At 62.5% G+C, this 57,671-nt stretch carries 41 protein-coding genes and 1 pseudogene (2 of these 42 cut by a window edge); 26 read left to right on the forward strand and 16 right to left on the reverse strand.

What is annotated here, in order from left to right; all coding sequences use genetic code 11:
- The 11 genes and pseudogenes from BN1118_RS08840 to BN1118_RS08890 form a co-directional block, all read right to left on the reverse strand.
- Positions 1–296 (reverse strand): annotated as a pseudogene (locus tag BN1118_RS08840) (EAL and HDOD domain-containing protein); its annotated part reaches 646 nt to the left of the window's first position; the annotation flags it as partial.
- A gap of 129 nt (positions 297–425) precedes the next feature.
- A complete protein-coding gene (locus BN1118_RS08845) occupies positions 426–1,682 on the reverse strand; it encodes an outer membrane protein transport protein (protein ID WP_043555595.1) in 1,257 nt (418 codons plus the stop codon).
- 253 nt (positions 1,683–1,935) lie between these two features.
- Complete coding sequence (locus BN1118_RS08850; RefSeq protein WP_043555597.1) at positions 1,936–3,234, reverse strand: outer membrane protein transport protein; 1,299 nt, start codon at positions 3,232–3,234, stop codon at positions 1,936–1,938.
- Positions 3,235–3,643: 409 nt separating this feature from the next.
- Complete coding sequence (locus tag BN1118_RS08855) at positions 3,644–4,387, reverse strand: DUF3379 domain-containing protein (protein ID WP_043555599.1); 744 nt, start codon at positions 4,385–4,387, stop codon at positions 3,644–3,646.
- Positions 4,380–4,970, reverse strand: a complete 591-nt coding sequence (locus BN1118_RS08860) for a sigma-70 family RNA polymerase sigma factor (RefSeq protein WP_084214051.1) — start codon at positions 4,968–4,970, stop codon at positions 4,380–4,382. The genes BN1118_RS08855 and BN1118_RS08860 overlap by 8 nt, the downstream gene beginning before the upstream one ends.
- Before the next feature lie 36 nt (positions 4,971–5,006).
- On the reverse strand, positions 5,007–6,545 hold the full coding sequence (locus BN1118_RS08865) for a BatD family protein (protein WP_378039813.1): 1,539 nt from the start codon (positions 6,543–6,545) through the stop codon (positions 5,007–5,009).
- A complete protein-coding gene (locus BN1118_RS08870; RefSeq protein WP_043555603.1) occupies positions 6,542–8,059 on the reverse strand; it encodes a VWA domain-containing protein in 1,518 nt (505 codons plus the stop codon). Before BN1118_RS08870 ends, BN1118_RS08865 begins: the two co-directional genes overlap by 4 nt.
- A gap of 24 nt (positions 8,060–8,083) precedes the next feature.
- Positions 8,084–9,079: a VWA domain-containing protein gene (locus BN1118_RS08875; protein ID WP_043555604.1), complete on the reverse strand. Its 996-nt coding sequence runs from the start codon at positions 9,077–9,079 to the stop codon at positions 8,084–8,086.
- Positions 9,076–9,639, reverse strand: a complete 564-nt coding sequence (locus BN1118_RS08880; protein ID WP_043555605.1) for a DUF4381 domain-containing protein — start codon at positions 9,637–9,639, stop codon at positions 9,076–9,078. Before BN1118_RS08880 ends, BN1118_RS08875 begins: the two co-directional genes overlap by 4 nt.
- A complete protein-coding gene (locus BN1118_RS08885) occupies positions 9,624–10,514 on the reverse strand; it encodes a DUF58 domain-containing protein (RefSeq protein ID WP_209428869.1) in 891 nt (296 codons plus the stop codon). Before BN1118_RS08885 ends, BN1118_RS08880 begins: the two co-directional genes overlap by 16 nt.
- Positions 10,511–11,461, reverse strand: coding sequence for an AAA family ATPase (locus BN1118_RS08890; protein ID WP_043555607.1), 951 nt, complete (start codon positions 11,459–11,461; stop codon positions 10,511–10,513). The genes BN1118_RS08885 and BN1118_RS08890 overlap by 4 nt, the downstream gene beginning before the upstream one ends.
- Before the next feature lie 194 nt (positions 11,462–11,655).
- Between BN1118_RS08890 and fadI the strand changes: the two genes are divergently transcribed.
- From fadI to BN1118_RS08945, 12 genes are all read left to right on the forward strand, one after another.
- Positions 11,656–12,966, forward strand: coding sequence for an acetyl-CoA C-acyltransferase FadI (gene fadI, locus BN1118_RS08895; RefSeq protein ID WP_043555608.1), 1,311 nt, complete (start codon positions 11,656–11,658; stop codon positions 12,964–12,966).
- Positions 12,966–15,089: a fatty acid oxidation complex subunit alpha FadJ gene (fadJ, locus tag BN1118_RS08900; RefSeq protein ID WP_043555609.1), complete on the forward strand. Its 2,124-nt coding sequence runs from the start codon at positions 12,966–12,968 to the stop codon at positions 15,087–15,089. The genes fadI and fadJ overlap by 1 nt, the downstream gene beginning before the upstream one ends.
- 301 nt (positions 15,090–15,390) lie before the next feature.
- A complete protein-coding gene (locus BN1118_RS21125; protein WP_005301193.1) occupies positions 15,391–15,531 on the forward strand; it encodes a TIGR02808 family protein in 141 nt (46 codons plus the stop codon).
- A gap of 193 nt (positions 15,532–15,724) precedes the next feature.
- Positions 15,725–16,282 carry a YaeQ family protein gene (locus tag BN1118_RS08905; protein WP_043137693.1) on the forward strand — a complete coding sequence of 186 codons (558 nt, stop codon included), beginning with the start codon at positions 15,725–15,727 and terminating at the stop codon, positions 16,280–16,282.
- A 12-nt stretch (positions 16,283–16,294) separates the two neighbouring features.
- Entirely contained in the window at positions 16,295–17,179 is an 885-nt protein-coding gene (locus BN1118_RS08910; RefSeq protein ID WP_043555611.1) for an AEC family transporter, read from the forward strand.
- Between the two features lie 215 nt (positions 17,180–17,394).
- Entirely contained in the window at positions 17,395–19,359 is a 1,965-nt protein-coding gene (locus BN1118_RS08915) for a sigma 54-interacting transcriptional regulator (RefSeq protein ID WP_043555613.1), read from the forward strand.
- Positions 19,360–19,775: 416 nt separating this feature from the next.
- Complete coding sequence (gene ygeW / locus BN1118_RS08920) at positions 19,776–20,963, forward strand: knotted carbamoyltransferase YgeW (protein ID WP_042871834.1); 1,188 nt, start codon at positions 19,776–19,778, stop codon at positions 20,961–20,963.
- A 125-nt stretch (positions 20,964–21,088) separates the two neighbouring features.
- Complete coding sequence (gene dpaL / locus BN1118_RS08925; protein WP_043555861.1) at positions 21,089–22,288, forward strand: diaminopropionate ammonia-lyase; 1,200 nt, start codon at positions 21,089–21,091, stop codon at positions 22,286–22,288.
- A gap of 140 nt (positions 22,289–22,428) precedes the next feature.
- Complete coding sequence (locus BN1118_RS08930; RefSeq protein ID WP_043555614.1) at positions 22,429–23,646, forward strand: YgeY family selenium metabolism-linked hydrolase; 1,218 nt, start codon at positions 22,429–22,431, stop codon at positions 23,644–23,646.
- A 110-nt stretch (positions 23,647–23,756) separates the two neighbouring features.
- Positions 23,757–25,181 (forward strand): dihydropyrimidinase, encoded by a 1,425-nt coding sequence (gene hydA, locus BN1118_RS08935; protein WP_043555863.1) that lies wholly within the window; start codon positions 23,757–23,759, stop codon positions 25,179–25,181.
- A gap of 95 nt (positions 25,182–25,276) precedes the next feature.
- Positions 25,277–26,209, forward strand: coding sequence for a carbamate kinase (arcC, locus tag BN1118_RS08940; protein WP_043555615.1), 933 nt, complete (start codon positions 25,277–25,279; stop codon positions 26,207–26,209).
- A 154-nt stretch (positions 26,210–26,363) separates the two neighbouring features.
- Positions 26,364–27,287 (forward strand): DMT family transporter, encoded by a 924-nt coding sequence (locus BN1118_RS08945; RefSeq protein WP_043555617.1) that lies wholly within the window; start codon positions 26,364–26,366, stop codon positions 27,285–27,287.
- Positions 27,288–27,360: 73 nt separating this feature from the next.
- Here BN1118_RS08945 and yqeB read toward each other — a convergent pair whose 3' ends face one another.
- Both yqeB and yqeC read right to left on the reverse strand, forming a co-directional pair.
- A complete protein-coding gene (yqeB, locus tag BN1118_RS08950; RefSeq protein ID WP_043555618.1) occupies positions 27,361–28,953 on the reverse strand; it encodes a selenium-dependent molybdenum cofactor biosynthesis protein YqeB in 1,593 nt (530 codons plus the stop codon).
- A gap of 27 nt (positions 28,954–28,980) precedes the next feature.
- Positions 28,981–29,835, reverse strand: coding sequence for a selenium cofactor biosynthesis protein YqeC (gene yqeC, locus BN1118_RS08955; RefSeq protein WP_052449171.1), 855 nt, complete (start codon positions 29,833–29,835; stop codon positions 28,981–28,983).
- On the opposite strand from yqeC, the gene mocA reads away from it, so the two are divergent.
- The 12 genes from mocA (at position 29,834) to BN1118_RS09020 (ending at position 51,594) form a co-directional block, all read left to right on the forward strand.
- The gene (gene mocA, locus BN1118_RS08960) at positions 29,834–30,466 is read left to right on the forward strand and encodes a molybdenum cofactor cytidylyltransferase (RefSeq protein WP_080741108.1); all 633 of its coding nucleotides are present in this window, start codon (positions 29,834–29,836) and stop codon (positions 30,464–30,466) included. The two genes, yqeC and mocA, sit on opposite strands and share 2 nt — an antisense overlap.
- A 401-nt stretch (positions 30,467–30,867) precedes the next feature.
- On the forward strand, positions 30,868–33,978 hold the full coding sequence (gene ygfK / locus BN1118_RS08965) for a putative selenate reductase subunit YgfK (protein ID WP_043555620.1): 3,111 nt from the start codon (positions 30,868–30,870) through the stop codon (positions 33,976–33,978).
- Positions 33,979–34,008: 30 nt separating this feature from the next.
- Complete coding sequence (ssnA, locus tag BN1118_RS08970) at positions 34,009–35,337, forward strand: putative aminohydrolase SsnA (RefSeq protein ID WP_043555621.1); 1,329 nt, start codon at positions 34,009–34,011, stop codon at positions 35,335–35,337.
- Between the two features lie 80 nt (positions 35,338–35,417).
- Positions 35,418–36,194, forward strand: a complete 777-nt coding sequence (gene ygfM / locus BN1118_RS08975; protein WP_043555623.1) for a molybdopterin-dependent oxidoreductase FAD-binding subunit — start codon at positions 35,418–35,420, stop codon at positions 36,192–36,194.
- Positions 36,191–39,088 carry a molybdopterin-dependent oxidoreductase Mo/Fe-S-binding subunit gene (locus tag BN1118_RS08980; protein WP_209428866.1) on the forward strand — a complete coding sequence of 966 codons (2,898 nt, stop codon included), beginning with the start codon at positions 36,191–36,193 and terminating at the stop codon, positions 39,086–39,088. The genes ygfM and BN1118_RS08980 overlap by 4 nt, the downstream gene beginning before the upstream one ends.
- Positions 39,089–39,183: 95 nt before the next feature.
- Positions 39,184–40,713 carry a nucleobase:cation symporter-2 family protein gene (locus tag BN1118_RS08985; protein ID WP_043555867.1) on the forward strand — a complete coding sequence of 510 codons (1,530 nt, stop codon included), beginning with the start codon at positions 39,184–39,186 and terminating at the stop codon, positions 40,711–40,713.
- A 52-nt stretch (positions 40,714–40,765) separates the two neighbouring features.
- Complete coding sequence (gene guaD / locus BN1118_RS08990) at positions 40,766–42,082, forward strand: guanine deaminase (RefSeq protein ID WP_043555624.1); 1,317 nt, start codon at positions 40,766–40,768, stop codon at positions 42,080–42,082.
- 371 nt (positions 42,083–42,453) lie between these two features.
- Entirely contained in the window at positions 42,454–43,755 is a 1,302-nt protein-coding gene (locus BN1118_RS08995; protein WP_209428870.1) for an NCS2 family permease, read from the forward strand.
- A gap of 306 nt (positions 43,756–44,061) precedes the next feature.
- Positions 44,062–46,380 (forward strand): xanthine dehydrogenase molybdenum-binding subunit XdhA, encoded by a 2,319-nt coding sequence (gene xdhA, locus BN1118_RS09005; protein ID WP_043555627.1) that lies wholly within the window; start codon positions 44,062–44,064, stop codon positions 46,378–46,380.
- Positions 46,373–47,251: a xanthine dehydrogenase FAD-binding subunit XdhB gene (xdhB, locus tag BN1118_RS09010; protein ID WP_043555628.1), complete on the forward strand. Its 879-nt coding sequence runs from the start codon at positions 46,373–46,375 to the stop codon at positions 47,249–47,251. Before xdhA ends, xdhB begins: the two co-directional genes overlap by 8 nt.
- The gene (gene xdhC / locus BN1118_RS09015) at positions 47,248–47,733 is read left to right on the forward strand and encodes a xanthine dehydrogenase iron sulfur-binding subunit XdhC (protein ID WP_043555629.1); all 486 of its coding nucleotides are present in this window, start codon (positions 47,248–47,250) and stop codon (positions 47,731–47,733) included. The genes xdhB and xdhC overlap by 4 nt, the downstream gene beginning before the upstream one ends.
- 642 nt (positions 47,734–48,375) lie before the next feature.
- Complete coding sequence (locus tag BN1118_RS09020) at positions 48,376–51,594, forward strand: ExeM/NucH family extracellular endonuclease (RefSeq protein WP_043555630.1); 3,219 nt, start codon at positions 48,376–48,378, stop codon at positions 51,592–51,594.
- Positions 51,595–51,751: 157 nt separating this feature from the next.
- Here the strand turns inward: BN1118_RS09020 and BN1118_RS09025 are convergent, their stop codons facing one another.
- Positions 51,752–52,297: a glycine zipper 2TM domain-containing protein gene (locus tag BN1118_RS09025; protein ID WP_043555631.1), complete on the reverse strand. Its 546-nt coding sequence runs from the start codon at positions 52,295–52,297 to the stop codon at positions 51,752–51,754.
- 621 nt (positions 52,298–52,918) lie between these two features.
- Between BN1118_RS09025 and BN1118_RS09030 the strand changes: the two genes are divergently transcribed.
- The gene (locus tag BN1118_RS09030; RefSeq protein WP_043555632.1) at positions 52,919–53,107 is read left to right on the forward strand and encodes a hypothetical protein; all 189 of its coding nucleotides are present in this window, start codon (positions 52,919–52,921) and stop codon (positions 53,105–53,107) included.
- A 93-nt stretch (positions 53,108–53,200) separates the two neighbouring features.
- On the opposite strand, the gene BN1118_RS09035 is transcribed toward BN1118_RS09030, so the two are convergent.
- Positions 53,201–54,727, reverse strand: a complete 1,527-nt coding sequence (locus tag BN1118_RS09035; RefSeq protein WP_043555633.1) for a YfcC family protein — start codon at positions 54,725–54,727, stop codon at positions 53,201–53,203.
- A gap of 614 nt (positions 54,728–55,341) precedes the next feature.
- Between BN1118_RS09035 and BN1118_RS09040 the strand changes: the two genes are divergently transcribed.
- The gene (locus BN1118_RS09040) at positions 55,342–56,967 is read left to right on the forward strand and encodes an acyl-CoA synthetase (RefSeq protein ID WP_043555634.1); all 1,626 of its coding nucleotides are present in this window, start codon (positions 55,342–55,344) and stop codon (positions 56,965–56,967) included.
- A gap of 173 nt (positions 56,968–57,140) precedes the next feature.
- Here the strand turns inward: BN1118_RS09040 and hisIE are convergent, their stop codons facing one another.
- On the reverse strand, positions 57,141–57,671 hold the 3' portion of the coding sequence (hisIE, locus tag BN1118_RS09045; protein WP_043555635.1) for a bifunctional phosphoribosyl-AMP cyclohydrolase/phosphoribosyl-ATP diphosphatase HisIE. The gene runs 105 nt beyond the window's last position; 531 of the gene's 636 nt are visible here — the last part of the coding sequence; the start codon falls outside the window, past its right edge; the stop codon is at positions 57,141–57,143.

Raw genomic sequence — 57,671 nt, forward strand, 5'->3', positions numbered from 1 at the left:
AGGGCATCATCGGGATCGGCATCCTCCAGGATCTCGATCACCACCTTTTCTTGTGGCAGGCACTCGGCCAGCCCCTCCAGCAACAGGGAGTGGGGGAAGTTGATGAAGCAGGGACGGCCACCGAGCAGCTGATCTATGTTCTGTTGCAGGAACTGCTCGACCACCAGTCTGGCTGTGGCTTGTTGGGAGGAGATCACCGGAAAGACATTATTCAGACTGTCGCGAAACAGCAGCTCATAGGCGTGGGTATTCAACTCCCGATCCAGGATGGGCTGCCTTGCTACGTATGAATACATGCATCTCTCCAGTGTGGGTACTGGATTGATTTTATTGTGAAGATGAGCACTATGCCAGTGCTGCCGGGCCGGAAACGGTCAATAACTGGCATAGTGCTTGTATGGGAGGAGGATCTGCCCCGGCTTGGACTAGAAGAGGTAATTCAACTGCAGGCCGGCCAGCCAGGCATCCCCTTCCGAGGTCCCCTGGAAGGTGGAGGTGGTCTGCGGGATCCCGGGTTTCAGCTGCATGGTTTCGGTTACATCCACCTTCTTGCCATCGATCAGGGTCAGGCCCAGATCCAGCGAGAGGTTGCGGTCGATCTGGTAACCCACCCCGGCGCTGTACCAGACCCGATCAGAGTCAGGGATGGAGATGGTGCGGCGATCCGCCGGCACAGGACTGCGGTCATAGGCCAGGCCGGAGCGCAGTTGCCATTGCGGCGCCAGCTGATAGGTCAGGCCCAGGGCGTAGCGCCAGCTGTCTTCCCAGTGCTCGTCCTTGATGTGCATGACGCCGTTGTGGTCGAGCTCGGATTCGAGCTGAACGAACTTGCTCCAGTTGGTCCAGTTGATGCTTGAATGCAGCGCCAGGCTGGGTGTCAGCTGGTGAAACAGCGCCAGTTCGGCGGTGGCGGGCAGGGGCAGTTCCAGGCTGCCGGTATCGGTAAAGGGCTGACCATTTTGATCGATGCCGATGGCATCGCCAGAGAGCTTCAGGGTCACGTCGTGGCGGTAGGAGAGGCCGATACGCGTCGCGTCCGACAGCTCCAGCAGGGTGCCCAGGTTCCAGCCCATGGCCCAGCCATCCCCCTTCAGGTGCTTGGCGATCTTGTTGTTGGAGGGGAAGGTACCGCCCACTTCTCCTTCCCCCCGAATGGCGGAGAGGCCGGCACCGACGGACCAGACACGGTTGATGCGATAGGCCAGCGAGGCGCCCAGATCCAGGGTCTTGATGTCGGAGACATTGCCGAAGTGACCTGCATTGTAATTGTCCGGCATCTCGACGCCGAGGCCGTAGTAGGAGGTTGCCGCCAGCCCCAGTCGCCACTGGTCGTTGAGCGGCACAATCAGATAGGCATTCGGTACCCAGGCATCATCGGCAATGTCGTGGGCGCTCGCATCCAGCGTGACGGGCCCCATGGCGGTGGGCACCCGGGTGATCCCTTCGATGTTGACGTCGGGGCGCACATAGATGAAGCCGCCGGAGAAGGCCATGCGATCGAAACGGGTCATGGCGGCGGCGTTGCGGGAGAGCACGCTGGCATTGTCGGCGATGGCGGCCTCGCCTGCGAAGGCGCGGCCCATGCCGGTGGCGGATTGTTCGGCCAGCTGGAAACCTGCCGCCTGGGCCTGGCCTGACAGCACCAGCAGGGCGATGAGAGACGGCTTCATGATGGAGTGCATTGAATGGTCCTTGAAAGTGAACTCGGCGTTCAATCTGTCTTATGGTTGGGTGCAGGATTTTATATGGTATGACCAGTAAGGCAACGGCAGGGGAGCCGTGGGGAGAAAAACAAGATTAAATGCTGAGAGATAGGGCGCTAATAGCTTGATAAAAAAGGAAAAGCGTACAACTGTTTGCTACATCTGTACGCTGAAAATGGAATTTTGCATAAAAAAAGAGCGCCCGCAGGCGCTCTTGTCGATAGGCAGATGATCAGAATTTCATGTTGAACTGAGCGGAGGCGAGGAAGGCGTTGCCGTGGGAGGTGCCTTTCCAGCGCAGCGCTTCATTGCTTTCGACCAGCTTCTCGTTGACGTCAACTTTCTTGCCGTCCAGATAGGCCATACCGAAATCGACGCTCATGTCCTTGTCGATGTGGTAGGTGGCACCGGCGCTGTACCATACGCGGTCGGAATCCGGGATGCTCAGGCTGCGATATTCCGGCTCGATCGGGGTCTTGTCGTAGGCGAAGCCGATACGCGCTTCCCATGATGGGTTGACGTACCAGGTACCGCCCAGAGAGTAACGGGTGGAGTCCTTGAACTTCTCCGGCTTGTAGAGGCAGACGCCAGCACCGTCGGTGCTCTTGCACTGGTCGCTGGTGGCCTTGAGCTCCTGGAAGGCGCTCCAGTCGGTCCAGTTGACGGAGTAGTGAACGGCAAATTGCTGGTTCAGACGGTGGTAACCGGCAAATTCGGCCTGGGCTGGCAGATCCAGCGGCAGTTCGCCACTGACGGTCTTGAAGCCGGAGGAGGTGCCCTGATAGTCACCCTTGAACTTCAGGTCTACCTGGGAGCGATAGGTCAGCGCGAAACGGTTGTTCTCGTTCACCTCATACATGGTGCCCACGTTCCAGCCGTAACCCCAGTCATCTCCTTTCAGGTGGCTGACGATGGTGTCCTTACCGATACCCGGCACGCCACTCAGCGGCGGTACGGCGGCCAGTACACCGGCGCGGCGGTTCAATTCAGCCTTGGCATACACCAGGTTCAGACCGGCACCGAAGCTGAAGTGCTGGTTGACGCGGTAGGCGATGTTCGGGTTGATGTTGAAGGTCAGCAGTTCTGTGTTGCCGGCAACTGAGCCCCCGTTGAAGTTGTCGGAGTACTCGGTGGCCAGACCGTAGTTGGAGAACATGCCGATGCCCCAGGCCCACTGGTCGTTCAGCGGCTGGATGAAGTAGGTGGCAGGCACGAAGGCGCTTGGTGCGATACCGCTTTCGCTGGCGCTTGCCAACTTGGTGGAGCCGGCATAGATATCACCATTTACATCCACGTCCGGCTTGATATAGGTGCCGGAGACGGAGAGTGCCATCTTGTCAAAGCGGGTCATGGCTGCCGGGTTGCGGGACAACACGGAGGCGTTGTCCGCCACGGCGGCTTCCCCTGCATACGCGCGACCCAGACCGGAGGCTGAGTGTTCGTTCAACTGGAACGCGGCGGCGAAGGTTTGGGTACTGGCCAGGGTGACGGCGGCAGCGATCAGGCTCTTTTTGAAAAAGGCAGTTGTCATAGTGTTCTCTCTTGTAGGCAGATTTTCTGTCAGCATCGGGGCTTTTTTGCCACCGTATACGACAAGATCTGTTGTTATTTCAGCTTCTTCCCATTCAATTCTGGCGTGATTCTATGGATCTGGTAGGAGGTAAGAAATCAGACCAGTGACAGCAGAATACATAAAAGTGTCTATTGTGTTAATCATTTGTTTTAACTTGGCGTTTAAATAGTCTCTTTTGCCACTTATTGAGTGAAATCTGAGCGTTAAGGATGATCTTCGTCACAAAAATAATTTTGACCATTTGCGGTGATTGGGCGGCAAATGAGTGAGGATTGTGGTGGAAATGGAGAAGAACGGGCAGACAACCGGATTGTCTGCCCGTGCAGTTGACTCTATGCGGTGCGAGTCAGGATTGGGTTAACCCCTGTTAAATCGACCAGTGCAGACGGGATTCCAGCGCCTGCGCCACCGGATCCAGCGGCTCCTGCATGTCACCGATCAACACCATGTTGGCCCCCTTGAGTTGCACTATCTCCCCTTTGAGCTGGCCATCTTCGAAAGTGGGCTGCAGGGTGAGTGGCACATGCTTGGGCACCAGGAACAGGGTCACGGGCCCCATCTTGCCCTGAAACACCATGTGCAGTGCCGGTCCCTGGTAGAAGGCACAGTGATTGACGTAGGTGACCTTAAGACCCTGCATGCCCATCAGGGTGGCGCCGTATTTCTCCATCTTGGCGTTGATGGTGCGCAGGCTCACCTTCTCATCCACATCCTTGATAAAGGGTTCCTCACCGTAGACGTGGGCCATGGCGACCTGGGCGAGGGAGAGTTCAGCGGGCGGTGTCAGTGGCCAGCTGAGCCAGCGGGTGCTCATGCCGAGCAGGAAGGCGACCGAGGCGGCCATGGCCAGCGGACGCCATTGGCTGCGCGGGCGCACCGGCAGGGGAACCCGGCTTTCCTGCTCGGCCTCCAGCGCCTGTCTGAGCAGGATGCGCTCGGCCAGCCCGGCCGGTACCTCGACCTCCAGCGCCTGATGCAGGCGACGATCCAGTTGCTTCATCTCGTCCAGATGCTTGCGATTGGCGGGGGAGGCCTGCGCCGCGTCGACAAAGGCGGGATCATGCTCCAGCGGATGGGCGATGGCCCGACGGCGAAATTCCAGCTCATCCATTGGTGTGTCCTCTCTGTTGTGTCGCTGACTCCATGGCCTCTTTGATCTGGTTGCGGGCCCGAAACAGGCGAGTCATGACGGTGTTCTTGTTCAATCCCAGTTGCGCCGCTATCTCGTCGCCGCTGAAGCCCCCCAGCACCTGCAACAGCAGGGGCTCCTGATACTCGGCGGGCAGGCGGGCTATGTGGCGTCTGAGCCACTCGTTCTCCATCTCCTGCTCGTTGTGCAAGGCATCCGGATCGCTTTGGGGATGCTCGTCGAGATCGATGAGATCGAACTGCTTGCGCTCGAACCTGCGCGCATTTTCCCGTCGCAATATGGTGATGAGCCAGGCCTTGGCGGCCTTGTCATCGAGCAGCGAGTCTATGCCCTTCCAGGCGCGCAGAAAGGTCTCCTGCACCAGATCCTCCGCCACCTGCGGATCCCGGCACAGCCAGTAGGCGTAGCGATAAATGTCCCCGTGCAGGGCATGCACCAGGGCTTCGTATTTGGTCTGTTTGTCTGCCATGTCTCCATAGACCGGGGAAGCCGTGGGATCCTTTCCGACCGTGGCACCTTTTTTTCTGAAAAAACCTAACGCCATCGCTGGGCTTCCTTTTTATATGAGGGTCCTCAAGGGTCACTGACCCAGGCGGGCCAGTTGCCTGAGGCCATAGGCTATCGCAAAAGTTTCATACGCGCATAGCGGGCCGGCGAGGCCTTGCCATGGGCGCTGACGGTCGGCGGGGGTGGCCTGGGTGGCAAAACAGGCGCGATCCAGCGCGGCGAGTCCGGCGGCAAGCGCGGGGGCATGACGACAGGGCAAGCCGCTGAGGTGCGTATGGCGCCGTGGCCAGCGCAGACTGGCCCATGCCAGCAGGGCCGCTCTGGCGTGGTTTGCATCCTCGCGCCGCAGTGTCCGCTGCAAGCGATAGAAGGCGTGCCAGCGTGGCCACCCTTGCCAGAGAGCCCGCAGCAGCAGGGCCCAGATCGCCCAGTGAAGGCTCTCATGGTTTGGTTCTGTGAAGGCTTCCTGTGCCTGTGTGCCCGCCTCTATGCGCAGCGGGGTGGCGGGCAGGCGGGCGTATTCGATGCGCCCGCTTCGGGTGTTGAACCAGGGCAGGGTGATGGCCGGCAGCAGGTAGTCGCCTGGCGCCGTGGCCGTCAGGGCTTGGCGCCACTGGCGCTCGAAGCGCAGCGCCCCCTTGGCGAGAAAGCGCTCCTGCTGCTGTTCCCCATCCGGTCTTGCCTGCATGCCGGCGGGCAGGGCAGCGGGCCCGGTGAGCCCGGGCAGGGTGAGCCGGTTGCCATCGCCGCCCTCCATCACCAGCGTCAGGGTGCGGATCACAGGCTCTCCCTCCCTGGCGCCCGAGGCCGGGCTCAACTGCTGGCTCAGAGTCAGCTGGCTGGCCACGGGTTGCTGCGGCGCCTGATCGATTTTCACAAACAGGGTGGCCGCTCTGGCCGAGAGGGGGTCACTGGTGCCGTTATCCTGGGGCAGGCGGCCCTGAAAGCGCGGCGACACCAGCGGATGCAGCCCGGGCTCCCTGGCCTGCAGCAGCCAGTTGCGGGTCAGCCGACCCGGCAATCCCGCCCCCGCCGGAGCCTGCCACTGATCGTTGCCCAGGCGGCGAATGGTGAAGGCGTCGCTGGCCGGCTCTGTGAGGTTGGGGGCCTCCATGTTGGCGGGCAGCCAGAGGCTGAGCTGATAGATGAAGGGCTGGCCCGGATAGAGCGGCCCCTGATGCAGCACCCTGGCCTGCAGCTCTATGGGGGAGATGGGCTGGCTGGGTTGCGCTGCCAGCGTGCCCGCCTGGCTGCGCTTTGGCAGGGGCAAGGCCGGGGTCTGCTCCGGCCCAAGTGACAGGGGGGGCACGACCCCGGGGCCCGTATCCAGGGTGTGCAGCGGGATCTGCCAGCGGGTCAGGCTGTGCACGGGAGTGGTGACCCGGCTCATGGTCACCTTGCCCACCGCGAACTGGCGAAGCAGGGGAGCAATGGCGAGTTCGTTGCTCTGGCGCTCCCCGTCTGCCTCTATGATCAGCAGCCAGTCACGGCTGTCGGCCCCCGGCAACAGCTCGGCCCTGGGCGGCGCGGCCAGGGCCGGGGTTGACAGCAGCCAGAGCAGCAGCCAGCAAGACAGCCAAGGCAGCCAAGGCAGCAGAGGATTGATCTTCACCAGGTGTCATCCCCTTTCAGCGCTGAAGGCCAGGCGCCTTTTACCTCTTCCTTGAGCTGCTGGCGACGCTGGGCCTCCTTGCGCAACCGCTGCTCCAGCAGCACCACAGGGGGGGCTGGCGGCAGCGGCGCGTCCGGGGTGGCGGCCTGCTCGGGGGCGTCGATGGGCTTGGGATCCTGCGCTGCCGGGCTGGCCTGGGGCGGCTGAGCCCGCAGCAGGGCGAGGTTGTAGAGCGCATCCTGGTGGCCCGGCTCCAACGCCAGCGCCGCCAGATAGGCTTGCTCGGCGGCGACCAGATCCCCGAGCTGCACCAGCGCATTGCCCCGGTTGTAGTGGGCGGTGGCACTGCTCGCACTGGCGTAGGCGGCGACGGCCCGGGCGTAGTCACCGGCTCTATACCAGGCATTCCCCTGCCAGACGGGGTCCTGGAAGCGGCGAGCCGCCGCCAGATAGTGCCCCTGCTGGAATGCTTGCCAGGCCTGGCTCTCCTGTGCAGATAGCGCTGCGGCTGGGCTGGCCTGCGAGGGAGGCGGGGTGAGGAGACCCGCGCCTGCGACCAGCAGAAGCAACCAGAGCGTGCCGACACGGGCCAGCAGGGCCAGCGGCAGCAGGGGCAGCAGCAACCAGGGGCCGAGATCCCGCGACTGATGGGCCGTCAGCGTCTGGCTCATGGGCAGGGGCGCAAAGCGTGGCAGCCCGGCCTGCAGCCATTGCAACTGACCGCCAAGCTCGCTGGCAAGTTGCTGCATGGTCGCCACATCGGGGGCGGGCAGCTCGCGGCCGAAGGGGGCGCCAACGCCTTGCACCTCGCTGGCGGCGGGCGGCAGCCTGCTGATTTTGCCGCCGTTGGCGAGCAATATGTCGAGGCGGGGGGCTGCCCGTTCATGGCAAAACAGGCTGCCCTGACAGGGCCAGAGCGCTCGGATCCGGTCCGCTTGCCTCGCCGAGAGACCGTCGGTGACCAGCAGCAGGCGTGCCTGCTGGCCCGGGGGGATCTGGCCGAGCGCCAGCGCCACGGCGCGCTCGGGCGCACTCCCTTGTCTGGGCATGATGGCCGGGCGCAGGTCGGGCAATAGCAGCGCCATGGCCTGGTGATCCCGGGTGGCGGGCATGGCGAGGTAGGCATCGCCGGCAAACAGTATGAGGGCGATGGGGCGTCCCTCCTGGCTCGAGCGGGCCTCGGCCAGCATATCCTGCAGCAGCACCCGCACCCGGGTGGCCCTGTCCGGCAGCAGATCGGTGGCCAGCATGGAGCGGGAGAGATCCAGCAACCAGATGTCGAGGGCTTGCGTCGGTATGGCCTGGCTCTGCTGGCGCAGGGCGGGGCCGCTGAGGGCCAGTATGACGGGCAGGCCCGCCAGCCAGAGCCAGGGCAGGGTACGGCGCCGGCCCGGCAGCAGGTAGGCCTGCATGGCGGGGGCGAGCAGCTGTGGCTGCCGGCGACGACGCCAGCCTTGCCACAGCCAGGGCAGCAGGGCCAGCAGCCAGAGCGGGCGCAACAGGATCAGCTCCATGACGGCCATTCCTGGCAGGGGAGCTTAATCATGAGCCTGCCCCCGTGGCAGTCGCGAGCGCAGACGCAAGGAGCGGGGCCAGCGCAGCCGGGCGGGCCAGATCAACAGCAGCCAGGCCAGCGCCAGCGGCCAGGGGTAGAGATCCACGTTTGGCCGATAGCGGGTGTGGGGTGTGGCGACGGGCTCCAGGGTATCCAGGGTCTGGTTGATGGCAGCGAGATCGCTTTGGGTGCGGGCGCGGAAATAGCGGCCATGGCCCACCTTGGCCAGTTGTTGCAGCAGGGCCTCGTCCAGCTCGGCGCTGGGATCGCTCTGCGCCGGAGCCATGGCCTCGGCGAAGGTATCGGGATCAGCCCCCACCCCCAGGGTATAGAGGGTCATGCCGCTGGCGGCGGCCCGTTTGGCCTCACTCAGAGGATCGGCGCTGCCCGCGGTGTTGCGACCATCTGTGACCAGCAGCAGGGCAGTGGGGCGGTTGGGGTCGGCATGCTGGCGGGCCAGCAGTATGGCTTCCCCCAGTGCCGTTGTGCGGCCCACCAGATCGAAGTCCAGCTCGCGGGCCAGGGTGAGCAGGGCCTGGGTCTCCTGGGTCAGGGGCGAGAGCAGGTAGGCGTGATCGGCGAAGACGATGAGGGCAATGCGATCGCCAGGGCGCGCCTGGATCAGCTGACTTATCTGCTGGCGCACCGCACTGAGCCTGTCCCGCTGCTCTCCCTCATCCAGCATGTCCTGGGTGCGCATGCTGTCGGAGAGATCAACCGCAAGGATCAGATCCCGGCTGCTTTGGTAGCTGACGAGGGGTGGCTCCTGCCATTGAGGGCGACACAGGGCCAGCACCAGGGCGCACCAGCACAGGGCCATGCGCCAGAGTGGCTGGCCGGCGTGGGCACGCAACAGAGGAAAGCCGTCGTGCGCCAGCGCAGTGCCGCTGTGCGGGTCGGTTGAACGCGGCGGCAGGCCGAAGCGCACCAGGAGTGGCAGTGCCAGTGCCAGCGCAAACCAGGGCCAGGCGAGGATCATGATGATCTCCCGGTTCTAGTGCTGGTGCGCAGGCGCACCAGACCCTGTTGCCAACGGATCCTCAGTGTGATCACCCTCTGTGGCAGGCAGCAGCAGGCTCGCCCCCAGCTGAGGTAGGCACGGCGCAGCGCCTCGCACTGGCGGGCATCCGGTATCCCCTGGCCGTAGAGCCAGTGTGGCCAGAGGGCCGCAAATTCACGAAACTGGCTGCTGCCCTGCCTGTCCAGGAACGCGAGCCAGGCCTCCCCTTGCAAGGTGCGCGCCTCGGGCCAGCGGCCAAGGGCGGCCTCGCGCAGCACTGCCTGCAATCTGGGCACCAGCTCGGGCGCCTCCCAGTCGATTTGTCGCTGCCAGCGGCGATAGCGCAGCAGGCTGAGCAGGGCTGCACCGATCAGCGCCCCCATCAGCAGCATGATCAGCAGCGCCCACCAGCCCTGAAGGCGGGGATCCGCTGCCTGGGTCAACATGGGGCCAGGATGGATATCGCGCAGCTGCGCCGCCAGCGCAGACATGGGTGGCGCGCTTGAGACGGCGGCGAGCAGGCTCAGAACTGGCGACATGCACCCTCCTGCCACTGACGCTGCAGCGGCTGGCCGTTGTCGAGCCGGTAGAGACGCTGCACCAGCGGCAGCAGTTGCTGATGACACTGCCTGGCCAGCCGCTCGGCCGCCCGCTGGTAGCGGTGGGCAAAGCCGGGCTGAGTGGCATCGAGCCAGCCGTGCTGTCTGCCCGCCTGCACCGCCAGTCGTCCCTGCGCGGGCAGGCTTGCCTCCAGCGGATCCCGGATCTGCCAGCAGTGGATGTCGTGGCGGTGACCGAGCAGTTGCAACTGCTGGCGGAGGGCCTCATCGCAGGGCTGGTGATCCGTGATGATCGTCAATCTGGCGCCGTGGGGCAGGGTGAGCCGTGCCAGGGTCTGCGCCAGCGAGTGCGGCAGGGGAGCGCGATCCAGCCCCTGGTCGTAGTGGTGGCAAAGGGTCTCCAGCAAGGGTACCAGGGAGCCGCGCTGGGGCTGGACATGGCACTCAACGCCGTGGCAGATCAGGGTGTTGGCCTGTTTCTCCCCCTGCCACAAGAGGGCCGCTGCCAGCTCGCAACCCAGGCGGGCCTTGAGTTGCAGCTGTGAGCCGAAGTACATGGCGGGGGAGAGATCGAGCAGCAGCCAGTGGGCCTGATCCTGCTCCTCGCTGTAGAGCCTGGTGTAGGGGCGACCGAGCCGGGCTGTGACCCGCCAGTCGATGTGGCGCACCTCATCCCCCGCCTGATAGGCGCGCAGCTCGCGAAAGGTGAGCCCCGGCATGCGGCCAAGCCTGCCCTGCTGGGCCGGTTGGACACGCGCCCTCGGCCCCTGTCTCGCCCACAGCCGGATGGCCAGCAACTGGGCCAGGGTGAGGGCAATAGCGGGATGCGCGCGGGGATCCGGCTGGGGAGTCAAGGGCACGGTATCGCGTCCAGCAGCTGGGCGATCAGGGTGTCGTTGTCCAGGTTGTCTGCCAGCGCCTGATAGCTGGGAATGAGGCGGTGGCGCAGTATGGCCGGGGCCAGCTGTTGTATGTCCTCCGGCAGCACGAAGTCCCGTCCGGCGAGCCAGGCCTGGGCGCGGGCGGCGCGGGCCAGGCCTATGCTGGCTCTGGGGCTGGCACCCACGGCGATGAGGGGTTCAAGCTCGGGGCACAGGCCGCTGCCCGGGCGGGTGGCGCACACCAGTTGCACCAGATAGTGTTCGAGCCGCCCCTGCATCTGCACGGCCTGTACCGCCGAGCGGGCCGCCAGCAGATCGGCCTGGCTCAGGGTGACCGGCGGTGGCGTCAGCTGCTCGCCCCGGGCGTTGAGCTGCAAGATGGCCAGCTCCATGGCGGGGCTGGGGTAATCCACCAGCAGCTTGAGCAGGAAACGGTCGAGTTGGGCCTCCGGCAGCGGGTAGGTCCCCTCCTGTTCTATCGGATTTTGCGTGGCCGCCACCATAAACAGCGGTGGCAGGCGCCAGCTCTTCTTGCCCACCGTGATCTGGTGCTCGGCCATGGCCTCCAGCAGCGCGGATTGCACCTTGGCGGGGGCCCGGTTGATCTCGTCCGCCAGCACCAGGTGGTTGAACAATGGACCTGGCTGGAACACGAAGCTGGCGTCTTGCGGGTGAAACACCTCGCTGCCGGTGAGATCGGCAGGCAAGAGGTCGGGGGTAAACTGGATGCGGGCGAAACGCCCCTCCACGGCACCGGCCAGCGCTTTGACTGCGCGGGTCTTGGCAAGACCGGGGGCCCCTTCGATTAACACATGTCCTTCACATAGCAGGGCGATCAGCAGCCCTTCTATCAGTGCTCCCTGTCCCAGAATTTGACTGCCAAGATAGTCCCCAAGCGCTCTGAACTCGGCCGCTGCCATGTGATGAACCCGTTGTTTTTATGGAGGTTGATCTTTTTATACTCCAGTTGGCCCCCGAGGGCGAGGGAGGGGGCAAAGATGGGGGCAATTTAGTTTCAATCAGCCGTATGAAATTTGTGAGTGGATTGTTAAGATGTGGCCCAACGAGGTCAGACCTCTTCCTTTTAATCTTCTCGTTTAACCAAGGAGCCAGGATGAAACAGCCATTGAAACTGACGACTCGCCAGGGCGAACGGATTGCCGTCGTGGCGGGTCTGCGTACCCCTTTTGCCAAGCAGGCCACCGCCTTTCACGGCGTGCCCGCAGTGGATCTCGGCAAGCTGGTGGTGAGTGAACTGCTCGCCCGTACCGATCTCGATCCCGCACTCATCGACCAGCTGGTGTTCGGCCAGGTGGTACAGATGCCGGAAGCGCCCAACATAGCCCGTGAAATCGTGCTCGGCACCGGCATGAGCGTCACCACGGATGCCTATAGCGTGTCGCGCGCCTGCGCCACCAGTTTCCAGGCGGTGGCCAACGTCACCGAATCCATCATGGCCGGCACGGTCGACATCGCCATCGCCGGCGGGGCCGATTCCTCCTCAGTGCTGCCCATCGGCGTCAGCAAGACGCTGGCCCGCGCCCTGGTGGATCTCAACAAGGCTCGCAACCTGCAGCAGCGCTTCAATATTCTGCGGGCATTGAGGATCAAGGATCTGATGCCGGTGCCGCCCGCCGTGGCCGAGTATTCCACCGGTCTCTCCATGGGGCAGACCGCCGAGCAGATGGCCAAGAGCCACCAGATCAGCCGCGAGGCGCAAGATGCGCTGGCCCACCGCTCCCACAGCCTGGCGGCGCAAGCCTGGGCCGATGGCAAGCTGAGCGGCGAGGTGTTCACCGCCCACGTGCCCCCCTACAAGTCGCCGCTGGAGCGGGACAACAACATCCGCGAAGCGTCCGATCTGGCGAGCTACGCCAAGCTCAAACCCGTGTTTGACCGGGTGCATGGCACTGTCACCGCCGCCAACGCCACCCCGCTCACCGACGGCGCCGCCGCCGTGCTGCTGATGCGCGAAGGGCGGGCCAAAGAGCTCGGCCTCGAGCCGCTTGGCTACATCCGCAGCTTCGCCTTCTCTGCCATCGATGTGTGGCAGGACATGCTGATGGGCCCCTCCTATGCCACGCCGCTGGCGCTGGACCGCGCCGGCATCACGCTCAGCGATCTCACCCTGATCGACATGCACGAGGCCTTTGCCGCCCAGACCCTGGCCAACCTCAAGATGTTTTCAAGCCTGGAGTTTGCCCGCAGCAAATTGGGCCGGGATCAAGCCATCGGCGAGGTGGACATGGACAAGTTCAACGTGCTCGGTGGCTCCCTGGCCTATGGCCATCCCTTTGCCGCAACCGGTGCGCGCATGATCACCCAGACGCTGCACGAACTGCGTCGTCGGGGTGGGGGATTGGGACTTAACACCGCCTGTGCGGCGGGTGGGCTCGGTGTGGCCATGGTGTTGGAGGTAGAGTGATGAGCGAGAAGACTTTTTCCCTGGCGGTGCGCCAGGATGGCATCGGTATCCTCACCATGGATGTGCCGGGCGAGAGCATGAATACCCTGAAGGCCGCCTTCGTGGACGAGATCCGCACCGTGCTGGCCGAGGTGAAGGCCAACAAGGAGCTGATCGGTCTGGTGGTGGCCTCCGGCAAAAAGGACTCCTTCATCGCAGGCGCCGACATCAGCATGCTGGCGGCCTGCACCAGTGCCCAGGATGCCCAGACGCTGTCGCGGGAAGGGCAGGTGATTTTTGCCGAGATCGAGTCGTTGGCCATCCCGGTGATCGCCGCCATTCACGGCCCCTGCCTCGGCGGCGGGCTGGAGCTGGCGCTGGCCTGTCATGGCCGGGTGGTGACAGATCAGGGTAAAACCGTGCTGGGGCTGCCGGAAGTACAACTGGGTTTGCTGCCGGGCTCCGGCGGGACCCAGCGGCTGCCGCGTCTCATCGGGGTGGCCAAGGCGCTGGATCTGATGCTGACCGGCAAGCAGGTGCGGGCCAAACAGGCCAAAAAACTGGGACTGGTGGACGATGTGGTGCCGCCCTCTATCCTGCTTGATGCTGCCATCAAGCTGGCCAAGAAGGGCAAACCCCGTCACGAGCTGAAGCGGGATCTGCAGGGCAAGCTGCTGGAGACCAATGCGCTGGGTCGCAAGGTGCTGTTCGATCAGGCCCGCAAGGGGGTCAAAGCCAAGACCCGCGGCAACTACCCGGCGCCGGAGCGGATCCTCGAGGTGGTACGCATCGGGGTGGAAGAGGGGATGCAGGCCGGCCTCGCCGCCGAATCCCGCCACTTTGGCGAGCTGGTGATGACGGCGGAATCCGCCGCCCTGCGCTCCATTTTCTTCGCCACCACAGAGATGAAGAAGGAGGTCACCTATCAGGGAGCCGAACCGCGCAAGGTTACCCACGCTGCCGTGCTGGGCGGGGGCCTAATGGGGGGCGGTATCGCCTTCGTCACCGCCACCAAGGCGGGTGTACCGGTGCGGATCAAGGACGTGGCGAGCGCGGGTATTGGCAATGCCATGCGCTACAGCTACGAGATCCTGGCCAAGAAGCTCAAGCGTCGCCACATTCTGCGCAGCGAGTTGGAGAAACAGATGAGCCTGCTGTCAGGCACGCTGGACTACTCGGGTTTCCACCGGGTGGACATGGTGGTGGAGGCGGTGTTTGAAGATCTCGCCCTCAAGCATCAGATGGTGAAGGAGGTGGAGCGCGAGTGCGGCTCGCCAGCCGTCTTTGCCTCCAACACCTCCTCCCTGCCCATCCACCAGATAGCGGCCGGGGCGGCGCACCCGGAGCGGATCGTGGGGCTGCACTACTTCAGCCCGGTGGACAAGATGCCGCTGGCCGAGATCATTCCCCACGCCGGCACCAGTGCCGAGACGGTGGCCACCACGCTGGCGTTTGCCCGTGCCCAGGGCAAGACCCCGATCGTGGTGAAAGACGAGGCCGGTTTCTACGTCAACCGCATCCTGGCGCCCTACATGAACGAGGCGGCACGGCTGGTGCTGGAAGGGGAGCCGGTGGAGGTGCTGGACGGCGCTCTGCTCGATTTCGGCTTCCCGGTCGGTCCCATCACCCTGCTCGACGAGGTGGGGATAGACGTGGGCGCCAAGATCTCGCCCATCCTGGAGAAAGAGCTGGGGGGCGAGCGCTTCCAGGCGCCGGCGGCGTTTGACAAGCTGCTGCAAAACGATCGCAAGGGGCGCAAGAACGGCAAGGGTTTCTACCTCTATGGCAAGGCGGCCAAAGGCAAGAAGAAGGTGGACGAGAGCGTCTACGCCGTGCTGGGCGTGAAGCCTGTGCCCAAGCAATCCCGGATGGAGATTGCCGAACGCTGCGTGCTGATGATGCTCAACGAAGCGGCCATGGCGCTGGACAGCGGCGTGGTGGCCTCGGCTCGTGACGGCGACATAGGCGCCATCTTCGGCATCGGCTTCCCGCCCTTCCTCGGCGGCCCCTTCCGCTACATGGACAGCCTCGGCATAGAACATCTGGTGGGGCGCCTCGAGCACTACCAGAAACGCTACGGCGACCGCTTTGCACCCTGCGAGCGCCTCAAGGCGATGGCGGCGGAGCAGCTGAGCTTCTACTAAGCAGCGCACCTTGCCGGTGACGGCAGGGCTGATGTCAAGGAGGCGACCCCAGGGTCGCCTCCTTCGTTTTACGCGATCCATGCCGTGGGCGGCAGGCACAGTCGGCTGACAACTGGCTGAATTGCGTCCATATTTGTCCTGGCCAAGGGCCAAATTGTTGATCCAGCGCAAAGTCGCCCCCTATTTATTACTTTGGTGGCATAGGACTCAGGCGCTGGTTGGGGTCAAATAGCATCATCAGGAACGGGGGGATAACCCCGTCACGAAAGGGACACCCATTTCACTGGATGAAGGACACATAATGAGTCTGCTTGAACAAACCATCTGGACTGTATTGGGATACGGGGCCATGCCCTTTATCTTCCTGAGCGGGTTTGTGGCGGTGGCAGTGACCTGCTGCTTGCTGCTCAATGCCTTCGGGGTCAAGTCCGCCGAGAAGTGATCCGCTTCTTTCGTTCATACCGCCAAATGCCAGTCTTCGGACTGGCATTTGTTTTTTGAGCCTTTTTCGGCACTTATCCGCGCCGCTCAGGGTAAATGTTTGGCCAAGGTGGTCGAACCGATAGCCGATTTTGATTACACTGGCGCGCAGTTTTTCCACTCCGGATTGACCACTCAAGGTATTCAAGGTTTCTATGGCTCTCAAGGCAACCGTATTCAAGGCTCAACTCAGCCTGTCCGACATGGACCGCCACCAATATCAGGACGTCTCACTGACCCTGGCTCGTCACCCTTCCGAGACCGATGAGCGCATGATGATCCGGCTGGCGGCCTTCGCTTGGCACGCCGCCGAGCGGCTGGAGTTCACCAAGGGGCTCTCCGCCGACGATGAGCCCGAGCTGTGGCGCAAGAACTATTCCGATGAAATCGAGCTCTGGATCGAGCTGGGCCAGCCCGACGAGCGTCGTCTGAAGAAGGCGTGCAACCGCTCCCGTCATGTGGTGCTCTACCTCTACGGCGGCCGTGGCACCAACGTCTGGTGGAAGCAGAATCAGGGCAAGCTCAGCCAGCACGACAACCTCACCGTGATCGAGCTCTCCGACAGCCAGACCCTGCCGCTGACCGCCATGGTGGCGCGCACCATGCACCTCACCTGCACCATCTCCGACGGTCAGCTCTGGGTCAGCAACGGCACGCTGGAAGTGACGCTGGATCCCGTCTTGCTGATGGGGCCACCCGCCCGCGAACTGTAAAGAGGCTCGCCCATGTTCAGCGCACTGCTCAATATCGTCATCCCGGTGTTTGCCGTGGTGGGCTTGGGTGCCCTCTATGGCCGGCTGCGACCGGGCGGGGCGCTGGGCTATGTCAACCGGGCCAATATCGAGCTGTTTACCCCGGCGCTGGTGTTCTCGGCGCTGGTCAAATATCCGCTGGCGCTGATGGCCCATTTGCCGCTCATCGCGGCGGGGGCCCTGGTGATCCTGTTGCCGGGTCTGCTGCTCTCCCTGCTCAGACTGAAAAGCATCAGCAGACCGGCCTTGATCCTGCCCGCCATGTTTCGCAACACGGGCAACCTCGGCATTCCGCTGATGGTGCTGGCCTTTGGCGAGCAGCAGCTGGGCGCCATCGTCATACTGTTCGTGCTCTCCAACCTGCTCCACTTCTCGGTGGGCATGTTCATCCTCTCGGCCAACACCTCCCGCTGGCTCTGGCTGCGCAGCCCTGTGCTGTGGGCCGCCTTCGCCGGCTTGCTGGTGGCCAACCTGCACATTGCGCTGCCGGAATACCTGGTGACCAGCGCCTCCCTGCTCGGCCAGATCTCGGTGCCCTTGATGCTGTTTGCCCTCGGCATCCGGCTGATGGAAGGGGAGCTTGACCACCTGGGGCTCGCCCTCAAGTGCAACCTGCTCTACCTGCTGGCGGGCGGGATCTCCCTTGGACTCGCGGTCTGGCTGCTGCCGCTGCAACCGGCCTGGATCCCGCTCCTGATGCTGTCGGTGGCGCTGCCCCCGGCGGTGCTCAACTACATGCTGTGCGAGCAGTACCAGTGTCAGCCCGAGAAGGTGGCCAGTATCGTGCTCGGCGGCAATGCGCTTTCGGTCGTCGTCATTCCGCTGGCGGTCTGGCTGGCCCTGCACATTAACGGCTGAGCCGGTTTTTTCCGCAGTTTTCGTGGACGCCTGCTGGCGTCCACGGCTTGCTCCTTCGCTCTTATCTTCCCCAGTCTGCGCCAGCTCCCACTCCCGGCAGCGGGGTGAGCGCAAGTTCCCTTTTCGTGATCCTCGGCGAAGTCGCTGCCGTCGAATTGGCATAGTATCTGGCCAGCATGAATCCCACCCAGGGTGGGAGCCAAGGGATTTACAACATGATGTCCGTCAGTAACCAATGTTTGTTGATGCAGATCCAGCCCACCATCTTGCGCTTTGCCAAGATGCTGGCCAGCGTGCTGCAACTGGAAGTGGAAATCGTCGACGCCAACATGGTGCGGGTGGCGGGAACCGGCCCTTACGGCAAGTTTTTCGGCCGCCAGCTGGAGGGAGACTCCCGCCTGTTGCGCTACGTGATCGAACACCAGAGCGAGAAGATAGTCACCCACACCAGCGAGGATCCCGTCTGTGAGGGGTGCAGCTGCAAGGAGAGCTGTCGGGAGCGCGCCTTCCTCGGGGTGCCCATCATGGTGGAGGAAACCTGCATCGGGGTCATCAGCCTGGTGGCCTTCAACGCCGAGCAGCAGGCGCGCCTCAACAACAATCTGCAGGAGGTGTGTGACTATGTGCAGCACATCTCCAGCATCTTCGTGGCCAAGCTGCTCGATTCCCGCGGGCTGTCGGACGGGGTCAACAAGGTGTTCCTGAACCTGATGAGCCACATGGATCAGGGCTGCCTGCTGCTCGACGAGAAGAGCCAGGTACGCTATGCCAACGAGGTGGCGCTCAAGCAGCTCAACTGCCAGCAGGAGCAGTTGCTGGGGCGCGAGATTGGCGTGCGTCCGCTCACCTTTGCCCAGCAGGGGCTGACCGGGCACATGCAGCACATCATCACACTGGCGGATCGCCAGGAGCTCATCATTGGCCAGCTGCACCATGTGCAGGGCCAGCAGCTGTTTCTGATGGCGTTTCACCAGTCCCACTCGGCCCTGAGCCAGCCGCTGGAGCCGGACGAGGGCATGGCGCTGCTGATCGGCGAAAGCAAGCCGATGCGGGCGCTGAAAAAACTGCTCCATCGCATCGCCCTGAGCCCCTCCAGCGTGCTGGTCTGCGGCGAGAGCGGCACCGGCAAGGAGGTGGTGGCCCGCGCCATTCACCGGCTCAGCCCGCGTCATGACAAGCCCTTCATCGCCATCAACTGCGCCGCCATTCCGGAGCAGTTGCTGGAGAGCGAGCTGTTTGGCTACGTGAAGGGGGCCTTCACCGGCGCCTCCAGCGGCGGCAAGCAGGGGCTGATCCAGGCCGCCCATCAGGGCACCCTGTTTCTCGACGAGATAGGAGACATGCCGCTCACCATGCAGGCCAAGTTGCTGCGGGTGCTGGAGCTGCGGGAGGTGACGCCCATAGGTGCCAGCCGGCCCGTGCCGGTGGACATTCGCATCATAGCCGCGACCCACCAGCATCTGGAGCAGTACATTGCCGAGGGCAAGTTTCGCGAAGACCTCTTCTATCGCCTCAACGTCATCCCCATTCACCTGCCGCCCCTGCGCGAGCGGGAAGGGGACGTGGCGCTGCTGACCCACTACTTCCTCAACCTGCACACCAGCCGCATCGGCCTCATCTATCCGGGACTGAGCCCTGAGGTGATGGGCCTGCTCGAGGGGTATCGCTGGCCAGGCAACGTGCGCGAACTCAGCAACCTCATCGAATACCTGGTCAACGTGGTGCAGGCGGGGGAGGTGATCGAGAGCATACTGTTGCCCCCCAATATCCTGCGCAACCAGCGAAGCGCGGCGGACGAGCAACCCGGCAGCGCGGCGCAAATCGCGCGGATGCCGCTCGCGCCCGAGCCCTACGCCCATGCAGCGGCCTCCGATCCCTCCTTTGGCCATAATGCAGCTGTCAGCCCTGCACCTGGTACGCAGGGCACGGTCGGGGCTACCTGGCCCCTGGCGGGAGAAGGGAGCCTGCAAGGCCACGCAGCGGTGCGGGGAGCCGGCCAGGCCGAGCGAAGCCTGGATCTGCCCCTCGGGGAAAACGGGCTGGAGAGCATGGAGAAGCAGGTGATAGAGGAGACCTTGCTGCGTCTTGGCAACAAGAAGCTGGCCGCCCAAGCGTTGGGGATTGGGATTGCGACCCTCTATCGCAAGATAAAGAAGTACGAGATCGCCGTGCAGGCCTGATCCTCACACCGCCGCTGGCCACAAGCGGCGACCTGCTCGCAGATAATGGCTGCGCCTGGGGCAAGGCCATTATCATTATGATAATTCCCCCGCATCGCCTATCAATTAACGGCCCGCATCTGATAGCCAGGGTGATAATTATCAGTGCGCATCTTGGCACTATTTTAAATACGGCTTTGGCGTGCCGGCATTTATCGTGAAAGTGCCACGCCATATGCCTGAATGGCGTTGTCATGTGCGCTGGCTCACATCTATTTTCCTGTTTCTCGTTATTCCTCCTTAAATACCGCATTGGCACGCTTATTGATTGCTCTTGTTTGACGCTGACCGATGAACTCACCCAATGGCCCTATTTTCGGTGACCTTGTGAGTGGAAGGGGAGCAATCCATATCTCATCAACAGATTGGGGCTAACGATGAAAGCAGTGAACCAGTTAATCAAAGAGATCAATGAGCTCAAATCCAACCTGCATGAAAAGGACTTCCTGCTGACCTGGGAGCAGACCCCCCAGGAGCTGGCGCTGGTCCTCAAGCTGGCCGAGGCCCTCAAGGGACTGCGGGCCGAGAACATAGCCACCAGGCTGTTCAATACCGGCCTTGGCATCTCGGTGTTTCGTGACAACTCCACCCGCACCCGTTTCTCCTATGCCTCCGCTCTCAACCTGCTCGGCCTCACCCAGCAGGATCTGGACGAGGGCAAATCCCAGATAGCCCACGGCGAGACGGTGCGTGAAACCGCCAACATGATCTCCTTCTGCGCCGATGCCATCGGCATTCGTGACGACATGTATCTGGGGGCGGGCAACGCCTACATGCGTGAAGTGGGCGCGGCACTGGACGAAGGATTCGAGAAGGGGGTGCTGCCCCAGCGCCCGGCCCTGGTCAACCTGCAGTGCGACATTGATCACCCGACCCAGTCCATGGCTGATCTCGCCTGGCTGCAGGAGCACTTCGGCAGCCTGGAGAGCCTCAAGGGCAAGAAGATTGCCATGACCTGGGCTTACTCCCCGAGCTACGGCAAGCCGCTCTCCGTGCCGCAGGGCATCATAGGGCTGATGACCCGCTTCGGCATGGACGTGACCCTGGCCCATCCCGAAGGGTATGACCTGATCCCGGACGTGATCGCTGTGGCCCATGAGAACGCCAAGGCCTCCGGCGGGAGCTTTCGTCAGGTCACCTCCATGGAAGAGGCCTTCAAGGATGCAGACATCGTCTATCCCAAGTCCTGGGCTCCCTATCAGGTGATGGAGCAGCGCACCGAGCTGCTGCGGGCCAACGATCACGCCGGCCTCAAGGAGCTGGAAAAGCAGTGCTTGGCGCAGAACGCCAAGCATCAGGATTGGCACTGCACCGAGGAGATGATGGCCCTCACCAAAGGGGGAGAGGCGCTCTATATGCACTGCCTGCCGGCCGATATTACCGGCGTCTCCTGTCAGGCGGGCGAGGTGAGCGAAGGGGTATTCGAGAAATACCGCATCGCCACTTATAAAGAGGCGAGTTGGAAGCCCTATATTATCGCCGCCATGATAGTTGCCCGTAAATTCTCGGCGCCAGGCGCCGCGCTTGAGGGCTTGATAAAAGAGGCGCAAAAACGCGTCAAATAATGGTTGGGCCGGGTCTGGATTATTTCCCCGCCCGGCCATCATGGCGCAATCATTGTCACGGGTTCTCTCCCCGGGGCTCTTTTTAATCAATGATCCCCGGCGAGATGACTCTCTGTGAGGTATTCATGTCACAATTCTCCCTGAAGATGGATATTGCCGATAACCGTTTTTTTACCGGTGAATCCCTATCTCTGTTTTCCCGGGCAGAGGCGCAAAAGGCCCGCGCCTTTCACAAGAAACTGGCCGGTTATGAGCCGACCCCCCTGTGCGATCTTAAAGCGCTGGCCGCCTATGTCGGGGTGAAAAATATATTGGTCAAGGACGAGTCAAAACGCTTTGGCCTCAACGCCTTCAAGATGCTGGGGGGCGTCTACGCCATCGCCAACCTGCTCTGTGAAAAATACGGGGTGGCAGTCGAGGATTTCTCCTTCGATCTGATCAAACGCACCATCAAGGAGCCGATGACCTTCGCCACCACCACGGATGGCAACCACGGTCGCGGCGTTGCCTGGGCTGCCAAGCAGGTAGGTCAGCATGCGGTGGTCTACATGCCCAAGGGCTCGGCGCAGGAGCGGGTGGATCACATCCTCAATCTCGGTGCCGAGTGCATCGTCACCGACATGAACTATGACGACACCGTGCGCCTGACCATGAAGATGGCCGAAGAGCGCGGCTGGCACATAGTCCAGGACACCGCCTGGGAGGGCTACACCCAGATCCCGACCTGGATCATGCAGGGCTACGCCACCCTGGCCGACGAAGCGGTCGAACAGATGCAGGGAATGGGCATCAAGCAGCCCACCCACGTGCTGCTGCAGGCCGGGGTCGGGGCGCTGGCAGGCGGGGTGCTCGGTTATCTGGTGGACTGCTTCGGGGCGAAAAACCTGCACAGTATCGTGGTTGAGCCGGATCAGGCCGACTGCATCTACCGCTCCGGTGTGGCGGGGGAGATGGTCAACGTGGGGGGCGACATGCGCACCATCATGGCCGGTCTCGCCTGTGGCGAACCCAATCCGCTCGGCTGGCCGCTGCTCAAGAGCTGCACCACCCAGTTCATCTCCTGCCACGACAAGGTGTCGGCGCTGGGCATGCGGGTGCTGGGCAACCCCCTTGGCAATGATCCGCGCATCATCTCCGGCGAATCCGGCTCGGTCGGCACCGGCGTGTTGGCGGCAGTGCGTCACCACCCGGATCGCGCGGCGCTGATGGCTCGCCTCGGGCTGGATAGCAACTCGGTGGTGCTCATCATCAACACCGAAGGGGATACCGATGTGAAGCACTACCGGGAAGTGGTGTGGGAAGGCAAACATCCAGCCTGCGACTAACCCCGGCTGAGAGTCACTCCCTGCAAGAGCAGAGACACGAATTGAAGAACTGATCGCGCCTCGCCAACGGGGCGCGGTAACGGGCACAGGGCGCTGCCGATGAACAGGCAGCACACTCTCGAATGTTTGGAGAAATGACAATGAGCAAGCAGATTCCGTTTGAAATGGTGTTGGAGAAGGCCCATCAGTACAAGGCCGAGATGAGTCAGTTCCTGCGCGACATGATAGCCATCCCGAGCGAAAGCTGTGACGAGAAGCGGGTGGTGCTGCGTATCAAGCAGGAGATGGAGAAGGTCGGTTTCGACAGGGTCGAAATCGATCCCATGGGCAACATTCTCGGCTATATCGGCCAGGGCCCGCACCTGATCGCCATGGATGCCCACATAGATACCGTCGGGGTCGGCAACCGCGCCAACTGGACCTTCGATCCCTATGAGGGGATGGAGGATCACGAGATCATAGGTGGCCGCGGCGCCTCCGATCAGGAAGGGGGCATGGCCTCCATGGTCTATGCCGGCAAGCTCATCAAGGAGATGGGGCTGGAAGATCAATATACCCTGCTGGTGACAGGCACAGTGCAGGAGGAGGACTGCGACGGCCTCTGCTGGCAGTACATCATAGAGCAGAGCAAGATCCGCCCCGAGTTCGTGGTCAGTACCGAGCCGACCGACTGCCAGATCTACCGTGGCCACCGCGGCCGCATGGAGATCCGCGTCGAGGTGCAGGGGGTGAGCTGCCACGGCTCGGCGCCGGAGCGCGGTGACAACGCCATCTTCAAGATGGGCCCCATCCTGGGTGAGCTGCAGGAGTTGAGCCACAACCTCGGCCATGACGACTTCCTCGGCAAGGGCACATTGACCGTCTCCGAGATCTTCTTCACCTCCCCAAGCCGCTGCGCCGTGGCGGACAGCTGCGCCGTCTCCATCGACCGCCGCCTCACCTGGGGCGAGAGCTGGCAAGGTGCGCTGGACGAGATCCGCGCCCTGCCTGCGGTGCAAGCCGCCGGGGCCGAGGTCTCCATGTACCAGTACGATCGCCCGGCCTACACAGGGCTGGTCTACCCGACCGAGTGCTACTTCCCGACCTGGAAGGTGGAAGAGGATCACATCACGGTCCGGACCCTCTCCAAGGCTTACACCCAGCTGTTCAACAAGGCGCCTGTGGTGGACAAGTGGACCTTCTCGACCAACGGGGTCTCCATCATGGGTCGCCACGGCATTCCGGTCATCGGCTTTGGCCCGGGCAAGGAGCCGGAGGCCCACGCGCCGAACGAGAAGACCTGGAAAGAGCATCTGGTCAAGTGCGCCGCCATGTACGCCGTGATCCCCATGCTCTATCTGGCCGAGCTGGACGAATGAGGGGCCAGCCGGGCGGCGAGTGCTGTCGCCGCCCCTCTGTTGCCAGTGCCCCGTCTCCATTGAGGCGGGGCCTTGGTGTTTGAAGCGATCTGATGTTCGAGGTGGTGGGGATGAAACGGCTGATCAAAAACGGTGTGCTGGTCGATTCACAAGGGGAGTATCGTCAGGATCTGCTTATCGAGAACGGGGTGATCCGGGCACGTGCCGCCGATATCCAGCCCGATGGCGAGACCGAGCTGATCGATGCCAGTGGCTGCTACGTGATGCCGGGTGGCATCGATGTCCACACCCACTTCAACATCGATGTGGGGATTGCCCGCAGTTGCGATGACTTTTTCAGCGGTACCCGTGCCGCCGCCTGTGGTGGCACCACCACCATCATCGATCACATGGGTTTTGGCCCGGCGGGGTGCAATCTGCATCACCAGCTGGCCCGCTATCACGACTACGCCGCCACACAGGCGGTGATCGACTACAGCTTTCATGGCGTGATCCAGCATGTGGATGACGCCATCCTCCACGAAATGGCCGCCATGGTGCAGGAGGAGGGGATCAGCAGCTTCAAGCTCTATCTCACCTACCAGTACAAGCTGGGGGACCATGACGTGCTGCGTGCGCTGGCCCGCCTCAAGGAGGTGGGGGCGCTCGCCACCGTCCATCCCGAGAACGATGCCGCCATCACGGCGCGCCGTTCGGCCCTGCTGGCCGCGGGCCACCATGAACCCTGGTATCACCCCCAGAGCCGCCCGCTGGAGTGCGAAGCCGAGGCGGTGGCCCGGATGATCAATCTGGCGGCGCTCGCTGGCAATGCGCCGCTCTATATCGTCCACCTCTCCAACGGGCTGGGGCTCGAGTACCTGAAGCTGGCGCGCCGCCAGGGGCAGCCGGTCTGGGTGGAAACCTGCCCTCAATATCTGCTGCTCGATGACAGCTGCTACTACCGCGAAGACGGGGTCGACTTCCTGCTGAGCCCGCCGCTGCGCGGGCGCAGCGAGCAGGACAAGCTGTGGGTCGGCGTCGCTGCCGGCGATATCGATACGGTGGCGACCGATCACTGCAACTTCTCCCACGCCCAGCGCATGACCCTCTCGGGCGGCGATTTCAGCCTCTGCCCCAACGGGCTGCCAGGTGTGGAGAACCGGATGCTGCTGCTGTTTGCCCACGGGGTGCTCGGTGGGCGCATCTCGCCGTCGCGCTTCGTGGCGCTTACCAGCGCCAATCCGGCCAGGCTGTTCGGCCTCTGGCCGCGCAAGGGTAACCTGCAACCGGGGGCCGACGCCGATCTGGTGTTGATGGACCCCCGTGGTGAGACCCAAATCCGCCACGCCGCGCTGCACGACAACGGCGACTACAGCCCCTACGAGGGGATGCGCTGCCCCGGTCGGATCAGGATGACCCTGAGTCGCGGCGAGACAGTGGCCCGCGATGGCAAGTTCACCGGGCAACGGGGTCACGGCCGCTTTCTGGCCAGGGCACCCTTTGACCCTGCGTTGGCGCCGGATCTGCACTCGCCTTGCTCCGCTGTGGCGGGCTGACAGGCAGTTCGAAACACGCAAATCAACAAGATCATGTGAACAACGAAAGGTGGGCCGGTATCGCACCGGTTTGTCTCATCACTGGAGATAACAAGATGAAACAGCGAATCGTACTGGCTCTGGGTGGCAATGCCCTTGGCAACAACCTGCCCGAGCAGATGAAGGCGGTGCAGAGCACGGCGCACACCATAGCCGGCCTGATTGCTCAGGGGCATGAGGTGGTGGTGACCCACGGCAACGGCCCCCAGGTGGGGATGATCCAGCAGGCATTCGAGGTGGCGGCCCGCCACGACTCCAAAGCTCCCCATCTGCCCATGTCGGTCTGCGTGGCCCTGAGCCAGGGTTATATCGGTTATGACCTGCAAAACGCCCTGCGCGAGGCCCTGCTGGCGCGCGGCATTCACAAGCCGGTCGCCACCCTGGTGACTCAGGTTGAGGTGGATAAAAACGATCCCGCCTTCCTCGATCCCAGCAAACCCATCGGCGGCTTCTTCAGCAAAGAGGAGGCCGAGGTACTGATGGCGCAGGGTGAGCACCTCAAGGAGGACGCCGGTCGTGGTTATCGTCGGGTGGTGGCATCCCCCAAACCCATCGACATCATAGAGAAAGAGACAGTCTCCGCCATGCTGGCCGCCGGGCAAGTGGTGATCACCGTCGGCGGGGGCGGCATCCCTGTGCTGCGGGAGGGCAATCACCTGCGCGGTGCCAGCGCAGTGATCGACAAGGATTGGGCCAGTGCCAAGCTGGCGGAACTGATTGATGCCGACATGCTGATCATCCTCACTGCGGTGGAGAAAGTTGCCATCAACTTTGGCAAGCCTGATGTGCAGTGGCTCGATACCCTGAGCGTGGCCGATGCCAACGGCTTTATCGCCCAGGGGCAGTTTGCCAAGGGCTCCATGCTGCCCAAGGTGGAGGCGGCGCTCTCGTTCGCCATATCCTTGCCGGGGCGCAAATCCCTGATCACCTTGCTGGAGAAGGCCGCAGAGGGGATCGCTGGCAAGACAGGCACCCTGATCAGCCTGTAGCCTCGCCTTTGATGGTTGCAAACAGGGGGCCCAAGGCCCCCTTTGTGTTGGCAGACAGACCCGTTACCCGACGATGGGCAGGGCGAAAGGAGAGGCGTAAGATGGCCCCCCTTGGCATAAGATGGGCCAGCAGCAGAGGCGACAAGGCAGAGCAATGAGTGGAAAGATAAATATGGCGGCGCTGGTGGGTTTGATCCTGCTCACCGCCATCTGGAGTTACAGCTGGATAGTGATGAAGCAGGTGATGCTCTACGCGGGGGCGTTCGAGTTCACCGCCCTGCGCTGCCTGTGCGGATCCCTGGTGCTGCTGTTGGTGCAGTGCCTGCGTGGTCGCCAATACCTCGCACCCACCCCGTTTCGCTACACCCTGGCCATAGCCCTGTTCCAGACCTGCGGCATGGTGGGGCTGGCCCAGTGGGCGCTCATCAGCGGCGGGGCGGGCAAGGTGGCGATTCTGAGTTACACCATGCCGTTCTGGGTGGTGATCTTCGCGGCCCTCTTTCTCGGTGAGCGGATGCGCAGGCTGCACTATCTGGCGGTCGGCGTGGCAGCTTGCGGCCTGCTGCTGGTGATAGAGCCTTGGCAGCTGCACCTCGACTCCATGAAGAGCGCGCTGCTGGGCATAGCCTCCGGCATCTGCTGGGGGATCAGCGCCATCATCGCCAAGAGGATGTATGCCCGCCACCCAGGGGTGGATCTGATGTCTCTCACCACCTGGCAGATGATCTACGCAACTGCCGTGATGGCGATGGTGGCGGCGTTGGTGCCGGAACGTTCCATCGACTGGCAGCCTTATGTGTTTGGTGCACTCGCCTACAGCGCCATCTTCGCCACCGCGCTGGCCTGGAGCCTCTGGCTGTTTGTGCTGAAAAAATTGCCGGCGGGGATTGCCGGGCTCAGCACCCTGGCGGTGCCGGTGACCGGCGTGCTGCTCTCCTGGTGGCTGCTCGGCGAGAACCCGGGGCCGGTGGAGGGGAGCGGCATTTTGCTTATCGTGCTGGCGCTTGTTGTCATCAGCCGCAAGGGCAAGCGTTCCGTGGTGTCGGTGGCGGGGGAGACCCGGGTCAAGCACGGTTGAGCCCATCGCAGGTAAAGGAATAGCAAAGAAGGGCCCGCCATCATGGCGGGCCCTTTTTCGCTTCTGTGCTGGCTTATCTGCGCTGTGCCAGGTGCATCATGGCTTCCAGTACGGCGCCGCCAATCGCCCGTGCCTTGTCAGAGACGGTAGTGGGATCGGCGCGCTCGCCGCGCGGGTCTATGTCACCGATCTTGAAGCCGACCGGCACTTCGATGCCATCGCTGAGCAGCCCCCGCACCATGCCAGAGAGCGGCGCGATAATGGGGGCGTCCCCCACATGGGCTATCACATCCCCTTCCTGCACCAGATCGCCGAGTTTGATCAGGCTCTTCATCACCCCGGGGGCGGGGGCGCGCACCACCCGGCGGGCGGAGTGCCCCTCGATCACCCCGGGAATGCCTGTGTTGGGTTGGGCGGGGCCCTGATAGATGACTCGCCCCAGATGGTGGCCACGGTTGGTCTCGATCACCGCATCGCAGTCGCGACCCGCCTCAAAACCCGGACCGAGGGCCACAGTAATGGGGGCCATCTCCTTGTGGGTACCGAGATTCTGCTTGGCGAGGATGGCATCTACCAGATAGCGCGGTTTGAGCTCGGTGAGGGTGGCGCAGTCGGGGTCAACCAGCAGCGGAATGATGCCCAGATCCAGCTGCTCGAACGCCTGCTCGACGCTCTCGACGCGCTTGGCGCGCACCCCCTCGACACTGGTTTCACCGTCAAACATCCCCTGGGCGAAGGCGACGGTGCGGCGGATCACGGTAGGTTTGTCGAGATCCAGCATCACCACCTTGAAGCCCGCATTGTGCAGCCGCAGCGCTACCCCGGTGGCTATGTCGCCGGAGCCGCGCATCACCACCAGTCGATCCCGCTTGAGGCGCACGTCATCCTGCATCAGACCACCCGATTTGCCGTTTTTTACCTGCAGCAGCTCGGCGAGGATGCTGATGGCGATCTCCTCCGGGGTCTCGGCGCCTATGTTGTAGCCGATGGGGGCGTGCAATTGTTGCAGCTGCGCCTGGCTTATCCCTTGCTGGCGCAGGGCCTGGGTGAAGGTCTGCACCTTGCGCTTGCTGGCGAGCAGCCCCAGATAGGCGAGGGGACGGGTGATGAGCCGCTCCAGCGCCTCCTTGTCCTGATGGTTGGTGGCGATGATGACGAAGTTGGCGTGCTCTATGGCCAGCGCCTCGATCACCGCGCTGATGGTATCGGCCTGCTTGAGATGGGTACCTGCGGGGAAGTGGTCGGGGTTGAGGCTCCCCTCGAAGCAGTCGCCGACATGGATATCAAAGCCCAAGGGAGCAGCGGCATGGGCCAGCGCCCGGTTGACGTGACCGGCGCCGATCAATACCAGACGGGGGCGCAGGCCGTAGACATCGATATAGACCGACATGGCGCCGCCGCAATCCGAGCCCACCGCATGCTCGCCGTTGCGGGCCATGCGGCCGTGGAAGATGCGTGGCTTGCGCTCACCAATGGCTGCCACGGCTTCCTCGATCACCAGCCGCTCAATCATGCCGCCGCCTATGGTGCCGAGGATCTGGCCATCGGCCATCACCAGCATCTGGGCCTGATGGCGCGGGGTGGATCCACGGCTCTCGATGATCTGGGCAATGGCGAATGGAGTGTTCTCCTGTTCCAGTCGGGCTGCGTGTGAAAAAAGATTCATAAGGTACCTCATTTCATCCTTAACGGGTCATGTGCGCGGTGAAGCCACCAGTCCGCCATCCAGAGGGGCCTGGCTCACCACATGACGAATGGCGATGGGCTCGCGTACCGCTCCCTGCCAGATGGCGTGGAGCTCGGGGTGCCGGGCCAGCAGGTTTATCAATGGCGGTAGCCATGACGGCTCATTTTGATAATCGCCATTGATAAACCAGATCCGGCGCGCCCTGGCCGGGGTGCCCTTGAACACCCCCTGAGGGTGGGAGAGCAGCTTGTGAAACAGTGCCCAGTCGAGCGGGTCACCGGCCTCTATCCCGCACAGGGCCTGGAATTCGGCCCAGCGGTGGATCTGCTGCGGGTCGGCCTTGGCTCCCACCATGGCGCCGCCCGTCAGGGCGATCACCCAATCACTGCTTTGGGGAATGCAAGGTTCGTGCAAAGCGGGCACTTTCAATAACTTGTGATTGGCGCCATCCGCTTCGACCAGGATGAGATCGAAGCGCTGCTGCCCCTTGATGAGATCAATCTGCTGGGGTGTGGGGCCCGCCACCTTGCCGCTGGCCTGATCAATATGGCTGAACAGGGCGATCAGGGTCGGTTCATCGGGGAGTTGCTGACAGCGGGTCAGCTGGCGGACGGGATCGGCTTCCAGGATCAATTCCCGATAGTGTGACGGGGCTGGCAGAAACATCCGGGTGGTGGTGGTAATTAGCACCCTTTTACCCTGTTTATAAAAATATTCCGCCAGCCAGAACAGGGTGCTGGTTTTGCCGCCTGCGCCGCAGAGGCTAATTAAGGTGGTACGGCTATCTATATTTTCGGTGAGCGGGTTTAATAGTGTCTCAATATCGGGAAAGGCACGCTGGACAGGTGAGGGGATGGGCATGGCAACGACCGATTCAAATAAGGGCGCAGGCAGTGAACAGCACTGTCATTCCAGAGCGAGATGCGACTGCATAATAACGGCGGCCGGCCTCTCGTCGCGAATGGGCGCGTGGAAACTGATGCTACCGTATCGCCAGAGCACGATTCTTGATGAGAGTCTCAAAAATGCCCTCGCTTTCTGTGACCGGATTATTCTGGTGGTGGGGCATCGCGGTGACGAGCTGATGGCGCGCTATGCAGAGAGACCCGAGATCCTGCTGGTGGAAAACCATGATTATGCACAGGGGCTCGGCAGCTCCATCCGGCTGGCACTGGCGGCCAGCAGCAGCGACTACCTCTTCATCTCCCACGGTGATCTGCCCTGCATTCCCCCCGATGTCTACCAGACGCTCTGGCAGGCACGGGGTCCCCACACACTTTTTCCCCGTCATCGGGGCGAGTCAGGGCACCCGGTATTGCTGCCATCATCCCTTGGCAAGGCGCTGGCCGAGGCGCCGGTACAAGGCTCGATCCGCCGCTGGCTGATGGCACATCCCCATCGCTTCGTCGAGGTGCAAAGTGACGCCATCCTGCTGGATGTGGACACCCCTGAGCGTTATCAGGCGCTGCTGCGGGCAGACGACGCTGGCTGAGCCTGGCTATTATCAAATGCATGTCAGTGCATAATTATGACGAGTAAAGCCAGGTCGAACACGGTGTGGTGGCCGACATTATCACCCTGCGTGGCCTGATAAAGGCAGGCGAAACGAGATTATCAAACTGATATTCGACCCCGCCAATGTGAGACATTCTCAGCATCTATCGCTATTTCAACGTGATTAATGTGCGTTATTGATAGCCGCTCTCATCCCCGAAACAGGTATTGCATGTCGATATTTCATTAATTCGAGGTGCCTCACGCTTTTACGCTCACATAATTAAATTTGCCAGCACTGGCCTGATTGTTGCTCTTGTCTGTTTCAAGGGGCTGTCTCGTGAATGAGCCCCATTTATTCACCCAGTCAATGAGCAGAGCCGCTGCAAGGAGATCATCATGGGCGATATTATGCGACCCGTTCCGTTCAAGAACCTTCTGACCCGTATTTTCGCGGAATATAAAGAGAGTCAGAGCATTTTCGGTATTCCCGCCGCGCAATTCTATCGCAAGCAGGACGAGCGCAAGATCAAGGTGTTCGGTGAAACCTGCGAAACCCCCATCGGTCCGGCGGCTGGCCCCCATACCCAGCTGGCCCAGAATATCGTCACCTCCTGGCTGACCGGCGGGCGCTTTATCGAGCTCAAGACGGTGCAGATCCTGGACCGTCTTGAACTGGCAAAGCCCTGCATCGATGCCGAGGATGAGTGCTTCAACACCGAGTGGTCTACCGAGTTCACTCTGCCCAAGGCGTTCGATGAGTACCTGAAAGCCTGGTTTGCCCTCTATCTGCTGGAAGAGGTGTTTGATCCCCGTCTGGAAGGGGAGGCCAAGTCCTTCATTTTCAACATGAGCGTGGGTTACAACCTCGATGGCATCAAACAGCCGCCGATGCAGCAGTTCATCCACAGCTTGAAGGATGCCAGCACCAGCCCGAAATTTGCCGAGTACCAGCAAGCGCTGCGCGAACTGGTTGCCGACGAGCAGTTTATCGCCGAGTTGGGACTGGGTGCCCGCCGTGACCGCCTGCAACAGCTGGTGGATCGTATTCCGGCCAATCTGGTGCATGGCGTTACCCTCTCTACCATGCACGGCTGCCCGCCCAACGAGATTGAGGCCATCTGCCGCTACATGCTGGAAGAGAAGGGGCTTAACACTTTCGTCAAACTCAACCCGACCCTGCTGGGTTACCCGCGGGTACGCGAGATCCTCGACACCTGTGGCTTTGATTACATTGGTCTGAGCGAAGAGTCGTTCGATCACGACCTCAAGCTGGATCAGGCCAAGGCGATGCTGACCCGATTGATGGCGCTGGGGGCCGAGAAGGGGCTCACCTTTGGGGTCAAGCTGACCAACACGCTCGGGACTATCAACCGTAAGGGGGCGCTGCCCGGCGATGAGATGTATATGTCCGGCCGGGCGCTGTTCCCCCTCTCCATCAACGTGGCCGCCGTGCTGTCACGCGCCTTCGATGGCAAGTTGCCCATCTCCTACTCGGGCGGCGCCAGCAAGTTCAACATCGCGGAGATCTTCGAGACCGGTATTCGCCCCATTACCATGGCCACCGACCTGCTGAAACCGGGTGGCTACCTGCGCCAGATTGAGTGCCTCAAAGAGATCGACGCTTCCGATAGTTGGGGCATGAGTCAGGTGGATGTGGCCAAGCTGGAGGCGCTTGCCGCCAAGGCCCTCACCATGGATTACACCCAGAAGGAGTGGAAGTCCGACGATCGTATCGAAGTGGGCGGCGGCCTGCCGATGACCGATTGCTACGTGGCGCCCTGCGTCACCGCCTGCGCCGTGCATCAGGATATCCCCGAGTACATTCGCCTGATGGGCGAGGGGGAGTATGTCGCTGCCCTTGAGCTGATTTATCAGCGCAACGCCTTGCCCGCCATCACAGGCCATATCTGCGATCACCAGTGCCAGTACAACTGCACCCGTCTCGACTACGACAGCCCGCTCAATATCCGTGAGCTGAAAAAAGTAGCGCTGGAGCGCGGCTGGGAAGGGTACAAGGCGCGCTGGCACAAACCGGCAGGCAGCGGTGACAAGCACCCGGTTGCGGTTATTGGTGCTGGCCCGGCCGGTCTCTCCGCCGGTTACTTCCTGGCCCGTGCCGGTCATCCGGTCACTGTGTTCGAGCGTGAAGCCGATGCCGGTGGCGTGGTCAAGCGCATCATCCCCGAGTTCCGCATTCCGGCCGAGCTGATCCAGCACGATATCGACTTTGTCGCCGCCCACGGGGTCAAGTTCGAGTTTGGCTGCGATCCGGCGCTCACCGTCGACAAGCTGCACGCCCAGGGCTTTACCTATGTCTTCGTCGGTATCGGTGCCGACAAGAATGGCGGCATGCGCCTCGAAGGGGGTCATGATCGGGTCTACAAATCCTTTAACTTCCTGCGCAGTTTCAATCAGGGTAAACCGCTGCCGCTCGGCCGCCATGTGGCTGTGATCGGGGCGGGCAACACCGCTATGGACTGCGCCCGCGCGGCCCTCAAGGTGCCGGGTGTCAGCGATGTGACCGTGATCTACCGCCGCAGCGAGAAAGAGATGCCCGCCTATCGCGAAGAATATCTGGAAGCGGTGGAGGATGGGGTACGTTTCTGCTTCCTCACCAATCCGGAGCGCTTTGACAAAGATGGCAAGCTTGTCGTGCGGATGATGGCGCTGGGGGATCCTGACGAACAGGGCCGCCGCCGTCCGGTACCCACAGATCAGACAGAAGTGATGCAGATGGATGCGCTGATCACCGCCATCGGCGAACAGCCTGATTGCGAAGTGCTCAAAGCCATGGGCATTCCTCTTGGCAGCGATGGCTGGCCCGAGGTGGATAGCCAGACTGGCGAAACCAGCCGTCGCAACGTCTTCCTGATCGGTGACGTGCAGAGCGGCCCGTCTTCCATAGTCGCGGCCATCGGTGGTGCCCGCCGCGCCGCGGATCTGGTACTGGCCCGCGAGCATATCGCCGGAAGCCAGACCGAGGTGTCAATCCAGCCGTCGGGCAAGGACGAGATCTACCGCCGTAAGGGAAGCATTACCGTCACCCTGGTCGACAAGGGCGAGCGGGAGGCCTTCGTGGCGCAAGAGGCGCACCGCTGCCTCGAGTGCAACTACCTCTGCAGCAAGTGCGTGGATGTCTGCCCCAACCGGGCCAACGTCGCCATAGCCGTGCCGGGCTTCAAGGACCAATTCCAGACCCTGCACCTGGATGCCTACTGCAACGAGTGCGGCAACTGCGCCCAGTTCTGCCCCTGGCAGGGCAAGCCCTATCAGGACAAGGTCACCATCTTCAGCCTGCCCGAGGACTTCGACAACAGCCGCAACCCCGGTTTCTATCTGGCGGATGGTGGCGAGCTGAGGGTGCGTCAGGGTGGCGAGACCTATCGCCTGACCATAGACGAGCAGAGCCGGATCCAGGATGCCCCCGAGGCGCTCGCTGACATGTGCCGCATCATCAGCCATGTCCACGCCCATCACCACTACCTGCTGGGGGCCGTCGCGGCCTGAGCGAATAACGAATAAGCGAAGGAGCAAACCATGTTTATTCTAAAAAACGTCACCGCCGTCCAGCTGGAACCGACCCGGGTGCTGGAAGGGGTGGATATCGCCATCGAAGGATCGCTTATCAAAGCGGTGGGGCCCAATCTGCGGGCCCTCTACCCGCAGGCCAACTATCGGGAGATGGGCGGCAAGCTGGTGATGCCGGGCATCGTCTGTGCCCACAACCACTTCTACTCCGGCCTGTCGCGGGGGATCATGGCCAACATAGCCCCCTGCCCGGACTTTATCTCCACCCTGAAAAACCTCTGGTGGCGGCTGGATCGGGCGCTCGATGAAGAGTCCCTCTACTACAGCGGCCTCATCTGCTCGCTGGAAGCGATCAAGAGCGGCTGCAGCGCGGTGATCGACCACCACGCCTCGCCCAACTTCATCAAGGGGTCCCTGAACGTGCTGCGAAAAGGGTTTGTGGAGGCGGGTCTGCGCGGCATGACCTGCTTCGAGACCACGGATCGCAACGGCGGCCTCGCCGAGCTGCAGGCCGGGGTGGAGGAGAACATATTGTTCGCCCAACAGATCGATGCCGCCAAGGCCAAGGGGAGCGAACCCTATCTGGTGGAGGCTCATATCGGCGCTCACGCCCCCTTCACCGTGCCCGACGAGGGGCTGGCCATGCTGCGCGAAGCGGTGCAGGTCACCGGTCGCGGGCTGCATATCCATGTGGCGGAAGACAGATACGACATGGCCCACGGCCACCACCACCATGGCAAGGAGCCCATCGCCCGGCTGGACGAGTTTGATCTTGTCGACAGCAAGACTCTGATCGCCCACGGCATCTACCTGAGCCCGGCCGACATCGAGCTGCTCAACAGCCGCGATGCCTTCCTGGTGCACAACGCCCGTTCCAACATGAACAACCACGTGGGCTACAACCTGCACCTGCCGGAATACCGCAACCTGGCGCTCGGTACCGATGGCATCGGCTCCGACATGCTCGAAGAGCTCAAGTTTGCCTACTTCAAGCACAAGGATGCCGGCGGCGCGCTGTGGCCAGACAGCTTTGCCCGCTTCCTGTGGAACGGCAACCGCCTGCTGGAGCGCAACTTCGGCGCCAAATTTGGCCGCCTGGAGCCGGGTTACAAGGCCGACCTCACCATTTGCGACTACGCCGCACCGACCCCGCTGGCCCCGCGCAACCTAGGCGGCCATCTCGCCTTCGGCATGGGCTCATCCTCGGTCAACAGCGTGATGGTGGAGGGGCGCATGGTCTATCAGGATCGCGAGTTCCCGTTCGATGTCGCGCCCCTTTATGAGCAGGCCAGCAAGGTGGCGAGCCGCCTGTGGCAACGGATGGATCAGCTGGCCTAAGGCCACCTTCCACGGTTTTGGACCGCATTGCCCGCCCAGTGGATAGCCCCGGCGGCGGGCAGCAAGAGTGAGGACGACACATGATTGAGCAATTCTTCCGACCCGAGCAACTGGGTCAGGCGTTGGAACTCAAGGCCCGCTTTGGCAGCGACGCCGTCTACATGGGGGGCGGCAGCAAGCTCAACGCCGCCCCGACCCGCACCGACAAGAAGGTCGCCATCTCGCTGGCCCGGCTGGGACTTGGCCAGATTGAACAGCAGCACGGCCAGCTCCATATCGGCGCCACAGTTACCCTGCAGACCTTGAAAGATGACCCCCGTACCCCGGCCGCCCTGTGCGAGGCGCTGGGCTTTGTCTACTCCCGCCATCTGCGCAATCAGGCCACCCTCGGCGGCGAGCTTGCCTGCCAGCAGCAGGACTCCCCGCTGCTGCCGGTGCTGCTGGTGCTCGAAGCCGTGGTAGTGCTGGAGAACAACCAGCTGCAACCCATAGACGCCTATCTGGCGGGGCAGCGCAATGCGCTCATTCTGGGGATTGTGCTGCCGGAGCCTGAACTGCGCTGCGCCACCCGCCGCATCAGCCGCAACGCCGACGGGCTGGCGGTGATGACGGCCGCCGTGGCCCTCGACAGCATTGGCGAGATGCGGGTCGCCCTGGCTGGCGTCACGCCGCAGCCGATGCGATTGCGAGACGTGGAGCGCCACGATCTCCATGACGGGGCGCTGGAAGCGGCCGTCAGCAAGATATTGATCCCGCGCGCCGATCTGACGGGCAGCGTGGCCTACAAACGCTATATCAGCGGCGTGGTGGTGGCAGATCTGCTGGTGGACTGCCAGCAGCAGGAGGTGCAAGCATGATGGAACTCAACTTTACCCTGAATGGTGCCCTGCGTACCGTCATCTGCAAGGCCGGTGACAATGCCCAGCGGGTGCTGTTCAACCAGTGCCGGATGCACTCGGTGCGCAACAGCGACGACGGCTTCGGTTTCGCTGGCTCCGACGCCATCCTCTTCAACGGCAAGGTGATCAACGCCTCTCTGCTGATCGCCGCCCAGCTGGAGGGAGCGCAGGTGCGCACAGCCGAGTCGCTGGGCAGCTGGGATCGCTTAAGTCTGGTGCAGCAGGCGATGGTGGATGTGGGGGTGGTGCAGTCCGGTTACAACGATCCGGCCGCCGCGCTGATTGTTACCGACCTGCTTGATCGCCATCCCGAGCCCACCCGTGATCAAATCGACGATGCCCTCTCGGGCCTGTTTCACCGCGATGGCGGTTACCAGCAGTTCTATCAGGCCATAGATCTTGCCTGCTCGCGGATGAAGGATCCCGATTATCTGTGCCAGATAGCCCCGGAGTTTCGAGACGATCTGCGCCATATCGGCAAGAGCTGCCCGAAAGTAGACGCCGCCAAGATGGTGCAGGCCAAGCCCTGCTACGTGGAGGACAGGGTTACCGAGGATGCGCTGATCATCAAGATGCTGCGCAGCCCCCATCCCCATGCGGTGATCACCAAACTCGATGTGAGCCGCGCCGAAGCCATGCCGGGTGTGGTGCATGTCATTACCCATCTCAACTGCCCGGATGTGTTTTACACCCCGGGTGGTCAGAGTGCGCCCGAGCCGTCACCGCTCGATCGCCGCATGTTCAGCCGCAAGGTGCGCCACGTCGGTGATCGGGTCGCCGCTGTGGTGGCCGAGAGCGAAGCGATCGCGCTGGCTGCGCTGAAACTCATCGAGGTGGAGTATCAGGTGCTGCCAGCGGTCATGAACATAGACCAGGCGATGGCCCCCAATGCACCCCTGGTGCACGACGAACCCATCCTCTACATGGCGGGTGCGCCAGCGGATCTCGAGCAGCAGAACGCATGCTCGGTACGCCGTGGCGACGAGCACATGATCATCAACTTCCCCATCGGCTCCCGCCCGCACGAGAACATCGCCGCCAGCGTCCATGGTCAGATTGGTGACGTGGCAAAAGGCTTTGCCGAGGCGGACGAGATTGTCGAGCGCACCTACGAATCGACTCAGGCCCAGCAGTGCCCGACCGAGCCGCACATCTGCTTTACCTACATGGATGGGGATCGTCTGGTGATCCACGCCTCCACTCAGGTGCCGTGGCACGTACGCCGTCAGGTAGCGCGCATCGTCGGCCTCAAGCAACATCAGGTGCATGTGATCAAGGAGCGGGTAGGGGGCGGCTTTGGCTCCAAGCAAGATATCCTGCTGGAAGAGGTGTGCGCCTGGGCGACCAAGGTCACCGGCCGTCCGGTCACCTTCCGCTACACCCGTGAAGAGGAGTTCATCAGCAACACCTCCCGCCACGTGGCCAAGGTGAAGGTGAAAGTGGGGGCCAAAAAAGATGGCACCATTACCGCCATCGACATGGATTTTCGTGCCAACACCGGCCCTTACGGCAACCACTCATTGACGGTGCCGAGCAACGGCCCGGCGCTCTCTTTGCCGCTCTATCCGTGCGACAACGTGCGCTTTACCGTCAACACCTACTACAGCAACATCTGCCCGACCGGGGCCTATCAGGGTTACGGTGCGCCCAAGGGTAACTTTGCCCTGACCATGGCCATTGCCGAACTGGCCGAAAAACTGGGGATCGATCAGCTCGACATGGTGGAGCACAACCGGGTGCACGAAGGGGACATCCTCAAGGTGCTGGGGGCCATTGGCGAGGGCAAGATGCCTACTTCTGTGCCCCACGCCGCCAGCTGCGCACTCGAGCCCATCCTCAAGCAGGGACGGGAGCTCATCGCTTGGGATAGCCCCAAACCCGCCGACGGGGATTGGCGCATCGGTCGTGGCGTCGCCATCATCATGCAAAAATCGGGGATCCCCGATATCGATCAGGCCAACTGCATGGTCAAGCTGGAATCGGACGGCACCTTTATCGTCCACTCAGGTGGCGCCGATATCGGCACCGGCCTGGATACAGTGGTGGCCAAGCTGACCGCCGAGGTGCTGGGTTGCCCGCTCAGCGATGTGCATGTGATCTCTGGCGACACGGATCACGCCCTGTTCGACAAGGGGGCCTATGCCTCGTCCGGTACCTGCTTCTCCGGCAACGCGGCCAAGATGGCGGCCGAGAACCTCAAGGCGAAGATCCTGTTCCACGGCGCCGCCATGCTGGGCGAGCCGGTAGAGGAGGTGGCGCTGGAGTTCCCGGGCCTGGTGCGTGGCAAGCTGGGGGAGGTCTCCTTTGCCAAGATTGCCCACAAGTCCGAGACAGGCACCGGTTTCGGCATTCTGGTGGGCACCGCCAGCTACATCACCTCGGAGCTCGCCTTCCCGTACGGGGCCAACTTCGCCGAGGTGGCGGTCAACGTCAGAACGGGCGAGATCCGGCTCGACAAGTTCTACGCCCTGCTCGACTGCGGCACCCCCATCAACCCGGAGCTGGCACTCGGCCAGATCTATGGTGCCACCATGCGGGCAATCGGCCACACCATGACGGAGGAGATCTGCTACGACGGCAGGGGCATTCCGCTCACCCGGGATCTCAAGAGCTATGGCGCCCCCAAGATTGGCGACATTCCGCGCGATTTTCGGGCCTTCCTGGTGCCGAGCGATGACAAGGTCGGCCCCTACGGCGCCAAGTCCATCTCGGAGATAGGGGTCAACGGGGCCGCGCCCGCCATCGCCACCGCCATCCATGACGCCTGCGGTGTCTGGCTGCGCAAGTGGCACTTCACGCCGGAGCAGATCCTGCGCGAACTGGGCAAGCTGGAGCAGAAAGAGTCGGCATAACAAAAGAAAAGGTGAGGGGCGGGCACAGGCTCGCCCCCAGCACCTGACGGCGGAATGAGTACTCCGCCCACATTCTGTGTGATGGGACAAACATGATGTCTAAAACAACACGCAAGCACTCGGATCTGATTTACGCGCTGGACGACAAGCCCCCCTTCTATCAAACCCTGATGGGCGCCGTGACCCACCTGCTGGCCATCTTCGTGCCCATGGTGACCCCGGCGCTGATCGTCGGCGGGGCCCTCGGGCTCTCCACCGAAACCACCGCCTATCTGGTCTCCATGGCGATGATCGCCTCCGGTATCGGCACCTGGTTGCAGGTGAACCGCTACGGCCCCATAGGATCGGGCCTGCTCTCCATACAATCGGTCAACTTCTCCTTCGTCACCGTGATGATCGCGCTCGGCAGCGCCATGAAAAAGGATGGCCTGCACGAGGAGCTGATCGTCTCGACCCTGCTGGGGGTTTCCTTCGTCGGGGCCTTTCTGGTGGTGGGCTCCTCCTTCGTGCTGCCCTACCTCAAGCGGGTGATCACCCCGACCGTGAGCGGGGTAGTAGTGTTGATGATTGGTCTGAGCCTTATCAAGGTGGGGATCATCGACTTTGGCGGCGGCTTCTCCGCCATGAGCAGCGGCACCTTTGGCAAATACGAGAACATCGGCCTGGGGCTGCTGGTGCTCTGCGTCATCGTTGCCTTCAACTGCAGCCGAAGCCCCTTGCTGCGTATGAGCGGGATCGCCATCGGCCTGATGGTGGGCTATGCGGTGGCCCTGATGCTCGGCATGGTGGATTTTTCGGCGCTGGAAAACCTCCCCCTGGTCACCATTCCCGTGCCGTTCAAATATGGTTTCTCCTTCGATTTTCACGCCTTCGTGCTGGCCGGCACCATCTATCTGTTGAGCGTGCTGGAGGCGGTGGGGGACATCACGGCCACCGCCATGGTTTCCCACCGGGATATCCAGGGCCCCGAGTTTCAAAAACGCCTCAGTGGCGGCGTACTGGCGGACGGCCTGGTGTCGGTGATCGCCTCGGCGCTCGGCTCCCTGCCGCTCACCACCTTCGCCCAGAACAATGGCGTCATCCAGATGACCGGGGTGGCGTCGCGCCACGTGGGCAAATTCATCGCCGTCATCCTGGTGCTGCTGGGCCTCTTCCCGGTGGTGGGACGCTTCTTCACCACCATTCCTTCGCCGGTGATGGGGGGCGCCATGACCATCATGTTCTCCATGATCGCCATCGCCGGTGGCCGCATCATCATCAGCCACGGCTTCGATCGGCGCGAGACCCTGATAGTCGCCACCTCGCTCGGCTTGGGGCTCGGCGTATCTTACGACCCGAACGTCTTCAAGGTGCTGCCGGCCGGGCTCTACATGCTGGTGGAGAACCCCATCTGCGCCGGCGGCATCACCGCCATCATCATGAACCTGGTGCTGCCCCAAAGTCGCAAACGCAAGGCGGCTGCCAGGGATGCCGAGGCGGTGGAGCTGATCCAGCTCAGCGACAAACCGGATGTGATCTTCACCGCCCGCAACACGGGTCAGCCGGGGGGCAGGAAGAGTGAGCCACAGGGCTCACAGGACGACGTGCCCGGGCAAGTGGTGGCGCCACAAGTGGAACGGATCTGACGGTTAAACCGACAAAAAACGTCAACAGAACAAGAGAAACAGGGACACGGTTATGAAAAACGACAACTCCGTCAAAGCGGTGCGCGGCAGTTTCTTCGACATCAGCCGGGTGGTGGACCAGCCCGAGGAGATAGAGCCCAATGCCCGCCTCATCGAAGACGGCCTGCTGATCATTCGCAACGGCTGTATCGACTGGTTCGGTCAGTGGGAGGAGGGCCGGGAGCGCATTCCGGCCGAGGTGCGGGTGCGGGACTATCGCGGCAAGATGATAGTGCCTGGCTTCGTCGATACCCACATTCACTACCCGCAAAGCGAGATGGTGGGGGCCTATGGCGAGCAACTGCTGGAGTGGCTCAACCGCCACACCTTCCCGGCCGAGCGGCGCTACAACGACCTCGAGTACGCCCGCGAGATGTCCACCTTCTTCATCAAGCAGCTGCTGCGAAACGGCACCACAACGGCGCTGGTGTTCGGCACAGTCCACCCCGAGTCGGTGGATGCCCTGTTCGAGGCGGCGAGCCGCATCAACATGCGGATGATCGCCGGCAAAGTGATGATGGATCGTAACGCCCCTGACTATCTGCTGGATACCGCGCAGAGCAGTTATGAACAGAGCAAGGCACTTATCGAGCGCTGGCACGGCAATGGCCGCTTGCTCTACGCCATCACGCCGCGCTTTGCCCCCACCTCGACCCCGGCGCAGCTGGCGATGGCGAGACGACTGCGCGAAGAGTACCCGACCACCTACCTGCACACCCACCTGTGCGAGAACAAGGACGAGATAGCCTGGGTCAAATCTCTGTTCCCAGAGCATCAGGGCTATCTCGATGTCTATCACCAGCACGGCCTCACCGGTCACAACTGCGTCTTTGCCCACTGCGTCCATCTGGAGGAGCAGGAGTGGGATTGCCTGAAAGAGACCGGCTCCACCATCGCCTTCTGCCCCACCTCCAACCTTTATCTGGGCAGCGGGCTCTTCAAGCTGCACAAGGCGTGGCGCAAGCAGGTAAAGGTGGGCATGGGCACCGACATCGGCGCCGGCACCACCTTCAACATGCTGCAGACCCTCAACGAGGCTTACAAGGTGATGCAACTGCAGGGGGAGCGCCTCTCGGCCTATCAGGCCTTCTATCTCGCCACCCTGGGCGGCGCCCATGCGCTGGGGCTGGACGAGAAGATTGGCAGCTTTGCCATCGGCAAGGAGGCGGACTTCGTGGTGCTCGACCCGGTCGCCACCCCGTTGCAGCAGCTGCGTTATGACAACTCCACCACCTTGCGGGACAAGCTGTTTGTGCTGTTGACCCTGGGGGATGACAGATCCATCTACCGCACCTATGTGGATGGCCAGCTGGTACACGAACGGGGCTAGGGATGGAGGGGGCTGCCTGGGCGCAGCCCCATAAAATACGGTGGCTGGCGGGCCCACAGGGAGGCCGGCACTTAAGCAAGCGAGCAAGCAAGCGCGGGGAAGGTTTCCCCGCAACAGAAGGTGAAATGGCCCGGTTTTTTTGATCAGCAAAGCAAACGTTTGTCGATCTTCCGAACACCATATCGCCTGCGATCGTGGCATGACAGAGCCACGGCACGGGCCGCCATTTCGTCACACATATTCAGGGATGCTGGAAGGAGTGGGTTATGACCCAGGCAAGCAGGACAAACAGTGTGAAAGAGGCGGCCAGTGGCCAGGGTGAGGCATCGGGGCGACAGCCGTCCTCAACCGGTGCGCTGGATCGCTACTTCATGATCAGCGAGCGGGGCAGCAATGTGCGCCAGGAGGTGCTGGCCGGGCTCACCACCTTCCTCGCCATGGTCTACTCGGTGATAGTGGTGCCCGGCATGCTCGGCAAGGCGGGCTTTCCCCCCGGCGCCGTGTTCGTGGCCACCTGTCTGGTGGCGGGCTTTGGCTCGCTCCTGATGGGGCTCTGGGCCAAGCTGCCCATGGCCATCGGCTGCGCCATTTCGCTCACCGCCTTTACCGCCTTCAGCCTGGTGCTGGGGCAGCACATCTCCATTCCGGTGGCGCTCGGCGCCGTCTTCCTGATGGGGGTGCTGTTTACCGCCATCTCGGTGACCGGGGTGCGCAGCTGGATCCTCGACAACCTGCCGATGGGGATAGCCCACGGTACCGGCATCGGCATAGGGCTCTTCCTGCTGCTCATCGCTGCCAACGGGGTGGGGCTGGTGATCAAGAACCCGCTGGAGGGGCTGCCGGTGGCGCTGGGGGCCTTTACCTCCATGCCGGTCATCATGTCCCTCATCGGCCTGGCGGTGATCGTCGGGCTGGAGAAGCTCAAGGTGCCGGGCGGGATCCTCTTGGTGATCATCGCCATCTCCCTCTTCGGCCTCATCTTCGATCCGGCGGTGACGTATCAGGGGCTGTTTGCCATGCCGAGTCTGGCCTATGAGCAGGGCAAGTCCCTCATCTTCAGTCTGGACATCATGGGGGCGCTCTCGCCGCTGGTTCTGCCAAGCGTGCTGGCGCTGGTGATGACGGCCGTGTTCGATGCCACCGGCACCATCAGGGCGGTGGCGGGGCAGGCCAATCTGCTGGACAAGGATGGCCATATCATCAACAGCGGCAAGGCGCTCAGCGCCGACTCCATCAGCAGCATCTTCTCCGGTCTGGTGGGGGCTGCGCCGGCCGCCGTCTATATCGAATCGGCGGCGGGCACGGCCGCGGGCGGCAAGACCGGCCTCACCGCCACCGTGGTGGGAGCCTTGTTCCTGCTGATGCTGTTCCTCTCGCCACTCTCCTACCTGGTGCCGGCCTATGCTACGGCTCCGGCCCTGATGTACGTGGGACTCCTGATGCTGAGCAACGTCGCCCGGCTCGACTTCGATGACTTCGTCGGGGCCATGTCCGGCCTGCTGTGCGCCGTCTTCATCGTGCTCACCTGCAACATAGTCACCGGCATCATGCTGGGCTTCAGCGCCCTGGTGATAGGCCGCATCTGCTCCAACGAGTGGCGCAAGCTCAACGTCGGCACCGTCATCATCGCCCTGGCGCTGGTGCTCTTCTACGCCGGTGGCTGGGCCATCTAGTCCAGGGGCTTGTGTCATTGCGAGCGTCTCATCGGGGGCCACCGGTAGGTGGCCCCCGATGCTTTTCAGCCGCGGCAGGTACCATTTTGATAATGGGGATTACCAGATTGATAACGGGGCGCATGCCAGCGGCTTGATGCGTATTAAAAATCGGCAATCCGGCAGCGCCCCGAGCCCGGCTGGGGTGCCGGATGGGATCTTCTTCACACTTATCCCCATCGCTGGCCTGCCTGCGGGAAACAGGCGCATATCTTGCTGTTTTTTATCCTGGTTCTGGATTTTCTTACCTGAAGCAAGGACTTGCATATGTCCATAGGATTACCGCTCAAGCGGGTGGATGCCGAGGCCAAGGTGACCGGCAGCGCCCGCTATACCGATGACAACATCATGCTCGGGATGCGCCACGCCAAGTACGTGCGAAGCCATATCGCCCACGGCAAGGTGATCGCCATCGACGCCAGCGAGGCGCTGGCCCTGCACGGCGTCGAAGCCGTGTTCACCCACGAGGATGTGCCCACCACCTGTTTTCGTACCGCCGGTCACGCCTGGTCTCTCGATGAGACCAAACGGGATGTGAAAGACAGGCGTCTGCTCACCGACCATGTGCGCCACTTCGGCGATGGCGTCGCCATAGTCGTGGCCCGGGATCCCCTGGTCGCCGAGAAGGCGGCGGCCCTGGTCAAGGTCACCTACGAGCCGCTGCCGGTGATGACGGATGCCCAGAGTGCGCTGGCCGAGGGTGCCTACCCCATACACTCGACCGGCAATCTGCTTCGCCAAAGCCAGCTCAGCGCCAATGGACCGGAGCAGGCCATCGCGGCGGCAGACCTGCAATTTCAGGCGCACTATCAGACCCCTGTGGTGCAGCACTGCCATCTGGAGACGGTGACCTGTTACGCCTACATGGATCAGCCGGACCACATCATAGTGGTCTCCAGCACCCAGATCCCCCAGATAGTGCGCAGCCGGGTGGCCAAATCCCTCGGCCTGCCCTGGTCCAGCGTACGGGTGATCAAGCCCTACATGGGCGGCGGTTTTGGCAACAAGCAGGATGTGCTGGAAGAGCCGATGGCGGCGTTTCTGAGCCACCAGCTCGGCGGTGTGCCGGTCAAGGTGACGCTCAGTCGTGAGGAGTGCTTCTTTGCCTCCCGCACCCGCCACGGCTTTGCCATCGACGGCAAGATAGGGCTCAACCGCGACGGCACCCTCAAGGGCTATCAGCTCGACGTGCTCTCCAACACAGGCGGTTATGCCTCCCACGGCCACTCCATCGCCAGCGCCGGTGGCAACAAAATCAGCTACCTCTATCCGCGCAGCGCCTTCGGTTATGACGCCAAGACCTTCTACAGCAACCTGCCCACCGCCGGCGCCATGCGCGGTTACGGCGCGCCTCAGGTGATTTTTGCCCTCGAGTGCATGCTGGATGACGCCTGCGCCGAGCTGGGTCTGGATCCGCTCGCCGTGCGCATCGCCAACGTGGCGCGGGAGGGGGATGTCAATCAGGTCAACCAGAAGACCATCTACAGCGCCGGCTTGCCCGAGTGCCTGCGCCGGGGTGGCGAGCAGTTCGAGTGGGAACGCCTGCGGGCCGAGTGTCTGGCGCAGGAGCCGGCGAGCCGGGTGCGACGCGGAGTGGGCGTGGCTTGCTTTAGCTACGGCTCCAATACCTATCCGGTGGGGGTCGAAATTGCCGGCGCCCGCATGCTGCTCAATCAGGATGGCACAGTGAACCTGCAGATAGGCGCCACCGAGATAGGGCAGGGGTCGGACACCGTCTTTGCCCAGATGGCGGCCCAGACCTTAGGCATTCCGTTTGAGCAGATCCGGGTCATTTCGACTCAGGACACCGACATCACAGCCTACGACCCTGGCTCGTTCGCCTCGCGCCAGAGCTACGTGGCGGCCCCTGCCATCCATCAGGCGGCGCTGCAGTTGCGGGCGCGCATCCTGTCGCTGGCAGCCCAGCTCTGTCATCAGGATGTGGGATCCCTGACCCTGATCGACGGTTACGTGGTGCTGGCCGGTGCGCCGGACAAGGTGCTGATCAGCGTCGCCGAGGTGTCGGTCAATGCCTACTACCACCTCACCATAGGCGGCCAGATCACTGCCGAGGTTTCCCACAAGACCACCACCAACCCGCCGAGCTTTGGCTGCACCTTTGTCGATCTCAGCGTGGATATCGATCTCTGCAAGGTGACCATCAACCGCATCATCAACCTGCACGATGCGGGCAAGATCCTCAATCCGCAGCTGGCGGAGGGGCAGGTGCACGGCGGCATGGGGATGGGGATCGGCTGGTCCCTGTTCGAGGAGATGATCATAGACGCCAAGACCGGCGTGGTGCGCAACCCCAACCTGCTGGACTACAAGTTCCCCACCATGCTGGATTTGCCCGAGCTCGAATGCGACTTCGTGCAGACCTACGAGCCCCAGTCTGTCTATGGCCACAAATCCCTGGGGGAGCCGCCCATCATCTCGCCGGGCCCGGCGATTCGTAACGCCATTCGCATGGCGACCGGGGTCGCCATCAACGAGCTGCCCATCACCCCCAAGACCCTGTTTCGGGAGTTTGTGCAGGCGGGTCTCATTACCGAGGGGTCAAGCGAGGAGCAACGCCATGTTTGATATTGCCCGTTATTACAAGGCCCGCAGCGTGGCCGAGGCCGTGGCCCTGCGCCAAGCCGACCCGCAAGCGCGCCTGCTGGCCGGTGGCACGGATGTGATGATCCAGCTGCACCACCTCAACGCCGCCTATCGTCATATCGTCGATATTCACGACTTGCCCGAGCTCAAGGGGGTGAGCGAGTTGCCTGATGGAGCGATCCGCATCGGTTCTGGTACCACCTTTACCGAGCTTATCGAAAACGAACTGGTGCAGCGCCGCCTGCCGATGCTGGCCGAGGCGGCCGCCACCATAGCCGGTCCGCAGATCCGCAACGTCGCCACCTATGGCGGCAACATCTGCAATGGTGCCACCAGTGCCGACTCGGCGGCGCCCACAGTCGCGCTGGAGGCCGAACTGGAAATCGCGGGGCCGGGCGGCACGCGCCGCATCCCCATCGCAGGTTTTCATACAGGCCCCGGCAAGGTGGCACTGCAACCGGCGGAGATCCTGGTGGCCTTTCACTTTGCCCCCGATCCCCACCCTCAGGTGGGCTCCCACTACTTCAAATACGCCATGCGGGGTGCCATGGACATAGCCACCATAGGCTGCGCCGCCTACTGCCAGATTGAGGATGGCCGCTTCAAGCGCCTGCGGCTGGCCTACGGGGTGGCGGCGCCGACGCCGGTGCGCACTCCTCACGCAGAGGCGGTGGCCGAGGGACAACCCCTGACCCGGGTGACGCTCGCGGCCATTGCCGAGGCTGTGGTGGCCGATGTGGCGCCGCGCTCCTCCTGGCGGGCGGAGAAAGCCTTTCGCCTGCACCTGATCAAGACCCTGGCGCAGCGGGTGATCACCTGCGCCGTCGAACGTGCCGGAGGCAAGATTCTATGATGCAACCGCAAACCTGTCCCGCCGTGGAGATCCAGTGCGAGATCAACGGCAAGCCTTACTGCTACGCGGTGTCCCCCAATATGTCGCTGCTCCACTTCCTGCGTGGCCAGGGGCTGATCAGCGTGAAAGAGGGGTGCAGCGTCGGCGAATGCGGCGCCTGTACCGTGCGGGTGGATGGCACAGCCATCGACAGCTGCCTCTATCTGGCGGTCTGGGCCGATGGCAAATCCATTCGTACCGTGGAGGGGGAGCGTAAGGGGAATCAGCTCTCCGATGTGCAGCAGGCCTTCATCGACGAGGGGGCTGTGCAGTGTGGCTTTTGCACCCCCGGCCTTGTGATGGCGAGCGCCGCCCTGCTCGACAAGACAGATCGCCGCCCGCTGACAAACGAGGAGATCCGCCGTGGCCTCTCCGGCAATCTGTGCCGCTGCACCGGCTACCAGAACGTGGTGCGGGCGGTGAAAAAATGCTGCAAGGGCTAGGGTGAGGCTGCCGCCCCGAACGTCATGTGCGGGGCGGCTATGTTGGGGGCATGCCTGCTTCCAATATAGCTGCCGGCAAGGCGGCATCTGACGGCCATGCAAACAACAGGCGGGGCCTGGAAAACCTTATTTTGGTCATCTCATATTAATGGCGTGATATTTATCCATGGGAGGGTGAGCGATATTTTCGCCCGGCGACACAGTGACGCCATATGGCCGGGTATCCTCTGCCGTCGTCGCTATTTCCAGCTAATTGTCCCGTGAATGGTCACTCGCGATTCGCCCTGGGTATCGCTGGCGGGATCCTTTCTCAAGCTGCTGTTTTTTCTCCCTATGTCAGCTTGTGTCGCCATCTTGTGCGCCGTTGCCGGATATTGGCGGCAGCAAATGCCAATGGTGGTGCGCCGCTCATCCTGTGGCAGAGGTGTCAGCGGAAAAACATTATTTTTCGTCACCTGCTCGCAACAATTTTCTGTAATTGTTAGCCAGCTCGCGGCGGCTCTTGGGCCAAACGGGCAGAGTAGGCGCGATATTTGGCCATGGGCCCGTATCGACTGTTTTGATAGCTGTAACAAGGTGCTGTGGCCCGCCTAACGCGGGGCGCCAATAACATATCTGCTAATAAGAAAAGGAACATTGGCTATGTCAGGAAGACACTCTCTGGTGGCGCTCGCGGTCGGGTTGGCGCTGTCAGGACAGGCACAGGCACAACTGCTGATCAGCGAATACCTGGAAGGATCCAGCAACAACAAGGCGGTGGAGCTGAGCAATCTGGGCGCGACTCCCGTCGATCTCTCTCAATACCGGCTGGCGCTCTATGCCAACGGCAAACCTCTTACCGATACCCCCACCAACAGCCTGGTGCTGCAAGGCACCCTGGCCCCGGGCGCCAGCCTGGTGCTGGCCAACCCCTCCGCCAACGCCGAGATCCTGGCCAAGGCCAATCAGACCAGTGGCAACCTGGTGTTCAACGGTGACGACGCCCTGGTGCTTTATCGCGGCAGTGAGATAGTGGACAGCTTCGGGCAGGTGGGGGTGGATCCGGGCACGGCCTGGGTGTCCGGCAGCGTCTCGACCCTGGACATGACACTGCGCCGCAAGGCCACAGTCACCACGGGCCGGACTGATGTGACCGGCCCCTTCGATCCGGCGCTTGAGTACGTGGCCGCCGCCAAGGATGACGCCAGCGGCCTGGGTTGCAGTGGCGATGGTCCCTGCGATGGCACTCTGCCACCGGCCTTCGTCTGCCCGGTTGATCAGCTGATACCCGTGCCTGCCATTCAGGGTCCCGGCAGCAGCAGCCCGCTGGTGCCGGCCGGCAAGTTTGAATCCGAGCAGGCCTATGCCACCCGTGGCATCGTCACCCAGGTGGTGAACGGTCTCTACAAGGGCTTCTTCATCCAGGATCCGCAAGGGGACGGGGATCCGGCCAGCTCGGACGGTCTCTTCGTCTACAGCACCCAGGCCAATGGCGCCATAGTGCCGGGGGCCGAGGTATGCGTCTCGGGCAAGGTGAAGGAGTACTTCAACCAGACCCAGCTCAATGCCGATCAACTGGTGGTGACCCAGCCCATGGTGGCTCTGCTGCCGGCGGTGGATCTGGTGCCGGTGGCGGGTGAGACCCTGAACCAGCTGCTGGAGCGTCATGAGGGGATGCGGGTGCGGCTGGTGCCCGAGTCCAGCCTGGTGGTGACCCGCAACTTCAGCTTCGATTACGACGGCAAGCGCAACAACCTGGTGCTCTCTTATGGCGCGCCCCTCATCAAGTCGACCCAGAAGTTTGCCGCCATGAGCGAGGAGGCGAGCCAGTGGGCCCTGCGCAACCAGCAAAACCAGCTGGTGGTGGAGACGGACGCCAAGACGCCGGATGGGGTGCTGCCCTGGTATCCCGCCTTCAATGCCGAAGATGGCTACCTGCGCATCGGCGACAAGCTCAATGGCCTGGAGGGGGCGCTGGGTTACTCCTACAACCTGTTCCGGCTGGTGGCGAACAACCGCATCGACAGCGGCGACATAGATCACAGCGGCTGGGACAGGGTCGAAACCCCAGAACTCGCCGAGGCGGGGGATCTGCGGGTCGCCAGCTTCAACGTGCTCAACTTCTTCACCACTGTGGTGGGCGGGGATGCCAACCCCACCGGCAGCAACCGTGGCGCCCTGACAGTGGCGGAGTTCGAGAAGCAGCGCACCAAGATCGTCAGCGCCATCACCCGCCTCAACGCCGACGTGGTGGGGCTGATGGAGATAGAGAACAACGGCTACGGCGACAATTCCGCCATCGCCAACCTGGTGGCGGCCCTCAACGCCGCCCAGCCGGATGAGGCGGATCACTACCGCTGGATTGCCTCGCCGGATGGCCAGCCCATAGGCACAGATGCCATTACCGTGGGTCTCATCTACCGACCTGCCAGCGTGACGCCGCAAGGGGCAGCCAGCCTCATAGTGCTGCCGGTGCAGCAGGCCGAGGCTCTGGACGCCAGCGGCAAGCCGGTGGCCATCAAGCAGGGCATGCGCGAGTCGCTGTTGCAGCAGTTCAGCTCACCCAAGGGGGATGCGCCTCTGACCCTGGTGGTCAACCACCTCAAGTCCAAGGGCTCCGCCTGCTTCGAGGATTACCCCGACTATGCAACCGCCGATCCGCTGGATGGCCAGGGTCACTGCAACGCGCTGCGGGTCTCCGCCGCCAGGGTGCTGGGGGAGAGTCTCAAGGCGCTGGGTGGGGATCTGCTGCTCATCGGCGACATGAACGCCTATGGCATGGAGGATCCCATCCGGGTGCTGACCAGCTATGATCCGGCGGCCCAGCCGCGCCAGATCATGAGCGCCTCCTTCACCACGCTGGCGGGCCAGCCCTATGAGGAGAGCGGCAGCGCCCTTGGCAAGGGGTATGGTTTCGTGAACCTCAACACCCGCTTCCATGGCACCGATACCTACTCCTACAGCTATGAAGGTGAGCTCGGCAACCTGGATCACGCCCTGGCGAGCCCCAGCCTGGCGGCCAAGGTGATCGGCATAGAGGATTGGCACATCAACTCCGCCGAGAGCAACTTCTTCGAATACGGCAGCAAGTACACAGGCCAGCTGGCCAAATCGGACGGCCCCTTCAGCGCCTCGGATCACGATCCCGTGCTGGTGGCGATCCAGTATCCGTTGCCGCCTGCCGGGGTGTTGAGCCTCGAGAGCGCAGTCGCCAGCGTGGAGGAGGGCAGTACCCTCACGCTGAGCGTTGCGCGTCGTGACGGCACTCATGGGGAGGCCAGCGTCAGCTATCGCATTTCCTACGGCAGCGCGGATGCCAATGACGTGGCGCCACTGACCGGCACCCTGAACTGGGCGGCCGGCCAGAGCGACAGCCAGCCCATCAGCATCCCGGTGAAGAGCGATACCCTGCACGAGGGGGATGAGACCTTCACTCTGGAACTGTTCGATGCCAGCGGCGCCACTCTGGGTGAGCAGCGCCAGACTCTGGTGACCGTCAAGGACAAGCTGGCGCCGTCCACCATTGCGCTGGCTCGCGCCAGCATGACGGTGAACGAGGGGCAGTGGTTTGCCGAGATCCCCGTGGTGCGCAGCGGCGATCTGAGCAAGCCGGCCCGTGCCCAGCTGGGCCTTGAGGGGGTTACGGCGCGTTGGGGGCTGGATTTCCTGCCCTGGTTCAGCCAGTCGGTGAGCTGGGCCGCCGGTGAGGGGGGCAGCAAATCGGTCAAGGTGCTGATCATCGATGACTGGTTTGTGGAGCCCACCGAGCAGTTCAGGGTGAGCCTGCGCCAGTTGCAGGGGGGACAACCGGGCAACCTGCAGGAGACCCGGGTCGACATAGTGGACAACGACAAGCCCTGGTGGCCGTTTGGCCGCCGCTGATAGGCATCATGAACATGCGTGATACAAGGGGCCTGCGGGCCCCTTTTTGCTGGGCATGATGGGGTTGGGTTGGCAGCCATGCCAGACGAGGCGCTGGCGCGCAACAAAAAGGCCCATCGGTGTGATGGGCCTTGGGGTGCTCATAGAACTGGGTCTGTCAGGATTGACTCTGGGCGCTGTCGATCACCAGCTTGCCATCCTTGACCGGTATGGTGGCGCCGGGGGCCTTCTCCATGCGGATGACCCCTTCCTGACCGGCGAGGCGGTAGGTGACGTCATAGCCCAGGGTGCGGGTGCTGCTCTCCTGCACCGTCTTGCAGCGCTGCTGGGTGCTGGTGTAGGTGTCGCCCGCCTGCATGTTGCCCTGCACCTGGTTGCCGGCATAGCCACCGGCCACGGCGCCCGCGGCCGTGGTCACCTTCTTGCCGTTGCCACCGCCAAACTGGTTGCCGAGCACGCCGCCCAGCGCCGCGCCAACCACTGTACCCAGGATCTTGTTCTCATCCTGCACGGGTTTGCGGTGGGTCACTGTGATGTTGTGGCACTCCTGACGGGGCGTCTTGATGGTCTCGGTCACCGGCTTGCTGGCCAGCACCTCGGCAAACTGAGGCTGGGCTGAAAACAGGGATCCGCTGGCGGCGGCCGACAATGCCAGCGCAGAGGCCACACCGATCCCGACACCTGCCAACATGGATTTGTTCATTTTGCGTTCTCCTGAAATGCATCACCTGATGCGGCTGTTGCTTGCCGCGATCTTGGCACAACCCGGAGGATGAACAAGGCGGCCAGCGTGCGGGCACGACAAGCCCTGACTTCACCAAAAAGCCCCTCGTCAAAAAGGTGTCGGGCTTTGGCGACAAAGGCCGTGGAGCTGGGGCTGGAAAATGGGCATGTCACTCTGGATCGGGTGGATGCGTCGCAATTTGCGATTCATATGGGGTCTTTTTATTCATTTTGCGTCAAACCACTGCCGCGCCATCGCCCTAGAGCGGCACTCTGCCGCGCTTGTCCCCCGACGCGGGCTTTAAGGGCTTGCCCGCAGGCACCGACTCGTGCGCAAGTGCTTGATAAATCGCTTTACCGGCGCAGGAGGGCTGCCGATAACAGATCACGGCAAGCATTATGCTTGGTCTTTTGGCAGAGAGTGTGACGGGCCCATGAGCGACAGTGGCTCACCCCGACAGGCGCGATGCAGTGCCGGTGAGCCAGGTAACGCCGTCATCATCTCGGGGCCAGTGAAAGTGACAACGGCAATACCTGGGCAATCCCGATGCGGCACGCGTTGGGACTGTGGTGGTCAAGCAATAATCGGCAAGGGGGACTTATGTCGATGCTGCCAAGATGGATACAGCCGGCCGTACAGGCCGAGATCATTACCCAGCAGCAGGCACAGCGACTGCTGGCATCCCTTTATCAACCCCTCTCCGAGGTGGCGAAGGAGCTGCCCGCCGATATAGTCGACATCAGCCTCAAGCTCTACTGCTTTCGCCAACAGGGCCGGGTACGCCATTGATGCACGAGTGAGAGAGCGTTTCCCTGGAGCCGTGGACCGCATAGAGAGCGCCAAGCACTGTGGGCCGGGCGCGCTCTGGCAGTGAGGTCCGCCTCAGATCATCATCACCTGCACCACCAGCATCAGGGCGCCAAAGCCCAGCACGAAGCCCACCATGGGCAGCACGAACCTGACCCACAGGTTGAACTGGATGCCGAGCATCTGCAAGGTGACCAGTACCAGCCCGGTGGGGGCCAGGAACAGCATGGCGTATTGCCCCCAGTTGTAGGCCGACACCACGATATAGCGGGGGATCATCACTGTATCCGCCAGCGGCGCCATGATGGGCATGGAGAGCACCGCGAGCCCCGAGGAAGAGGGCACCACCAGCCCCAGCAGGGTGAACACCAGCATCTGGGCCACTGCAAACACGGCGCCGTGCATGCCGGAGACCAGGTCGGAGGCGTAAGCCAGTATGGTGTCCGAGATCATCCCCTGATCCAGCACCAGATTGACCCCGCGCGCCAGCCCTATGATCAGCGACACCGCCACCAGTTCGGAGGCGCCCTGGGTGAAGGCCTCGACCGCCTCTTTCTCCTTCAGCCCCGAGATAAACATGATGATGATGGCGACGGCGAGGAAGGAGGCCGCCATCTGCGGGAACCACCAGCCGGCCATGGAGACGCCCCACACCATGAGCGGAAAGGCGAGGATGAACAGGGTCAGGATGATCTTGCGGCGCAGGGTGAAGGGGACCCCTTCATCCAGTGCGCCCTCTTTGAGAAAACGGGCGCGGAAGCTGTCTCTGTCCTCATAGGTGTAGGAGAAGGCCGGGTTGGCCTTGATCTTCTTGCAGTACCAGTGGAGATAGCCAATGACCACCAGGGTGCCCACCAGACAGCCGACGGCGCGAAAGATCAGCCCCTCGGTGAAGGGGATGCCGGCGGCGTTGGAGGCGATCACTACCGAGAAGGGGTTGATGGTGGAGAAGGTGGTGCCCATGGAGGCGGCGAGGAAGATGGCTCCCACGCAGACGATGGCGTCATAGCCGAGTGCCAGAAAGATGGGTACCAGTATGGGGTAGAAGGCGACTGCCTCTTCCTCCAGCCCGCAGGTGGTGCCCCCCAGCGCCATGACGACGCAGACCAGCGCCACGAACATGAATTCGTTGCCCCGGGTCTTGCGCGACAGCGCCACCAGGCCGGCGCTGAAAGCTCCCGTCTTGTTGATGACGCCGATGAGCCCGCCCAGTACCAGGATGAAGACTATGATGTCAGCCCCCTCTATGGTGCCCTTGACCATGCTGACCGCTACGTCGGCGAGTCCCTTGGGGGCCTGCGCCAGTCGCTCATAGGTGCCGGGAATAGCGATGGGCTTGCGGATGGTGCCGCTGGTGAATTGTTCCACCCCGATATTGATATTGAGTTTTTCAAGTTCGGTCTGGGTGGCGGGCACCCGGCTTATTTCCCCCTTCGGGCTATTGACCATCAGAGTGTTGTTGGCCGAGTTGTAAGAGAGCTTGGAATAGGCCCCCGCCGGAATGATCCAGGTCAGGGCAATGGCCAGCAACATAATAAGAAACAAAATGGTAAAGGCAGTGGGAAATTGTCTGCGTGGCTTGGTATTCGGCTCGGCACACATAAAATGCTCCTCGATAAAGCAGGTTCGGGCTCGGCGGAATATCGGGTCGACAGGGTTCCTTCGTCATGGGGCAGAAATGCGCAGATCTACTGGTAATGGCGCACTCGTTGGCGAGAAGTCTGGCCTGATATTGGGCATGCGGTAGATTGTTTCACTATGTAACCATAACCTGCTGGTGTCGGGATGAATACGAAGCGTGGCCCGCTTTATGGGCTGGCTCACAGAATATATTTGCTGATGGAATTGTCGTTAATTTCAATGCCGTGCCCATGCTGGGTCATTATATTCAATAATTATCCCGGTTCATTTGGTTGGTATAATTGGCAACAACGCCTCGGCTGCAAATAAAGATGTAAAGGATGCATGGCAACCCATGCCGGTTTGATAATGGATACATATTATTCAAGGCTGGCAATGCCTCGTATCATGGCCGGTCTGACCGGGTGAAAACCCAAGCAGCGCCATCGCCTAAGACGTTTTGCTAATACCTGCCGCCATGGCCCTGCTGTTAGGCTGTCAGCCCCATAAGAGATCTGCGCAAGGGCATGATGCCGACGAGATCTCCCGCCCAATCCGATCCAGCCGCTTTGTGCCACCTGCGAGGAAGGAACCCGATGACAGAGCAGAACATCTATGAGACCGGCCTTGATAAAAGCCCCGCCAATTTCGAGGCGCTGACCCCCATCAGCTTCCTGGCGCGGGCTGCGCGGGTCTATCCCGACTACCCGGCGCTGATCCATGGGGCCTTGCGTCAAAACTGGGCCCAGACCGAGCGACGCTGCCGCCAGCTCGCCTCGGCCCTGCGTCGGCATGGCATAGGCGAGGGGGATACTGTCTCCATCGTCGCCCCCAATACTCCGGCCATGTTCGAAGCCCACTTCGGGGTGCCCATGGGCGGCGCCGTGCTCAACACCCTCAACACCCGGCTCGATGCCGAGTCCATGGCCTTCATCTTCCAGCATGCCCAGAGCAAGGTGGTGCTGGTGGACAGGGAGTTCGGCGCCGTGGTGCGCAAGGCGTTGGCCCTTGTCAAGACGCAACCTCTGCTCATCGCCATCGACGATCCCCTCTATCGGGAGGGGGAGCTGATAAGCGAGCTCGACTATGAGGCGTTTCTTGCCCAAGGGGACGAGGATGAGCCCGGTTGGCTGCCGAGCGATGAATGGCAGGCGATCTCCCTGAACTACACCTCGGGGACCACGGGCAACCCCAAGGGGGTGGTCTATCACCATCGCGGCGCCCACCTCAATGCGGTCAACAATGTGCTCTCCTGGGAGCTGCCCAAACACCCCGTCTATCTCTGGACCCTGCCGATGTTTCACTGCAACGGTTGGTGCTTCCCCTGGACCCTGGCGGCCACCGCCGGGGTGAGCGTCTGCCTGCGCCATGTGCAGGCGGCGGCCATCTTTGATGCCCTGCGCGAGCACAAGGCGAGCCACTTCTGCGCCGCGCCCATCGTCCTCAATATGCTCAACAATGCCGCCCCTGCGCTTAAATATGGGCTCAATCATCCCATCAAGGTGATGACGGCGGGGGCGGCGCCGCCCGCCACCGTGATCGCCGGCATGGAGGCTATGGGGATCGCCGTGACCCACGTCTACGGACTCACCGAAACCTATGGCCCCTGCGTGCTGTGCGAACCCCAGCAAAGCTGGCAGGGGCAGGATGCCACCACGCTGTCGCGTCTCAAGGCGCGCCAGGGGGTGGCATCCCCGCTGCAGGGGGAGATGCGGGTCATCAACCCGGTCAGCGGCGAGCCGGTTCCCCAGGATGGCAAGACCCTGGGGGAGATAGTGCTGCGCGGCAATGTGGTGATGAAGGGCTATCTCAAGAACCCTTCTGCCAGCGCCGAGGCGATGGCGGAGGGCTGGTTTCGCAGCGGCGATCTGGCGGTGTGGCACCCGGACGGTTATGTGGAGATCAAGGACAGATCCAAGGACATCATCATCTCCGGCGGGGAGAATATCTCCAGCCTGGAGGTGGAGGACGTGCTCTATCGCCATCCCGATGTGGACGAGGTGGCGGTGATCGCCATGCCGGACGAGAAGTGGGGGGAGGTGCCCTGCGCCTTCGTGAAGCTCAAGGAGGGGCGTGAGCTCACCCAGGCCGAGCTGATTGTTTTCTGCCGTGAGCAGATGGCCCACTTCAAGGCCCCCAAGCGCATCATCTTCACCCCGCTGCCGAAAACCTCCACCGGCAAGGTGCAGAAATTTATGCTGCGTCAGCAGCTGGGCAGTTGAAGCTGCCACAGCCGTAAAACAGAACGGGCCCATCAGGGCCCGCTTTTTTCAAATCGGTTTTACGATCACTTGTTATGGCGCTAATGAAGCCGCGGCACCACATCCTTCAATTCCAGCCCCTCGTTTTGCAGCAGTACGGTGAGGTGATAGAGCCGTCAGGAGGGATTCGTTGTTCACTTGTTATGGCGCTCATAGAGGCGCTGCACCACATCCTTCAACTCCAGTCCCTCGTTTTGCAGCAGTACGGTCAGGTGGTAGAGCAGATCGGCGGATTCGTTGATGAGCTCCTCACGATCCTTGGCCATGGCGGCCAGCGCCACTTCCACACCCTCTTCACCCACCTTCTGGGCGATGCGCTTGGTGCCTTTGGCATACAGGCTGGCGGTGTAGCTGGTGGCCGGGTCGGCACCTTTGCGTGATGCGAGGATCTGCTCGAGCTCGGCCAGGAAGCCAAGCGGCGGCACAGGGTGACCGTCGAAGCAGGAGGGGGTGCCCAGATGGCAGGTGGGGCCGACGGGGTTGGCGGCGATCAGCAGAGAGTCCTGATCGCAGTCGGTGCTGATGGCGACCAGCTTGAGCACATGGCCCGAGCTCTCGCCCTTGGTCCAGAGGCGCTGCTTGCTGCGGCTGAAGAAGGTGACCTGGCCGGTGGCCTGGGTCTTTTCCAGCGCCTCGCGGGTCATGAAACCCTGCATCAGCACTTC

This window comes from Aeromonas bestiarum (assembly GCF_000819745.1).
In the GTDB taxonomy this organism is placed as follows: Bacteria; Pseudomonadota; Gammaproteobacteria; order Enterobacterales; family Aeromonadaceae; genus Aeromonas; species Aeromonas bestiarum.

Coding starts and splice junctions, on each gene's coding strand:
- BN1118_RS08845 (WP_043555595.1), bottom strand. CDS start 1,682: ATGCACTCCATCATGAAGCCGTCTCTCATCGCCCTGCTGGTGCTGTCA.
- BN1118_RS08850 (WP_043555597.1), bottom strand. CDS start 3,234: ATGACAACTGCCTTTTTCAAAAAGAGCCTGATCGCTGCCGCCGTCACC.
- BN1118_RS08855 (WP_043555599.1), bottom strand. CDS start 4,387: ATGGATGAGCTGGAATTTCGCCGTCGGGCCATCGCCCATCCGCTGGAG.
- BN1118_RS08860 (WP_084214051.1), bottom strand. CDS start 4,970: ATGGCGTTAGGTTTTTTCAGAAAAAAAGGTGCCACGGTCGGAAAGGAT.
- BN1118_RS08870 (WP_043555603.1), bottom strand. CDS start 8,059: ATGGAGCTGATCCTGTTGCGCCCGCTCTGGCTGCTGGCCCTGCTGCCC.
- BN1118_RS08875 (WP_043555604.1), bottom strand. CDS start 9,079: ATGATCCTCGCCTGGCCCTGGTTTGCGCTGGCACTGGCACTGCCACTC.
- BN1118_RS08880 (WP_043555605.1), bottom strand. CDS start 9,639: ATGTCGCCAGTTCTGAGCCTGCTCGCCGCCGTCTCAAGCGCGCCACCC.
- BN1118_RS08890 (WP_043555607.1), bottom strand. CDS start 11,461: ATGGCAGCGGCCGAGTTCAGAGCGCTTGGGGACTATCTTGGCAGTCAA.
- fadI (WP_043555608.1), top strand. CDS start 11,656: ATGAAACAGCCATTGAAACTGACGACTCGCCAGGGCGAACGGATTGCC.
- fadJ (WP_043555609.1), top strand. CDS start 12,966: ATGAGCGAGAAGACTTTTTCCCTGGCGGTGCGCCAGGATGGCATCGGT.
- BN1118_RS21125 (WP_005301193.1), top strand. CDS start 15,391: ATGAGTCTGCTTGAACAAACCATCTGGACTGTATTGGGATACGGGGCC.
- BN1118_RS08905 (WP_043137693.1), top strand. CDS start 15,725: ATGGCTCTCAAGGCAACCGTATTCAAGGCTCAACTCAGCCTGTCCGAC.
- BN1118_RS08910 (WP_043555611.1), top strand. CDS start 16,295: ATGTTCAGCGCACTGCTCAATATCGTCATCCCGGTGTTTGCCGTGGTG.
- BN1118_RS08915 (WP_043555613.1), top strand. CDS start 17,395: ATGATGTCCGTCAGTAACCAATGTTTGTTGATGCAGATCCAGCCCACC.
- ygeW (WP_042871834.1), top strand. CDS start 19,776: ATGAAAGCAGTGAACCAGTTAATCAAAGAGATCAATGAGCTCAAATCC.
- dpaL (WP_043555861.1), top strand. CDS start 21,089: ATGTCACAATTCTCCCTGAAGATGGATATTGCCGATAACCGTTTTTTT.
- BN1118_RS08930 (WP_043555614.1), top strand. CDS start 22,429: ATGAGCAAGCAGATTCCGTTTGAAATGGTGTTGGAGAAGGCCCATCAG.
- hydA (WP_043555863.1), top strand. CDS start 23,757: ATGAAACGGCTGATCAAAAACGGTGTGCTGGTCGATTCACAAGGGGAG.
- arcC (WP_043555615.1), top strand. CDS start 25,277: ATGAAACAGCGAATCGTACTGGCTCTGGGTGGCAATGCCCTTGGCAAC.
- BN1118_RS08945 (WP_043555617.1), top strand. CDS start 26,364: ATGAGTGGAAAGATAAATATGGCGGCGCTGGTGGGTTTGATCCTGCTC.
- yqeB (WP_043555618.1), bottom strand. CDS start 28,953: ATGAATCTTTTTTCACACGCAGCCCGACTGGAACAGGAGAACACTCCA.
- mocA (WP_080741108.1), top strand. CDS start 29,834: ATGGCAACGACCGATTCAAATAAGGGCGCAGGCAGTGAACAGCACTGT.
- yqeC (WP_052449171.1), bottom strand. CDS start 29,835: ATGCCCATCCCCTCACCTGTCCAGCGTGCCTTTCCCGATATTGAGACA.
- ygfK (WP_043555620.1), top strand. CDS start 30,868: ATGGGCGATATTATGCGACCCGTTCCGTTCAAGAACCTTCTGACCCGT.
- ssnA (WP_043555621.1), top strand. CDS start 34,009: ATGTTTATTCTAAAAAACGTCACCGCCGTCCAGCTGGAACCGACCCGG.
- ygfM (WP_043555623.1), top strand. CDS start 35,418: ATGATTGAGCAATTCTTCCGACCCGAGCAACTGGGTCAGGCGTTGGAA.
- BN1118_RS08980 (WP_209428866.1), top strand. CDS start 36,191: ATGATGGAACTCAACTTTACCCTGAATGGTGCCCTGCGTACCGTCATC.
- BN1118_RS08985 (WP_043555867.1), top strand. CDS start 39,184: ATGTCTAAAACAACACGCAAGCACTCGGATCTGATTTACGCGCTGGAC.
- guaD (WP_043555624.1), top strand. CDS start 40,766: ATGAAAAACGACAACTCCGTCAAAGCGGTGCGCGGCAGTTTCTTCGAC.
- BN1118_RS08995 (WP_209428870.1), top strand. CDS start 42,454: ATGATCAGCGAGCGGGGCAGCAATGTGCGCCAGGAGGTGCTGGCCGGG.
- xdhA (WP_043555627.1), top strand. CDS start 44,062: ATGTCCATAGGATTACCGCTCAAGCGGGTGGATGCCGAGGCCAAGGTG.
- xdhB (WP_043555628.1), top strand. CDS start 46,373: ATGTTTGATATTGCCCGTTATTACAAGGCCCGCAGCGTGGCCGAGGCC.
- xdhC (WP_043555629.1), top strand. CDS start 47,248: ATGATGCAACCGCAAACCTGTCCCGCCGTGGAGATCCAGTGCGAGATC.
- BN1118_RS09020 (WP_043555630.1), top strand. CDS start 48,376: ATGTCAGGAAGACACTCTCTGGTGGCGCTCGCGGTCGGGTTGGCGCTG.
- BN1118_RS09025 (WP_043555631.1), bottom strand. CDS start 52,297: ATGAACAAATCCATGTTGGCAGGTGTCGGGATCGGTGTGGCCTCTGCG.
- BN1118_RS09030 (WP_043555632.1), top strand. CDS start 52,919: ATGTCGATGCTGCCAAGATGGATACAGCCGGCCGTACAGGCCGAGATC.
- BN1118_RS09035 (WP_043555633.1), bottom strand. CDS start 54,727: ATGTGTGCCGAGCCGAATACCAAGCCACGCAGACAATTTCCCACTGCC.
- BN1118_RS09040 (WP_043555634.1), top strand. CDS start 55,342: ATGACAGAGCAGAACATCTATGAGACCGGCCTTGATAAAAGCCCCGCC.